Raw genomic sequence first — 45,115 nt, 5'->3', positions numbered from 1 at the left:
GACGGGCTCCCGCGCGCTGGAAGCCGTCAAGCTTACGCCTGCCAAACTCGGACATTTGAACTTAGCCAGAACCGGACATTACCGCTTAGCCGCTACACCAAGAGTTCGCATAACAAAGATTATGTTAAATTATAGCTATCGTTACCGTCAACCCGATAGTCGGCGCTTTGCCTCTGCCCCTCCTGGTCGCGTAATTTTTGTTCCCGCCCCTGCGACTCATCCAACTTTCGGTAAGCCTACGCGCGGAGTCAAACCCAAACCTCCCAAAATGGGAGTACAATCCTCCCAAAACGGGAGTGTCAAAGGATGCGGATCATTGCGCGGCGGACGCTGCGAGAGTTTTGGGAGAGCGACCCCGCGTATGCGGATGCGATATCGCCCCTTACGGAGTGGTATCGCCACATGGAGAAAGTGACATATGCGACTCCACAGGAGGTGAAGGCCGAACTACGGACAGCCAGTATCCTCAAGGGTGGTCGCGTAGTGTTCAATATCGCCGGGAACAAGTATCGCGTGATCCTGGCAATCGACTATGAACGCCAGATCGGGTGGGTGCGTTTTGTTGGCACCCATGCCCAATACGACAAAGTTGACGCGGAGAGCGTGTGATGGATATCAAGCCCATTCGTACCGAACAAGACTACGACACTGCCATGGAGCGTATCGGCCAGCTATGGGGCGCGCCGGTCGGCTCGCCCGAAGGCGATGAGCTGGAAGTCTTGTCAATCCTCGTGGAACGCTACGAGGAAGAGCATTACCCTATTCCGCCATCCGATCCGGTCGAAGCCATCAAGTTTCGGTTGGATCAGCAGGGCCTCACCACGCGCGATCTTGAGCCGTTCATTGGCTCCAGTGGCCGCGTGTCTGAGGTACTGAACCGCAAGCGCAAGCTCAGCCTGAGCATGGTCAAGCGCTTGCATGATGGCCTGCGCATTCCCTACGAAAGCCTCCTGTCGTAGGGGGCGCGAGCGCCAGGCAAACGGCAGAGGAAGCACCCCCCTGGTTGCCGGCTGAAGGGAACCCACGCAACTGCACAGGATTGTCATCGGAAATGTAGTCGACCTGCCACGGTTCTGCGTGTCACCGTCGTCCCCCCAGAACTGCCGGCCAATCCTGTGTTGCCCAATTTATATCGTCGTATCCTGCTTGGGTAGGCCTGCTACGTCCAAGAAGAAATCGGGTCACGCCTTGCGGGTTCCCGCAGCCAGTATCCGCCAAGCCGACGTGGCCTGCAATCTGGCCCGCGCCATACAGTTCACCTGTTCGCTAGAAGAGAACCCGCGCTCAGGGGAGGGGCGCGGGTGGGCAAGCTTGCGGATACGGAGTGTGGTCGTCGCCGAAAGGTGTAACCCGATTTCTTCTTGGACGTTCTGCGGCTCTCCTCCATCGGATCGAGAGCTGTTTTTTTGTCGCGCTACTATCTGGCAACCGGCGCGTCCAACTTTCCGAGGGCAGTCGCCGCATGCGCGATCGCCCCCCGGATCTGCGGGCGTCATGCCGACTTGCGGGCGGTCTGACCCTCGTGCGCAATCCGGAAGCGCGCCGGTCGCTTGCCCCGTCCGCTGGCGCCCAATTGAGCTGCCAGAGCGAACCTCAACCGCCGATTGAGCCTGTTTCGTCTTGATCCGGACAAGGCGGGGCGCTGTACAAGAAGTCTCCGTCGATCGTGGCCACCGCGCACGCACCGAGACCGAAGAATCGGCACGGTCCTGTGCTCGGATAAACCGTGGATTCATGGTGATGGCCGTGGAAAGCGCGTTTCACTCCCATTGCTTCGATGAGCGTGTCAATCGCCTCGAATCCGTGTGGGTGACAAGCCGGAGCCTCGTGGCTGACCAGGACATCCGCATGCTGATTCAATAGCGCGTTGTACGTCTGAAGGAAGATCGTGCTGCGATGACGCCGCGGCAGACCGCCCCGCCAGTAGTTCCCCTTTCCACATTTGGCAAGATAGTCAAACTCGCTCTCTACGCGCGAGGTTTCCGGCGGCATCCAGACCTGGCCGCGAAAAATCCCCCCTAACCCGGCAAACCGCAGCCCCGCGATAGTGACCACCCGGCCATCCAGATTCCGGTCGGCCAGGCCCGAGCCGAACAGATTGTCGTAGTCGGCATCGCTGTCGGTGTCGTGATTGCCGGGAATCCACCATACCTGCGTCAGGGGAAGGATGCTGGCAAGCTCTTCATCCAGTGGACGCCTGGCCTGAATGTCGCCAGCGAGCACCACCGCCTCGGGACGGTGACGGTGGACGCTTTCGACCAGCGGGCCGAACTCACCATGGGGGTCGCCACAAATGAAGACATGGCCTCCAGACATCGGTCGTTGGGGTAATTGAGTTGGTTTGTGTGAGGAAACAGGCGAATCCGATGACGTGACCATGGGCGGCTGGCGGTGTACGCCTCGCCACCCCTCTGGGCTGCGGTCTGGGCGATCGCGCCCCGTTCGGCGTCGCGGAATTGCGCATGACGAATCGGGCAAGCTCCGCTCGCAAAATGGCACCCTTTGCTACCCGGATCGGCTTGAATGATCCCAATTTACCTGATCAGAAGTCAGTCGAATACGTAACCGCAACTGCCCCCGCGCAAGGCGACTGCATCCACCAGTACAGGTTCTTAAGTCAGAGCCGCACGCTGGACGACAAGACCTGACGAAGTCGACCGTTCCCCGCTTACAATGTTGTCATGCAACATGAATCTGGGCCGTAGAAGCGAGTGAGTCGCCACAGGTCCTACTAGCAGGGAGGCGGCAATGGCGACAGCTTTGGCTGCGACCAAAGGCGAAGCGCTAAAGCTCCTGGAAACAGAGGGCGTCACGGTCGTGGATTTGGACTACGAGTCAGGATGGCAGGATGCGATTGAACTTGGCAGGCGTGGCGAAAAGCTTGGCATACGTGTCCAGTATCGCGGCCATGACAGTATTGCCGTCAGCTCGCCGGCGGCACTCGTTGCCGGACTGAGTCGTCCAAAGTTGACGTTCCGTCAGCGCAATCTTTACTGTCAATTTGAGCTCAGCATGCTGCCAGCGCCTGAGTTGGAGCGCCTGGAGGGAAAAGCGGAGAAGCTCGGGGGCGCAGCCACCACGCGTCGTCACATGACCACGCTGAAATTGCTCCGTCACCAGTCATCATGTTGGCGCGCCAACCGACCGATCGGTCATTCCTGCGCAAGGACAACAGTGCGCGGGGCGCTTCCGAACCTCGCAATGCAATGGAACCACGAATCTCTGAGCTGATTCATGGCTTGCTCCACGCCGATAAACTGGCCGCGCAGGGGCACGGACGATGTCCACATTATCAGCAGACGCCCCTCTTCATGGTTCGCAGAAATGGGTACGCACAGCCCCAGACGGATGTCATGGGCATCGGTGTAGCGCTCGGCATGCGGAATTGACTTCATGGCGACGCACCTTGCTGCTTGCCATGGCGCGCAGTCAAAGCGTGTGTCTCGGTTGCGGCGCGGGGCGATTGCCCAGCCAGATGTATTCAGATGGCCAGCGCTTAGCGGGTGGAAAAACGCGGATCAAGATTGGAGGCGTACTGGGTGGGCCTCTCATAACTCGAGCACAGCTTCAACAGTATGGGGCCGCAGCACTAACGAAGCTAGAGGCGGGATACTGCTGGTGAAGAACAGGCCGAAACTCAGTTCGGCCTGCCGAGGCGATCAAACTAGGCGCCGGTGTGCACCCATCCTGCTTCAATCGACCCGGTTGCCAAAGGCCAATTCGCTCGAGGCAAAAATTCACGCCGAAGCTTCGGGTGCCGCGACGGTCTGCGCCACTTTCTTCGCCGGGGCTCGCTTCTTCGTCACGGATTTCACCGCAGCCTTCTTCGGCACAACAGTCGCATTGGTTTTACTGCCGGCAGCCCTTTTCGGGGCGACCTTCGTGGCGGCAGCTTTGCTGGAAGCCTTCTTGACACCTGCAGCCTTCGCCTTTTTCGCCGCGAGCTTGTCCTTTGCGGCTTGCTTCTCAAAACGCGCTGCGGACTTTGCGGCTTCCGTCGCTTTCACGACCTCACGCTTTGCAGCTTCAATGGCCTTCTTCGTGTCGGCACGCAGTTTCAGCAAGCGCTTCTTCGCTGCCAGGGCTTCACGTGCGAGCACGCTCGCCTTCTTCGTCGGTGCCGTCAGCTTCTTTGTGACAGGCTTCCTTTTGGTAACCGCGCTCGTCGGCGTCGTTGCTTTGGTTGCTGCGACCATGTTGATTTATCCGTTATTGGTTGGAGTCGCGGAGTATAACCTTTGTAGTGATCCGGGGCTCACCATGGGGTTGCGAAAACGGCTCAAACATCGACCAACGATCCGATGGGTTTCAGCTTTGCCGCTGCATTGCAGCACACGTAGCGCTTGATTCCGTGGACAAGAGCGTTTAGTGTCAATGCTCGGTGTACGCATACCCAGCGCGTACTCGCACCGAGTTCACTCAGTGTTGTTCCTGTCATCTTCCGTGGAACTCCGCCCACGGACCAGCAGTCGTAGTTCCTTTTTCCGTCCCCCCCGACAAAGGAGCCTGACATGCTCAGTCCTCATGAAATCGCCGCGCTGCTACTGCTTGGCGATGCGCAAGTCATCGACGATCTCGAACCGGAGCAGTTGGACGGCTTGCTGGTCCACAAACTGGTGACGATGGAGCACGGCCACGGCAGCGTAAATGCCCACCCTCGCTTGACGAGTCAAGGGTATTCCATGCTTGAAGCCATGCGCCGTATTGCGTAACGCCGCTCGGTCCGGAGAGCGGTCGCGTTTTGCTCTATTTGTCGCGAAGAATTCCTGGCGACGAATGCTGCGGATCACGGATTGCATCCTGCAAAGTCGACGCAATACCGCTGCAGGGACTTGTCGCTGGAAGACTGCCTTCTTGGCCCCGTCGGTTATCGCCGGCTGCGCGTTGAGATTGTGCCGAAGACGTGCTACCACTGCCCCGGCATCCGCAGATTCACGCATGTCCATGGACTCGACAGCCGTCGGCTCCATGCAAATCATTCCATCCAGTCCCTCACCAGTTTTGGTCAGCGGGGGAAAGTGACTAACACTCTGGCTTCCGGATGATGTCGATCTGCTCATCGATGATGGCCAAGATCTCGGCTACTGAGCCGGAGAAACGCTGTCGAACTTTCGCGAGGGTTTTGCGCTCGCTGGCCGAACGCACGAGCTCATAGCTACCGTCCTCTTGCGAAAGACGGATGACTCGCACCTCCTTACTGGGCGGAACCTGCAGCCAATAGGAATATCCATTCCTTATACCCTCCTCTGTGCGTTCGCGAGGAATCAGGTATGGCCGGGCAAGCATGATCTCGGCGTGAATCGCTTCAAGGGACATGGTGCTGCTCTCAAAAAACAAAGCCCCTGCATGTGGGCAGGGGCGAATGCGACTTGAGGACCGGGAGCTGAGAATTAGGCTTCTTCGGCAATCAGGAATCGCTTGGGGTTCTTACCGAGCCAAGCCGGTTGGCGACCACGGCCGGACCAGGTCTTCCCGGTCTTGGGGTCGCGGTACTTCGGGGGCAGTTCCGACTTCGGCTTGCTTGCACCGCTGCCCGCTGGACGGCCGCGACGGCGCTTGGCAATGTCTTCGACCGTCAAGCCATAGTCGGCCATTAGGCTCCGAATCTTCTCGATGACGCCCGCCACTTCATTGGCGCGTACCTCTTCCAGTTGGGCTTCGAGGGCCTGCTTCTGGGACATGAGTTCCTTATAGGATGCCATGTGAGTTTCCATTCCAGTCGAGGGATGACAGGACATAGTTTAAAGCTAATCAAGCTTAGGCGCAAAACTGTTAAACATCATCATAAGCCACCATTCAATGAAAAAATCGATGTCATCCACCTGAATCCGATGAAAATAGAGCCAGGAGTCGCTTGAGGTCGGCAATCTGGCAAACTACCGGCGTGACCGATTCACCGTCTCGCGCCACCGCAGTGGCCCTGGGCAACGCTCCAAACTAATAACGAAGGAAGCCCGTGCACCGATTCCGGAAAATGTTCCTCGTCAACGTGGGGACGAACAAGCAACGCCCTTCGCGGCGAATCACCGAAATCGACCCGCGCGACGGCGCCGCCGTGGTTGGACCCAATGGCGTTGGTAAGACCACGACTCTCCGTCTCACGCCCCTCTTTTACGGGCACCTACCGAGCCAGATCATTCAGATCGGACATGGCCAGAAATCGATGCCACGATTCACGCTGCCGACGCCGGAAAGCGCGATCGTTTTCGAGTACCAGCGCGGCCCGTCCGAAACGCACGATTTGCGCCTGGCCGTTCTGCGTGCCCGCCGGGACAATCCCGACGCGCTCGAGTATCGTCTTTTCGAATCCGGCTTTCGGCGCGAAATCTTCGTTGACGAGAACGGGACGTTTCTGGACGACGAAGGATCCAAGACCACAGCCACCAATATCGGCGTAGCCTTCTCGATGAAGCTCGGCGCTTCCGAGTATCGAGCCATCATCCTGAATCTCCAGGCGAACACGAAACAGGCGCACAGGCTGCGCCAGATCGCACGCGAATACTCTTTCGCCCCGCGCGCCATGCCGAATCTCGACCGCCTGGTTGGCTCGGTCGTCAAGGAACACGTGAGCTTCGCCGACCTTATCCAAGTCGCCGTCGGCATGGTCAACGAGGAGACGAGCGCCAGCGCGGACTCGGAAAGGAACAAGCTCCTTCTCAAGCAGACCAAGAGCGAGATAACCGATTGGATCAAGAATCGCCGCGCGTGCGAGGACGCCAACAAAATAACTCCGATCGTGGACGACCTTGAATCCACGATCGACCGCTGTTATCGCGAGGAAGACGACATTCGCCTGCTCTCTGCCGAGGTGAGCGCACTGCTGGACAACAAGACGAAAGCGCTCGCCGATATCACTACTTGTCAGGACACCGCAGCAACACAACGGCAGCGCCATCAGGAGTCCGAGCAGAATATCCAGGCAACCCTGACCACCGCGTTCGAGCAAGCGCCAGTCCAATCGTCGGACTGCCGAACAGGCCTATGACGATCAAGCCGCGCTCAAGGCACGCTTTGACAAAGAAGACGTCGCCGGCTGGGCAAAAAAGCAGGAAGGCGTACAGGCATTGCAAGCTGAACGGGCTGGCATCCTGCAGCAACGCCAGGTGTATTCCGCCGAGGCCGCCGTTATCGAGGACGAGATCCGAGCTGCGCGCGAGGAGATCGAGACGACCCGCGAGACGCTCAACCAAGAAGCTGAAGAGAACCGCGAGCGACGCCAGGCGCAATTGGAGAGCCTGAATAGCCAGAAGAACGCATCGCTTGAAGCCGCCCGCGGGCATCATGCGGAACAGGCCACCGCCAACCAAGAAGGGCTGGTCGAAGCTCGGGTGGCGCTTGAGAGCGCCAACATTGAATCCAAGCGCGTAGAGGGACCGGACGACGCTCGAGCGCTAGTTAACGACCTTCGGGACCAGATCGACGGCATCAAGGACTCTCTGGTTGGCGCCCGTAACCTCGTGGTGACGCGAACTCAGGAAAGCGTGGCCGCCCGCGAGCGCTTTACCCTTCTCGGCGCGCGTCAAGGTAGATGTCGCCTCATTCATGCAGCCAAACGCTGTTTTTCTACGCCTAGCTTGATACTGTTGGGCACGGCAATCTCGCGCTCCGGATTGAGCGTGACCGTGTCGATTGGCGACCAGTCTCGCGTGTCGCATGTCCAGCGACGCGGGTTGCGCTCACGGGCCTGAACATACAGCGCGTGGCGCGCGGCCAGAATCTTGTCGTCTTGTCCGGCGTGGCGCTGTGCCGGGCTCACGTAGCGGATGCCGCTGTGCCGGTGCTCATGGTTGTACCAGTGGACGAAGTGCGCCGCCCAGGTGCGCGCCGCGGCCAGATCGCCAAAGCCCGTGGACGGGAACTCGGGTCTGTACTTGGCCGTGCGGAACAGGCTCTCCACAAAGGCGATATGAGCCAAATCACATATCGCCTTGTATGTTGCGTTCAAAAATACGTTGCGGACGGATGGCTCCTGTAGATGAGAGGCGAAATCCGGGATGCTTGACGCCACATTTTTTTGAGAGTGTTCTGGTGAACCATCCACAAACCGGAGGTTCGCCATGTTCCAGAGATTACTTTCGTCCGCAGCCGCCCTGCGTCGCCATCGAGATGCCCCATTTGCTGCTGAACGAGAACGTTATTTGCAGCACTGTTTTGAATCCGGTGCCACGTACGGATCACTGCGTGTAAAAAGCAATGAGTTGCTATGGGCTGCCCAGTTGCTTGGCGCAGATGCGTCAAACGGCATCGACATGGAGAAGCTAAAGACGATTGTTGCCCGGCGAACAGCTGTTCAGAAAGCGCCGACGACCGAGCGAAGATTCATCGACATCACCCGTCCATGGCTTAAGTTTCTCGGCTGGTGGAAAGAGCCCATCGAGGTGTTTGAATACCAGAACGTACTGGATCAGTACTGCAGGTGGATGCACGACGAGCGAGGCTTCAGCGATTCAACCATCGTCCATGGGCGAGACGTTGTGAGGGATTTCCTTAAGTGGTGTAGCAAAACCGGACACAATTTGTGTCTCCTTCAGCCGAACGTCATTGATACTTACTTTATCGATGAGAGTCATCGCTGGAATCGGGTGACCGTCGCCACCGTGGCCGGAGTGCTGAGGATATTTCTGCGCTACGCGGCGTCACAGGGATGGTGCAATCCTCGACTGTCCCAGGTGATACGTGGCCCGCGGATCTACAGGCAGGAATCGCTTCCATTCGCACCCGATTGGGCTGATGTGCAAAGGATGTTGGCCGACACCTTGACTGACGATCCACGTGATGTACGCGATCGCGCTATCCTGATGCTGCTATCCATATATGGCATGCGCGCCAGTGAAGTGGCATCGTTGCGGCTTGATCAGGTGGACTGGCAACAGCATGTTATTCGGATGTTCCGTCTCAAGAGGCGACAACCTCAGATGTATCCGCTGCTGCCATCAGTTGCGGAAGCGTTAGCTCGCTACATCGACATTGTCCGCCTATCAACGTCCCACCCCGAAGTTTTCATTGGTCTGAATTCTCCGCATCGCCCACTAACGCGTGCGGGCATTTATGCCATTGTCAGCTCCAAGTTTCTGGCGCTTGAAATCGAGGTCGCCCATCGCGGGCCCCACGCATTAAGACACGCCTGTGCGATGCGCCTTATTGCCGAAAGGTTTAGCCTAAAAGAGATAGGAGACCATCTTGGCCACCGCAGCACATCGGCTGCATGTACATACGCGAAGGTTGATCTGGCGGCTCTCTATGAAGTGGGTGACTTCGATCTGGGAGATCTCCAATGAGGCTAATCAATGTGATAAACGCCTACATCGAATTGCAACGGTCGGTAGGCTTGCGATCTGAAACGGCTAAACGGACGTTGCGCCAATTTTTCCGTCAAATGGGCGACATTCAGATAGAGGAAGTTCAGGCGCAGCAGGTCTTGGCCTTCTTGCAAGGCTCGGGCCCGCCTAGTTCAGCCTGGCGGACCAAGTACAGATTGCTGTCCGGCCTGTATCGATTCGCGATCAGCAGAGGCCATGTAGAAGAGTCTCCACTGCCACAAGGATTGCCCAGGCTTCCGCCGCAGCAAACACCATACATCTATTCCACTGAAGAGCTTCATCGACTACTTGACGCCACGGCCGGGCTTGACAGTATCTACAGCCGGCAGCAAGCGCCAATGTTTCGTAGCTTGATCCTGCTACTGTATGGCAGCGGCATGCGCATCAGTGAGGCACTTGGATTGACCATGCGCGACGTCGATCTTGTGCGGAGGGTCATCACCGTGCACAACGCCAAATTTTATAAAACTCGATTGGTCCCGATTGGCCCAAAGCTTGCGCTGGAATTGACGGCACATGCTGATCGGCGCCGAAGACTTCCCATGCCAGCAGGCGAAGACTCATCATTTTTTACGTCCCGCACTGGAGCTGCCTGGACGTATCAGCGCGTCATCACCCTGTTCCAGCGCGTACGCCGCGCTGCATGTATCGAATGCCCGCCGAATGAGCTGCGTCCGCCGCGATTGCACGACTTACGTCACACGGCGGCAGTTCACCGGGTCCTATCGTGGTATCGGTCCGGTCAGGATGTTCAACGCCTGTTGCCACGACTGGCAACCTACCTTGGGCACGTTGAGATCCGTTCGACCCAGCGCTACTTGCAAATGACACCAGAGTTACTTCAGGAAGCCAGTCAGCGCTTTGCCCGGTATGCAAATTGTGGAGATAGCCATGAATGATAAAAGCCTGTTGGGACCATGGATCCGTCGCTTCCTTCTAGAGTACTTGGTAGGCGAGCTCAATCTGGCTCGAAACACGCAGACCAGCTACCGCGACACGTTGACATTGTTGCTGCCTTTCGCGAGCAAACTTACCGGGATTGCGATCGACCGGATGTCAGTCGAGGATCTTTCCCCCGCGATCGTGCGTCAGTTCCTTGATCATCTGGAACGAGATCGACGGTGCACCGCCGCCACCCGCAATCAGCGTCTTGGCACTATTCATTCTTTGGCTCGCTTCATTGGAACGCGCTCGCCAGTGCACCTATCTTGGTGTACGGAGATTCGACAAGTCCCATTCAAAAAAACAGACAAGACCATGGTCGGCTATCTTGAAAAGATCGAGATGGACGAATTGTTGAGGCAGCCAGACCGTGGCACAGCGATTGGACTGCGTGACTACGTCTTACTCTTGTTTCTCTACAATAGCGGCGCCCGAGCCGACGAGGTTGCACGCCTGACCATTGGCGATCTTCATCTCGGCGAGCCCCCCGCAGTGCGAATTCTTGGTAAAGGCAACAAGGTCCGGGTGTGTCCTATTTGGCCTATGATGATACCGCTGCTGAAGAATTTGGTCGCCGGCCGTGGCGCCGATCAGGTCGTCTTTCTTGGTCGTACGAACAAGCCCATGACGCGTTTCGGTATCCACCGTCTCGTCAAAAATTACGCCGCGGCGGCCAGCAAAACACTCCCATCCATAGCGTCCAAGCGGATCAGTCCACACAATATTCGGCATACTTCGGCGGTTCATCTGCTCCGCGCTGGCGTTGACATCAACACGATCCGCGCGTGGCTTGGCCACGTATCTTTGGACACGACCAATGTCTATGCGGAGGTCGACCTTGAAACGAAGGCCAAGGCGCTGGCCACTGTGGACATTTCGGGGCTTCCGGTCTCGCCCTTGCACCGACGCGAGTTGCCATCGCTAATGATGTTTCTCCGTGGACTATAACGGCAGACCAGGCACACACTTATGTGCGGAACCGAGCCAGGGTTACTGTGCGCTCCCTGGCTTCCCGTTCGTCGCGCAACATTTTTTTGAGCGCAACATACAAGGCGTTATCGTCGCTCACGCGTGGGCGCGAATACGAGGGCTTGACGCCCAGCCAGTGCAACATCGCCAGCACCGTGGTGGCCTTGAGCGTAGCACCATTGTCCCCGTGCAGCACCGGCTTGGTCGCCATGGCGTGAATACCCTCGGCCAGCGCCGTGCGCTTGACCAGATGCGCCGCGTGGTTGGCGTCGTCCCGATCGTGGACCTCGAAGCCCACGATCTTGCGGCTGTACACGTCCAGGATGAGGTACAGATAAAACCAGCGCCCAGCGACCTCGGCCGGCAGGTAGGTCATGTCCCAGCACCACAGTTGGCGCGGCCCCGTTGCCACGTGCGTGGTGGGCGGACGGCTTTGGCGCGGCGCCTTGGCACGCCCCCGATGCCGGGTCTGCCCATGGGCGCGCAGCACCCGACCGAAGCTCGATTCGCTGGCCAGGTAGACACCCTCATCGGCCAGCATGGGCACGATGCGCGCCGGCGCCATGTCGGCGAAGCGCGGCTCGTTGGCAACGGCCAGAATGCGTTCGCGCTCCTCGATGCTCAGCGCATGCGCGGGCGTGGGCCGCTCGGCCCCGGGGCGGCGGTCGCCGACCACCAAGCCATCGTGGGCCTTCCAGCGTTGCAGCGTGCGCACGGTTATGCCAGCTACCTCGCAGGCCAGGCGCAGGCGAGCACCGCCTGCGTGAGCGGTTTCGATATGGCGGACCATCGTTTGGCGATCTTCCAGGCCGATCATGCGTCCTCGTCCTTGTCCTTCGGGAAGATCCCCTCGAGCTTTTTTGAGAGTATCAACAGGGCGGCAGCTTCGGCCAGGGCCTTCTCCTTGCGGCGCAGCTCGCGCTCGAGTTCCTTGATACGGCGCCGATCGGCCTTTGTCTCACTATGGGTGGCGCGCGCATCCTCGGGCTCAGCCAGCGCCTGCGTGGCGGCAGTGCGCCACTGCTCCAACTCCTGCGGATACACACCGTTCTCACGGCACCAGGCGTTCTTGCTGGCCTCGTCCAACGCAGCCGTCGCCAGCACCGCCTCAAACCTGGCCGCCGCTGTCCATGCCCGCTCGCGAGCGGGCATGGACATAGCGTCCGCACGCCAGCGCTCCAGCGTGGCCACTGCCACACCCAATTCCCTTGAAACCACTTCCACCGCCGCACTCTCCGGCGGTAACAACCGTGCTACCGCCCGGTCCTTGAATTCTTGTCCGTAACGAGCCACTTCTATCTCTTATCGCCCCCAGGGTTCAAATTCTATCGGGGCGACATCTATTCTGCCGCGGGGGGTTCTCGATCAGGAAGTCGCGTCCGTTCACGAACAGATTGGGGCCATCGAGTCCGAAATTGGCCACCTGGAACGCAGCCTCAAGCCGGAAGACGGGACGCTCCTGGCAGCCATCCGGCGTGAACCACAAGAGAACTGGGATCACTTCGCAAAGGTCGTCGATCCCAAACATCTGACTCGTACGGACCTGAACCCGACGTTTGACGGCGGTTCTGACCCGACAACCGCCTTTGGGTGGTCCATTGATGTCGAGAATCTGGCGATGCCGGCGTGGGCGGACGAGGAAGAGATTCGGGCAGAGATCGAACAGACCCGCCAACGCCTTACCGTCGCGAACGCCCTCCAGACTGACACCAAGGCCAAGCGCGAAGCCGCCTCGGCCAATGTGACGAGCGCGCATGAGGTGTTGCTTCTGGCCCAAAGCCAGGTGTCGGTTTTCGAGAAGAACCAGTCCACGAAGGAACTCAGCCTTGCGAAGGCCCGGGAGGCTCTCGAGCAAGCGAAGAAAGCCGAACGCGAACGGCTTGCCGATGTCATCAGCCGCCTAGGCAAGGAGATGAAGGCGCTGAAGCAAGCGCAGGAGCAATATACTGCCTCCGCGCGACAAGAGATCGAGAGCATTGAAGGCCGCTTCGGTACCGAGATTTGGAACGCCGGCCTTGCCGCGAAGAAAGAAGCGTCCGATTTCGAGACCCGCCGGCACGCGATCAAACAGCAAGCCGCCAGCCAGGTAGCCGCGCTAACCGCCCGACGCAATGAGCGACTGCGCGCCCAGAATCTCGATCCAGAGAAGTTCGAACAATGGGATGCTCGCCGCAAGGAAATCGATGCGACCTTGCGCACCTTGGAAAACAAGGCGGTCTTGGTTGAACAGTGGCGTACCTGGCTCAACAACAACGGGCCGACGGAACTGATCCGCCTTGAGGACGTGGCGCGCGACGCCAATACGGCACTATCGAAGGCCGACGCCGCCGTCAAGGCTCATGAAGATGCCGTCAAGCGCGCAATCGAGGCCTATCGCGTGCAGCAGAAGGCCTTCGACGAGTCGATCACTGACCTGGACAGCCAGGTCAAAAAACTGCAGATGCTTGAGTCTGAGTTGCCGCCGCCAAAGCACGCAGATGTCTCCATCGACCCCAGCATGACCGCCGCACAATTGGCGATCAACGTCAGCGCCGCGCAAAGCAAGCTAGCGACGACGACACGCCGGATCGGCGAGCTTCACAACACGATTTACAACCGCCTGACGGCCGGCGATAACAACGTCAGGGAGTTTGTCGACCGCTCCGTGGCGGAGGTATCAAACGACCGTATCGAGAAAGCACGCGCCCTCGTACGGTGCCATCGCAATATCCCGAACGAGATCGTTGCGAACCTGAACAATACGCTGCGCGTGATTTTGGACACAATCGAACGCTTCCATAGCGCGATTCAGAGCTTCGAGTCGGACATCAAGCGCTTCAACAAGGAGCTCCGCAAGGGCCTTCACTCGGTGCAACAGTTTGAGCGCATTCGTGGGCTGGAGATCGAGATGGTCACGGATTTTTCTGACCTGGGCTTTATGGAGCGCCTGAAGCAGGTCAGCAAATTCGCTAACGATTCACACCTTACCCTGGGACGCGCAGGCCAGCGCCGGCAGGTTCCCGACGAAGCCGCCGAAGTCGTACTCCATGAGTTCGCCAATACCATCGCTAGCGGTGGCCGGCTTGAGGTCGACCTGTCGCAGCACATCCGTATTCGCGGCAAGGTTATGGAGAACGACGTCGAGAAGATTTTCCACCGCGAAAGCGAGTTGGAAAACGTGTCGTCAAACGGTCTGACCTCGATCATCCTGATTACGCTCTTGCTCGGAATGCTGAACATGATCCGCGGCAAGGACGCGATCTACATTACATGGGTCACCGACGAAGTCGGAAAATTTGACGGACCGAACTTCATCGCCCTGATGGATATGCTGCGCGACAACCGGATCGACGTGATCACGGCCTCGCCGGATCTGAACCCTCGCCACTATCGCAAGTTCGCGCAGCGATATCGTCTGGAGGATATGGGCGTGATCCGTACATTCGCCGTACCGAAGCACGACCTCGTGACGACGGGCGAAAGCATGACCCACGCTGCTGGAGACGCTCAGTGATCGCCGCCGTTCTCAAAACCCTGCTCTCCGGCCGTTTCATCTGTTCGGTCGCGTACCCGACCGAGTACAACTACCTCTCGGACCCGGAAGCGCTCGCAAAGGTCGAAGACGTTCTGGGTCATATGGACTTGCGCCTCGCGCGCACGAATTCGGAGGACGGCGCGTATTACACGGCACCGAAGGACGTCACGACCCTGTCAGTCACCCGTCTGAAGGAAGATCTCCGCCGCTTCCGGGATGTCTATGGGCCTGCGGTGATGCTGCTTGACCTCATCCGGCAAACAAACTCCACGGAGATCGCCCTCAGCCCGGGCGATGTCATTCGACTGGCGCGGATGGAAGAACTGATCATCGACAGTGCGTCGCTGGAGAGTCAGCTCAATGGGCTCAGCCATGTGATCAAGGGCTTCAACGCGCGCCAGTCCATCCGGGAGAATTTCCGCAAAGTGCTGGAGCAGTTGCGCGACGAGGGGTACGTCATCCTCTTCAACCCTCAGGCCGACATCTACAAGATTACCGGCAAGATCGAGCATCTCTATTCCGTCATCGAATTCATCTCGGAGAATGAAGCCATCCAGGCCGACCGAATCGAGGATGAAGTGGTCGAGGAGCAGCAAACACTGGGCGGGATGAGCGATGCGTGAGTCCTCTGATCAGATTGGCAAACTCCTCCGGGCGTTGAGCCAGAATGACGACCTGATCTCAGAAGCTTTCGATACCTCAGTGGAGTTGGGGGACCGTACTCGCAACGCCCGGATCGATACGCTCTCGAACCTGAAGGCGCTGAAGCCACAGGACGAAGGCGTCTACCGTCTGAACCCGCGACTGCGCGATTTCATCGCCGACTACCTCGTCAGCTATCGCGCGTACCAGACGCTAACTCGCCTGTCCGGTGGGATCCAGCAAGCGCGATCGGTCTGGCGTGAGATTCGCGTTCGATACGATAACGGCGACGCCAGCGACCGGGAGTCGCTGGTTGCACAACTGGTCGACACGGTCATCGACATCTCCTACTCCATCGAGCGAAACCTGTCTTTGCTTCATGCGCTCATCTCAACGCAGTACGGCGACGTCTCGAACTTTCAAGCGAAGCTTCGCCAGAACAAGTTCTATGTGAACGAGGTCTCCGAGTCCCTGAACGAGATGGAGCAAGTGAACACCCTGTTCAGCGAGGTGGAATCCGAAGCGCTGAACATCGGCATGCTCGACGTCCGTTCGATTGTGCGCAAGCGTCTGACGAGCCGCATCCTCACATGGACCTTGCAGATCAAGGACGTGCAGGCGGCGATCAACCGCTCGCTCTTTCGTGCCAAATTGCAGTCGGAGCGGGTGCGAAAGCTCAGTCGTGTCGCTCACTATCTGCGCCAGAACAAGACCGCCTCCGGATTCGAGGTCTCGTCGGACAGCGCACCCGCCGGGATCTTCGTGGCCGAGCCGATCCCCCTGGTGCATAACCTGGACGTCAGGACGTGCAGCGACCGCGACCGGGCCGCGCTGATGGATGCACTCCGGCGCCTGCCTCCGCGTGCAGTTCCAGTCCCGGTTCGGGAGGCAGAGCCAGCGCTCGCGATCATCGACGAAGAGGAAGTGGCCGCTCCCGATCCCCTCGAGCCCCACGACGCGATGCTGAGCGAGCTGATCACGGCGCTACATCAGTCCTCGCAATCCATCTCGTTGCGCGACTGGAAGGAACGTCACGCGGACGGGATGGACCTGCGGGATGAGGATTGGCTGCTCTATGCGTCCATCCAGCTGGAGAGCGAAGGCGTCCACCTGACCTTTGTCAACGCGTTGCCCGCCGACCAGTTGTACGCCAACCAGGTATCCAGCGATATCCTCGCGCACGGCTTCCTATGATCCTCTCCGCCCAGGAAATCACCTTTCTCCAACGCCTGATCGCAACGCGGCCGGCGACGCGAAAGGCCGGCCCGCTCTCCCTGACGATTGCGACCTACGGCGTCGGTCGGGCTTCCGGCCGATCGATCCACTACGGCCCCAACGACTGGGCGACGGCAGCTAAGCTCCTTGAGAATCGTGGCATCCCACTCTCGCGGCCTGACGGGGAGATGCGCCGGGCTGAGACTGCGGAGTACTCTGGCGTATCCGAGAAAGCATTTGGTAGTCGCCCCCATTCCAACTCGGTGGCGCTGCGCACCGCCCATGGCGACTGTGATCTGGACGGGGCGGGGTTGAAGACACCAGGCGGCGGCTATATGGTGCTGAGCACCGAGGACGCCATGCGTGTCCGGTGCGACCGTATCCTTCTGGTCGAGAACCTCGAGACGTTCAGGCATTTGCACCGTTATGCATGGATTACTTACGGTCGCGGGAGCACCCTCGCGATTTTCCGCGGCGACCCGACTTTCAGCCTTGCTGACGCGGCGAAGGTCCTTGTGGCTCGCGGGGAGCCGGTTGATGCGTTCGTGGACTTTGACCCTGCAGGGCTGTCCATAGCGGCTTCCCTTCCTCGCCTTGCCCACCTGATTCTTCCAGACGAGCGCTGGCTTATATCGGCCATCCGAGAGCGCAAGCGCTACGACCTATACGACGCTCAAATCGGAGTGCACGGGGCCAAGCTCGCGGCGTCGGCGCATCCCGACATCGTGCGCTCGCTCGCGCTGCTCAAGGAACTTCGCCAAGGCTACACCCAGGAGTGGATGGAGAGCGCGCCTACAACCCGACGTTGTGACTGACGGTCCCCCACTGCCTTGTAATGTGTCTTGTGGCTTGACGAGTCGTTGATTAGGAAGGGGCTCCAAGGTGCAATAGATTGGGCCGCAACACAGTGTCCCAACCATCCCAGACCCCGCCACCTCAGTGAAGCAGCGAAGCTATTGACATCGAAACGCGACCCAATAACTCGCAATTGGGATATGGACTGCTTTGCGGCCCAATTCATTACACCTTCCCTGGTCGCCATTTTCCGCAACGTAAGCGGGTCGCCACCCACCTTGCCTTGCCGGTCCGCAGCAATTGGGGGGGCATCGGACTTTCCGTGCCAAAAATGGCGTTATCGGCCCTTATCGCCCCTTCCCAACATTGTCGCCGTCACCTACTTCCCAGCCCCAGGCTCAACTGCTAACCGGTCGCACTTTTGGGGCAGTGTAAGACTGTTGCCGGCCAGGCTCGGCCATTGGCCATTTCGTCAGCGAACGTCCGGTGTGTGTTCATGAACCGACGTTGAGCCGGCGTTGGTCATTGGCCCCCGTGCCGCAGCTCACCGAAAGTCGTCTCGCGTCGGGCGCGAGCGGCTGACCAACCCGTAAGACTTCAGCGTGGGGGAGCCGCTGCACGACATAATCTTCGGGAACGTGACATGCGATGGTGTCGCAAGTCAGTCCTTAGTCTTCCATCGGGTGGTATTTTCCCCATCCGAAGTAATCGTTATAAATTTGCGCGGCCTCCTCGTAGGTTTCGGCATCAAACGTTTTTAGTAGAACCGGCTTGCCTTCGAACAAGTGAGCTTGTGCTTCGAATTGCCCCTTTTCGATGAGCGCGTTTTGTCCACTGCCGTCAACGTCCGAAATGGCTTGCCAAATCTCATATGTCTTTGTCATCCCGTTTCCCCTTACGGTACGAAGGCCATGCCTTTTTGCACCTCAATGTCAATTCGTTCACTACCATTGACTACGATGACTTCATCATTGCGGAAGCTCTGCCTTGTCGGGCCTGTTCCTCCACCTCTACTGGCATTCACAACAAACCGCTTGGCTCTCGCCAAAGCCTGTGAGCGGTCCAGATACTGCTTCTTGGTCATGCGCCCTTCGAGGGCTTCCAATTTCGCCAAGCCCGACGCGGCTGTAAGCGGTTCCTCTTGAGCCCAAGCCTCAACATCGCCCGCTCCCTCATCTCGATAGCCGGGACCTTGCGCCTGAATCCTTCCTCGGTGATCTGTTTTCGGACTATTTCCCGAACACGTCTCAATCAGTCGTGACGTCCAAATTGCCATCCATTCCCAAGGCTTCTTTCCGCCGAGGTTGGGGGCGAGTACGTCCCATGGACTCGGTGTGTAGGTGCCAGGAATCGACATGGATGCGCCCACAGCCGTCACCGGCGCCGGTACTGCTTGCGCATGTGCCGATCCGAACAGCCAGTTGAATAGTTTCGAGATCCACCCCATCCATGCGCTGAATGGATTACTCCCCGCATTCTCTGATGTCGTCTTCGCCAACGTCAGTTGTTGCTCATCCGGATCGGGACCAGTGAGCGACTGCCCATTCAGCAAAACATCAATGAGCCGGTGCGCCGCATCATAAGTGTAGTTCGTCACGTCTCCATTGGGACTCGTCACCTGGATTTTCTGCCCAATCGCGTTGTACACATATGCCGTCACGTTGTCGCCATACAGGTACTGGAGCACGCGCCCCCGCTGATCGTAGACGTACTTGACTGTCACGCCCTCTAGGTCGACTGCCTCGAGCAACCGCCCAGCGGGATCATAATGCACGGCGCGCGACGTTCTACCCGTTCCGTCGGTTGCAGATGTCAAATTACCCTGCACATCGTAGCCGAATGTCCACTGCTGTGTCACCGTGCCATCGACCTGCTCCACCAAAGCCGTCATTAGCCCGTTGGTGTCATAGCCATAGCCGTTGCTGGACACCGTGCCCGATGGCGCTGCTCCGAGCCCCTGACTGCCGTTGGCGTCAGCCGTAGGGAACCAGCCGTGAGCGGTCATTTGACCTCTTGCGTCGTAGGTGAAATAGTCCACGCGTCCTGGCGCTGCGACCTTCAGCGGCAATTTCCAGGTCGGATGCCACTCGGTGGTCGTGGTTTTGGGGTCGGGCGTGCTGTAGTCCTCGATGCGCTGTGTTTCTCGGCCAAGCGCGTCATAGGTGTAGCGTGTTTCCTTGTTGTCGAAGTCGACGCTGCCGGACACGTTACCGTTGGCGTCATAGCTGGTATTTTTTGCCACCTTGCCGCATTCCGGACAAGAGGCGGATGCCCCTGTTGATCTCATAAAGTCGTCACCCGTCTGCTCAAAGCTGAGAGTCGTGTTCGACCCACCGGGAGTAGTGACGCTCGTTGTGCTTCCCGTCAGGTACTGGAACTGGAACCGATTGACGCCCCCAGCATGCTCGCTCGAAATCGCCCTGCCCGCTGCGTCGTAGGCGTAGATCCCGAACCGGGTACCAGCTTCATCGATGATTCCAGTCAGCGCTGACGGGAATCTCGTGTCTTCATACACATAGGTACGGAAGCGTGCGTCCGGCCATACGACCTTCGACAGCATGCCGTAGACACTGTATTCAAAGGAGGTGATTTCACCTGCCGGAGAGGTGATCGCATTCACCCGTTTGTCGGCGTTGTAACTGAGCTTCAGTGTGCGCCCGAACTGATCGGCAATTGCAATCAGCAGGCCAGGTGCAGGAGCAATGCTCGGCGGAGTCGCCGCATCGCTATACGCAAGGATTGTCTTAGCACCCGCCCTAGTAGTGACGGAAAGTAGCTGGCCACTCGCACTGTAGCTCTCGATCGAGTCGTCCTCGGCAATATACTCCCAGCCCACTGTTTCTCCGCTCGGAGCTGACCTTCCGTTCAATCTGCCCTTCTCGTAAGCGTACGACGGCTGCCACTGCCTGGTCGTTGCATCCCTTACGAAGTATTGGCGTGTACCGTCGCCTCGGATCACCGTCAGTTGGTCCGTAACAGCTGGATGGGTTCCAGCATCGATCCGGCGCTCCCAATTGTGGATCCACAGGTCACCGAGGCTTCCACCTTTCAGCCCCTTGCTCGAATAGTTTCGCCGGAATGACAGGCTATTTCTGATATCGGCAAAATCTGTTTCGCTGGCAATCTTCTGTCCTGCACCGGGCAGAACGGGATTGCCGATAGCTGAACATGCCATTTCCCTTGGCGCGCTTATGCAACGATTTGCAGTAGCGTCCCACGTTGTCCCGGCGGGGCACGAGCAACCAGAACGGGTTCCTACCATACCATTCCTACATCCACAGTAGTAATACGTCTTGTAGGCGGACCGGTACATTCCCGATGCCGCTTGGTCGCAATCAAGTCTCCAGAATTGCTTATCGTTATTACAGTAGACTGGATCTGTTTTCTTAGGGTCCCAGTTCGGAAACATAACCCCGCCATCGGCTGCGCATAGCTGCCCCTCCTCCACCAGTTCCTGCGGGTAACCAGGCGCCTCCATGTACGCTTCTTGCCGTACCCACACTTTGTGGGTTGGTCCTCCACTACCGATTTGATCCGCCGCGCAAACGACGCCACTCAATATCAGTTGAACGATAGCAAGTGCGAAAACTCCCCTCAAACTGAAAATTCCTTTCACGACCCCTCCTTGTCTTCAATGCCCAATCCTTCGCAATGCCGGTTAGCACCCCGACGGGACTGAGTGTTTTTGTAGTGGTACTTGGCAGGTCTTGTCATCTGGCCACGCCACGGTCGACAGATCCGAACTCGGCCCAACCTGCATGGGCTGCTTTTGTGCACGTCTAACTGACTCGCATGCCCAATACAACTTGCATGGCAACAGGTCATTGGCCTTGCCAATGCGACTCCTCCCCGCAGTTCTATCCTGGCCCCTTATTCTTCTTGAAACGAATGCCTCACGCGAGTGTAGGGGCCGGGACATCACCTCACGTATCGATTTGCTTAAGTCTGAGATCTGATTTATTAAAATCACGATGACTTGGCGAAGGCACGGACGCACTCAGTGTCCGAACGGCTGCATCACGTCAGATTGCTGCCATAGATAGCGGGAGCGCCGAACGACGCAGAAGGGTCGCGAAGAGACGACGGACAGAGGGCGGAGATCCGTGACTTGCCGCACCGCCCTGCCCCTCCGATGACGAAGACTTCTCGCCGGCGACCCGGTCGGTGATACCGTTCCGCGAGACATACCCGGCATAATGTCTAGACTTTTACGTCACATCCTTGGACGGGGCTTCAAGGTTTTATAGCTTGGGCCGCTGTAGGGACTGTTTTCGCCAGCATAGAGAAGTAGGCGGGCGGGCTCATTGAGGCACGCCAGGAGGAGCTGTCATTTGCCGTCGTGATCGAGCATTTCCGAGTATTCGCTGCTGCCATCGATGCCAAGCCTTCAAATGAACAAGGGCCCCCGAAGGAGCCCTTGTCAGTAACTTTTCTGTTTCGAGGTCAGTTACAACCCAAGGCGGCTGTTAGGCGGCCAATGCGAACTTTTCGTCGTTAGCATTTACTTCGATTTAGTTTTAACGTCTTCTCTGACGGGTTGCCTCACGACCCTATCTCCCCCTGTCGAAACCAAGTCAGGCCCATCAGAAGCGCACTACCCGTGCAATGTGCTTCTGGTGGACCTGGGCGGAATCGAACCGCCGTCCAGAAGGCCTTCAAGAAGAAGGTTCACAACCATTATCGGGAACCTTGCGGCACCCGACCCTGCAGATTCTACGCCTCCTGCCAGCAGCGTCAAGGCAGTTTACGCGCGGCTCTACAAGGCCCGTAATCGGGCTGCGCAGCCCCGTCGGGCAGCGCAGGCGCGAGACTCTTGAACTCTCGACTCTGTACACCCATCCAACTACTGCCGGCGAATTTTCTGTGCGCCGCTCATAAGGAGGCGTTATCGGACCTTATTGCCCCGGCGCCGCAACCGCCCGTCCCGACCCCGCTTTGCGATTGGCGGCGTGGAGTGCAACGGCAGTAGCCGGCCGTTGGCGTGCGCTATCTCAAGGACATTCGGACGCCGGCTCCGCCCAGTCGACGGACCTTCGCGCGCCGACCGTGCTCGTCATTTCCTCGACCTTTCCGGCTCATCGCGGATCGGAGACAAGGGCAGACAAGTCCCGTGACGGGGATCCGCTTTCGAAAAAAGAGACATTCGCGGATTACGCTGAGCGCCCTTTAGCGAACATCTGCTGCATGTGATCCGCCTCGAGGTCGGGCTTCAGGTAGTCATGCCAAAACCCAGAATGCGAATTTGAGTCCGGAATTTTTCTTCGCTTTCAAGCCTGACCACCAATTGTCGATCACCGGCGCGTAGACACAAACTGGCTGTTTCCTTATGCGTAGCGATCAAGGCGGCGATTTCCGCATTCTCACAATCGATCAGCAATGTCGTACCCGAGATTTTCAGCGCCTTGCCCTGTTTCTCGGTGGTCTTGATGAAGGACTCCACCGTTTCTGGGAGGGGCTGGTCTTCCCGGGTCTGCAGAAACGCTCGAAGCTCGGCAATGTCGCGCCCTTTTTCAATCGCTCCGACAGCCTTTTGGCGGTCCAGTCGCCAACTCTTGTCCGTTGCCTCTACGGCCCAGGTATCCAGCGTGAGCGATTCTTCCCTTGACAGGCCTCCGCCGACGACATTTACCTGCAGACTGGGCAAGACAGACAGCTTGACGCTCGGCTGGATCGGGACGGGCGTGTAATCCTCAACCGATCCGAGACACCAGGCACCCAGCGGCGTCACGCGGAAGTAGATCAGGCCATCGTAGCGGCTGAGGAATCCCAAATCGTCCGTCCCCCACAGGTCGCCAAAGTCGTTACGCGCGCCGGTCGCTTCGATGTAGGCGACATCGATGATGCCAAGGGCGGCGGCGTACTCGAGCAGGAAGCAGAGAAGGTAGCGGAACTGCAGAATCTCCCAACTATGATGAAAGCCGTTATTGCCGAGGCTGCCATATTGCGGGTCGCTGATGTAAAGCTTCCACGGGTTGTGCGTCACGTCAAACGTTTGGCCTATCGCCTGCATGAACCGGGAAATGTCATCGACATCGATCCACGCTCCAACCGGACAGAGCCGCAGTATGTCATTGATAGCGGCACGACGCGGCGCCACCGCGGTCATGACGCGACCTTTCGATTTCTGCCCCTTGATGACGTCAATGCGGCTGAACTCGTCATAGAGACTCGACTTAAGCCATTTGCTCCAGATCGTACCCAATACACTGGCTGGGGAAGACGTCAAAGCTTTCCGCCCCGTCGTGCTCAATGCCAGTTTGCTACCGTTCCGTTGCACCAGTCCGGCAGCCTGAAGCAGCAGGGGCCACGAGAACGCCTTGATCGGGCCGATTTCCTGATCCCATTGATCTTGCTTTGGTTTGTGGGCATAGAAATCGCCGCCGGCGAGGCTCTCCGTCAACAGGCGCAGCGTGGCTGAGCCAGGCAGCGATGTCTTGTCGCTGACCTGGAGCTTGCCCTGATCAGTCAGACGCATTAGAACCGACAGATCCACCATGGCGTCGCGCTCGGTGTGTCGCACCGTCAGCCGGTTTCCCCCGATCTCCTCCGGAAGCGTTTCGATTGTACTCAGCCTGACGGCCTCGGGTTCGGGCACGAAGGTCCGCAGTCGCTCGCGCATATCATCGGGCAGGCTGTAACACCCATCCTGGTGATACAAAAAAAGGCCCAACGCCGTCGGCGGTCCATAATACGAATAGCGGCGGCCATTCTCCTTGATGGTGAAGTCGGGCAACCGCCCGTATTTCGCCCGAAACCGGTTTCCATCAAAGGAACTATCCAAGGCGTACGCGGTTTCCGCCACCGCCATCCGCTGGATGTCATCCAGACGATCCCAGAGTGCGCGCAGCCCGTCCCCGGCGAGACTTCGCAGGATCGCCCCGACCAGTAGATCTTTCCTGCCGGTGGGAGAGGCATCAGGAAGCCAGCGCATCAACGATTTTAGCTGGTCGATGGTGAGGCGGGCGAGCACTTCGTTTAACGTGTTCATGGCAAAATTGGATGTGCTTCTCAGGGACGAAGACCTGCATTATCTTCGACATCTCCGGCTCGCTCGTAGTCTTACACGATAGGATGCCGGTCCTGTCAGCGTTTCAGTAGCGATCCAACAAGCCGCGCTTCATCCATGTCAGCAAGCCCCCCCAACGTCGCCCCCAGGCCCGAACCGGAACGCCTCGCGGGACTGGTCGAGCGTGTCACGTTCCATAACGCCGATAGTGGCTTCTGCGTCCTGCGTCTGAAAGTCAAAGGCGAGCGCGAACTCGTCACCCTGATCGGACACACCCCAACGGTGGCGCCGGGGGAATACGCCTCGGCGTCGGGTACATGGGTTACGGATCGCGAGCACGGGAGACAGTTCAAGGCGGTCTTCGTCAGGATTTCGCCACCGAACACGCTGACCGGCATTGAGCGCTACCTCGGCTCCGGGATGGTAAAGGGTATCGGTCCTGTATACGCCGGCCGGCTGGTCAAAGCCTTCGGTGCCGCCGTGTTTGACATCATCGAACAGACACCTGAGCGGCTTAGGGAGGTCGAGGGGATTGGCGCGATACGTGCCAGAAAGATCACCTCGGGCTGGGCCGATCAGAAGATCATTCGCGAGATCATGGTCTTCCTGCATGGCAATGGCGTTTCGACGTCCCGCGCCGTGCGGATTTTCAAGACCTATGGCCAGGACGCCATCTCTATCGTCACGGAAAATCCTTACCGGTTGGCCCGGGACATTCGCGGCATCGGGTTCCTGTCGGCCGATACCATCGCCCAGAAGATCGGTATCGCACATGATTCCCCGCTGCGTGCGCGGGCTGGCGTCTCCTACGCGTTGTCAGAAGCAGCCGGAGAAGGCCACTGTGGCTTGCCCCGGAGCCAACTCGTGTCGCTTGCCGTGAAGCTGCTCGAAATCCCGCAACCCATCATCGAGGATGCGATCGACCAGGAACTGGCAGAGGAAGTCGTAATCGCCGATACCGTTGACGGCGTTCCAAGCGTTTTCCTCGCGCCGTTGTACAACGCCGAGCTTTCGATCGTCTCGCAAATGAAGCGCCTGAAGTCTGGATCGCCGCCATGGACCGCATTTGACGCAGAGAAGGCAATTCACTGGGTTGAGAAAAAGCTCGCGATCCAGCTTGCCGATAGCCAGAAGCAGGCGATTCGTCTGGCACTTTCGTCAAAGTTGCTGGTCATCACCGGCGGCCCTGGCGTTGGGAAGACGACACTGGTCAATTCGATACTGACGATCCTGCGTGCAAAACAGGTGAAGGCGTTGTTGTGCGCACCAACCGGACGGGCTGCCAAGCGATTGTCGGAATCGACCGGGCTTCAGGCGAAGACGATCCACCGGCTGCTTGAAGTCAATCCGGCCAATGGGCAATTCAAGCGCAACGAGGAGTCGCCGCTCGAATGTGATCTGCTGGTGGCTGATGAGTGCTCGATGGTCGACGTGCCTCTGGCGAACCAGTTACTGAAGGCGGTGGCGAGCGCCACCGCGGTGATCTTCGTCGGCGACGTGGATCAGCTCCCCTCGGTTGGCCCGGGACAGGTTCTCTCTGACTTGATCGAATCGGGCGCGGTGCCTGTCGTACGCCTGACTGAGGTGTTCCGGCAGGCCGCCACGTCGCGCATCGTCCGGAGCGCCCACCAGATCAATCAGGGGCTGTTCCCGTCCCTCCCGGAAAAAGGCGAAGAGTCCGATTTTTATTTCGTGCCGGCGGAAGAACCCGAGGCGGTTGCCCGGACTGTTGTCGACCTGGTCAAGACCCGGCTACCCCGAAAATTCCAGCTGGACCCCGTGCGCGACATTCAGGTGCTGTGCCCGATGAACCGCAGTCTCACCGGCGCTCGCGGCATTAACCAGATGTTGCAGGAGGCGCTGAACCCGCCGGGCGAACACAGTATCGAGAAGTTTGGCTATCGCTTCAGCGTCGCCGACAAGGTCATGCAGATCGAGAACAACTACGACAAGGACGTCTATAACGGCGACATTGGATTTGTGACCCACATCGACGCTGAAGAGCAGGAGCTCACAGCGACCTTTGATGAGCACATCGTCACCTATGCATTTGGAGAACTGGATGAGCTGGTGCTGTGTTACGCGACGACCATCCACAAATCTCAGGGATCGGAATATCCGGTTGTGGTGATCCCCGTCTCGACGCAGCACTACATGATGCTCAAGCGGAACCTGATCTACACCGGCATCACGCGCGGCAAGCGCCTTGTTGTACTGGTCGGTCAAAAGCGTGCACTGGCGATTGCGGTCAAGGGCAAGCAAACGGAACGTCGCTGGTCGAAGCTCGCAGAATGGTTATCTCCCTGATCCGCGCGTGTTAATGCAAACGCTGCCTCCAGGCCGTCTTCGGCCAACTGTGGCGGCACACCCGCTTCCTCCTCCAGGCCACGGGTGATTCGCGCCGGCTGCACTGTCACGCCACTCGCAGATCCATTTAGAACGGCCTTTCATCTCCGTTCTGCGACGCCCCCGAAGCCATCGACGTTTGACGGTATCCATCGCACAGCACAAGACGAAATCAACCGCAAAATACGAATAAACGTCCGCGGCCGCCGACCAGCTTGCGCGGCTTTAGCGCAAGCAACCGTTCCTACGCCATCACCGCCCCTCAAACCTGTCCTGTCAGCGGCGCTGCTGCTCGGCTTGTGCTGGGCCAAGGCTGCTCTGAATGAGACCTTGGCCTTGATTGCAACACGTACCCATCGCGTGCGACCGGATCGCGCTAAGCCACGTCCGCCTCGCCGCTCTTGATGGCTTGCGGCGGTTCGCCGAAGATCCGCAGGAACGCACGCCGCATACGTAAACAAAATGCCAACATCGCGCGGCGAGCCGCAGGCTGCAGCCGGATTTTTGGTGGCAGTTTCAGTTTGTTCGACGCCTGCTGCGTGCTGCCGTCTTTCCCTTGCGCCGTCCCCCATCTGCAAACATCGGCATATCCCGAAGAATGCAGTGCAACAACGTATCGGCTGCCACACCGAGCGGCCGTCCCGCCTTGACCAACAGCCGCGCCTTGGCAGCTTCCAACAAAGGATGCGCGATTGGCAGCGCAACGAGCTTGCCTGCCTCCAGTTCGCGATAGGCCGCGAATGCGCCGATCAGCGTGACGCCGTTGTTGCGCTTGACAAAGTGGCGCAGCACCGCGAGGGAGTTGGTAGTAAGGGTCGGGCGGATGTGAATGTTGTCGGCGTAGGCGAGCATCTGCACGACCTGCCCGAGGCCGAAAGCGGGCGGCATCAGCGCAAGCGGATACTCGGTGAGTTCGTGCACCTCGACTGATCCGCCCCGCACCGCGAGCGGGTGTCCGGCGTGGACGAGCAGCACCACCGGCTGCGACGACGTTGCGATGTACTCAATATCCGGATGTGTCGGTGGATTATAGGCAAGGCCGATATGCGCGCGGCTCTCGGCCACTTCCTGGAGCACGTTGTTGACCGGGAGGATGTCCACGGTCACATCAAGCTTCGGATAGCGCGCGCAGAAATCGGTGAGTACCTCGTCCATCAGACCATCGACAAAACCCTCGCTGGTGGCGATACGCACTTGGCCGTGTTGCAGCCCGCGCAGCGCCTGCAGGCGGTCTTCGAACAGTTCCTGCTGGGAGCGGCAGCCGCGCCAGTACTCGAGCAAGTGCGCCGCGGCCTCGGTCGGCTGCACGCCGCGTGCGTGGCGCTCGAACAGCGGGGCGCCGATCTCCTCCTCGAGCAGCCGGATCTGCCGCGTAATGACGGACGGTGACGTGTTGATGCTGTCGGCCGCGCCACGGATGGAGCCGTGCGTGAGTACCTCATGAAAGTAACGCAAGCGGCGCTGGTTCAGTTCGCGCATGTTGGAATCCCGGTCGACATGTGAAGCGTTGGCCAAAAAGCAACATTAGTCTACTTAAGTTGCTCTTGCTCTGCTTATTCTTCTGCACGACGATCCACCAATCGACACCGCATCGAAAACATACGTACTAAGGGAGAGAGACATGTCCGCCATTCCGAGCCCACAAGACCTTGCCGCGCACGACAGCCCGGCCCGTCAGGCCCTGTACCGAAAACTGAACTGGCGCCTGTTGCCGTTCCTGTTGCTGTGCTACACGTTCGCTTATCTCGATCGCGTGAATATCGGGTTCGCCAAGCTCCATATGCAAAGCGATCTGGGTTTCTCCGATGCGGTCTACGGACTCGGCGCAGGCATCTTCTTCCTCGGCTACGTCCTGTTCGAGATCCCGAGCAACCTTCTGCTGCCCAGGATCGGGGCGCGCAAGACCATCAGCCGAATCCTGGTGCTGTGGGGCCTGACCTCGGCGGGCATGATGTTCGTCCATGACGAGACCACGTTCTACGTGCTTCGCTTCCTGCTCGGCGTGTTCGAGGCCGGCTTCGCACCCGGCATGATCTTCTACCTGACCTACTGGTACGGCCAGCAGCGCATGGCTGGGGTGATGGCGATCGTCATGCTCGCCGGCCCGATCGGCGGCATCTTCGGCTCGCCGCTGTCGACGTGGCTGATGACCGGCCTGTCCGGCGCACACGGCCTGGCCGGCTGGCAGTGGATGTTCGTCGTTGAAGGCCTGCCATGCGTGCTGCTCGGCGTGCTCGCACTCAAGGTGCTGGCTGACAAGCCGGCCGACGCGAAATGGCTGACCGACAGTGAGAAGCGGATGCTCGCCGCCGACCTGCACACGCCCAGCGGCAGTCATCACTCGTTCGGGCAAGTGGCGCGGGACCCGCGCGTGTACCTGCTGGCATTTGCCTACTTCACCATGATCTGCGGCATCTACACCGTGAGTTTCTGGCTGCCGTCGATTCTCAAGGCCGACGGCGTGACCGATACCATGCAGATCGGCTTGTATTCGATGGTCCCCTACATCGGCGCCGCGATCGCGATGGTCGTCATCGGCCGCAACTCGGACCGCTGCGGCGAGCGCCGCTTCCACAGCGCGGTGCCCGCGTTGCTCGGCGCGGTCGCGCTGGCTGCGGCGACGCTCGCAAGCGGCAACCTCGCGGTCTCACTGCTCTGCATGACGATCGCCACGGCGATGATGTGGGCGGCATACACGGTGTTCTGGGCAATTCCGTCGCAATACTTCAAGGGCGACGCGGCAGCGGGCGGCATCGCGCTGATCAATACGATTGGCCTGATCGGCGGCTTCCTGAGTCCGACCATCATTGGCACGATCCGCACGGCGACGGGCAGCATGGAAGCCGGGCTGCTGGTCATGGTCGCCCTGCTGGTCGCGGGCGCCGCGGTGCTCGTGGCGAACCGGCTGCCCGCGCCCCAACGCGCGTTGGCGAAAGCCTGACGGCGCTGGCCCGCAGGTTCCGCAAGCACATCAACGCTATTCGCGGCGTTATGCCGCCTGCGCTGACGGCTGTACCGCCGGCGCATCATCCAATTCTTGGAGACACGACCTTGGCAACACGCATTTTGATCGCCGGCTTTCAGCACGAAACGAACACATTTGCGCCATCGAAGGCCGCTTACGCGAACTTTCAGCGTGGCGAGGGCTTCCCGGCCATGGTGCGCGGCGATGACATGCTCGCGCTACGCGACGTCAATATTCCGGCGGGCGGGTTCATCGCCGCGGCCGAAAGGCGGGGCTGGGCCCTGCTGCCGGTTATCTGGGCGGGCGCAAGCCCGTCGGCCCATGTCACCGAGGACGCCTTCGAGCGCATTGCCAGCGAGATCGTTGAGGCGGTTCGCATGGGCGGCTTCGAGGCTGTGTACCTCGACCTGCATGGCGCCATGGTCGCCGAGCATACCGACGACGGCGAAGGCACGCTGCTCGAGCGTGTGCGCGCGGCGGCCGGCCCGGCCGTGCCCCTGGTCGCGTCGCTCGACCTGCACGCCAACGTGACCGAGCGGATGCTGCGCGAGGCCGACGCCCTGGTCGCGTACCGTACCTACCCACATGTGGACATGGCCGAGACTGGTGAACGCGCGGCCATGCTGCTCCAGCGCCTGCTCGAGCGGCAGGCAGCGGGCTGCCGTCCGCTGCATCGCGCCGCGCGCCGGCTGCCGTTCCTGATCCCGATCAACGGCATGTGCACGCTGCTCGAACCGTCGCGCGGCATGTACGCGCAGCTCGCGGCGCTGGAGACCGGCGGTGTGGCCTCGCTGTCGTTCGCGCCCGGCTTTCCGGCGGCTGATTTCCCGGAATGCGGCCCGGTGATCTGGGGCTATGGTGACGACGCCGCGTCGGCAGAAGCAGCAGTGCAAGCCCTCTATGACAAGATGCTGGCCGATGAAGCCGCGTGGCAGGTGCCGTTCCTGTCGCCCGACGACGCCGTACGCGAGGCAATGCGCCTGTCCGACGGTGCCGACAAGCCGGTCGTCATCGCCGACACGCAGGACAACCCCGGCGCGGGCGGCGATTCGAATACAACCGGCATGCTGCGCGCGTTGCTGCGCAACGGCGCAAAGGGCGCCGCGATCGGCTTGATCTGGGACCCCGCGGTCGCGGCTGCGGCCCATCGCGCGGGCGTCGGCGCGTTTATCGAGGTGGCGCTGGGCGGTGTCTCCGGCGTGCCCGGCGACGAACCGCTGCATGGGCGCTTCGAGGTCGTGAAGCTGTCCGATGGCGTGTGCCGCTATGACGGCCCGATGATGAACGGCATGCTCGCCAACGTCGGGCCCGTGGCCTGCTTGCGCATCGACGGCGTGCTGATCGTGGTGAGTGGCGGCAAGGCGCAGATGCTCGACCGCAATCTCTATCGCATAGGCGGCGTCGAACCGGAAAAGATGAAGATCCTCGTCAATAAGAGCTCGGTACACTTCCGCGCCGACTTCCAGGACATCGCCCACGCGGTGCTTGTCGCCAAGGCGCCCGGCCCGATGACGGCGGACCCGGCCGATTTGCCGTGGACTCGGCTGGCGCCGGGGATTCGGATGAAGCCGATGGGGAAGGCGTTCTGGGGTTAGGGTTGAGTTCGGGACGGGGGGGCTGCGGGGGAAGCCTTACACCCTCGTCGAACTCTGGCGTTCTGGGTTGGCGCGGCTGGGCTCACAGGTGCAATGCCTGGCGCTGACTCGAACAGTTCGTGTCGCGCGACGCGATCTGCCGCCGTGGCCTTCAAGGATCGTCTCGGGCTGATGTTCGCCTAAGTTCCCAATTGTCGCAGCGCGCTCTCGGTCTCGCATGCCGCATAGCCCGAAGACGCTGGAGCGGCCTGGGCGCAGGCAGGAGCGTCGCTTTATCGGCCGACTCGGCCTTTCGGCGCTTTGGAGTCGAACGTCTCTATAAAGGGTCGGCTAGAGACCTTCTCTTCGCGGATGAACGGCGGTTCATGAACGTTCGGCGGAAAGGGCCCGCCGAACACCGAATGCGACAAGATCAAGCCCCGGCCAAGGCGCCGGGCACAAAGGCAGCTTCCACCACGCCCCCCGGTACGCACCTTCGGTCGCTTCTATTCCAGCTTGACGAGCACTATTCCGCAAGAGATTCTTCTTCAAGGTGCAATAGCTTGGGCCGCAGTACGGCTGGGGGCTGTCAAATAGTTCGGGCCCTGAGCAGAATGGCCAGTCATCGCCTCCTGGGCTTGCGTCTCGGGTGTTGGCCAACCTCTTTGCGGCCCAATTCATTGCACCATTCGGTAGCCGCCACTTTCATGATTTCATGATCATGACGATATCGGGTTGGCACAGGTTGGCACAGTTCCGCGGGCTCTCTGTTTTCATGGCGCTCGCAGAACCCGCAAGAGACCGTTTTCCGAGGTGGCAGCAAAGCGCTCGGTACTCTCCACGCGCGAGATCAGGTCATCACAGCACCGACGAAGCAAGCCCAAAATGCTACGGGCCCGGGAACGAACAGCCTAGCAGCGCTACACAGGCAGAGGTTAACTGGCGGCTAGATCGAGCTTTCGTCGAATTCAAGACTCTCGACAACGGGCGCGTGGCCGCTCGTCAGCATCCGTGGCCGAACCTTGCCGATTCTGCAGACGGTCGTGCATTGTCTCGCAGCGGATCAACATCATTGTCGCGGCTTCCTCATCGGTGCCGGCTACGTCAGCCCCCGCAGCGCTGCGCAGATATACTTGTCGGGAGACGATGGCGACGATCACAATGATGGCGCCGACGCAGACGGCCCGGGCCACAAATTGAAGATATCGCGCCATGAAAATCGCACCGGATAGCAGGAGATGATTTGGTGGCTAGACTACACGAAGATGCCACAAGACGGCGCTACGTCGTTGCACGATTGACACCGCCTCCGTTTCGCCGTAGTGAGGCCGGACCGCGCCTTCTGTGACACCACACTGGGCTGATGAGCATGCCAAAGACAATCGTGCCCCTACCGGGCGGCCTCTACTGGGCCACGCCGCACGCGCCCTTTCCCCTGGACGTTTCGAATGGCCATGACGAAGTCTTCCCTGGCGCTCATTGCGTCAGCGACGGCAAATGGGTCACTTTCTACAAGGACGGGGAAGAAGTCTGGGCGTGCAATGCCGTGTATGCCGCTGCGCATTTCGACTTTTCTACCGAGTCGAACGCTTGCGCGTCGACGGCCGACTGAGGTGCCGGCGGCGCTCGCACCCTGCCCTTCTCTACCAATCAAACATAACACCCCATCAAGCAGCAATATTTCGGGGTACGGGCGTTATGTTAAAAGGCGCCGGCGCCGGTTTGCTCCGGGACGATGGGACGCCCGCCAAAAATCACGCCCCATGTTTTCGGCACAACCAGGTACAACAACGCAGTTGACCGCTACGCCAGCTTAGATCGGAGCGCTGCGTTTAGTTCGTTGCCGGCATCCAGGACAATTTCTGAGATTCGATTGAATGCACACTCTAGAAATGGAAAAACCTCCCGTTCTTCATAAAGTGTACCATCGTATTCGAACCGTTGAAAGTTAAGTCTAAAAGGCTTTGGATCAACCTCGGTCATGTCGAGCCAAAGTGACGGCTTTACCAAGCTGCGATGCTTGCAATGGTTGGCCAGCGCGTTCAGATACGAGTAGTGCTCATGTTTAACCAGCAGATTTAGCTGATAGACCAATGCCGACTTCTGTCTGCGAGATTGAAGCAACCTTATAACCGAATGCGCGGAAATGCGCCGTGGAGTAGGCGCACCCTCTTGAAGATTGTAGCCGAGTGAATAATAAATAGCGTGGGCAAAGATGTCTGAAATAGCATGGAGACTTTGAACGCAGGCCGTAACGTGAGCACTAGTTCTATTAATAGCATCATCAAAGTCGCGTTGTTCTTTTTCAGTTCCCGCACCGAACATAGCAATCAATCTGCGTTCGCTGGGTATTGCTTCAACTTTCTTATCCAGAATCTTGGTCGCCTCACGATAGTGGAAGCGGGCGTATTCGCCTCGATCAATTGCCGACCCAAGGCTCTGTCGGGCAAGTTCGAGTTGATCATGCCCGAACTGCTGGCGCACGAGAGTTCGTGTTTCTTGAAGATCCCAAGTGAGCATTCGAAGTCCTGATGTTGTGTCCAAAAAGGTTAAGAAATCCACGCTGCCAAGTCGGCTGACCCATGCCGGGCGCACAGAAAAAAGGCCAGTTGCACGAACTGGCCTTTCGGTTATGCCACAACGGCAAATGGGAACTTTTTCTCAGCGCGGGGCGCCTCGAAGGCCGGTGTCTGGCGGCCACCGCTTAACAGTTTCACCCGTGCTGACGCAGCATGGTGACTCTCCTGCGTCGAAAACGTTGCGTATAACTTGGTCAGATCGATATTGCTCAGCCTTTTTCCTGCCCACTCATTGGCGGAACCTATTAGCGAGGAGGTGTAATATCCACCTGCAGATTCACTCTCACCTGCCGTTTCATCGATCGCGCACGAGTTCATCACGACGATTCCGCCGTCGCAACGTGAAATGTCCTGCTCGAAATATCGCCGGCATTCCGCAGGAGTTAATGCCTGCCCCCTTGCAGAATCGAATGTCATTGACTCCATTGCGGCCTTGAGAACGCGTTTCTCATCTTCCCGCTTCCGGCAGCAGTCCAGAATCAGCGTATGCTTCTCGGCACCAACTCGCAACTCCAGGCTATTTATGGTCTCCCGTGAATTGATATGCAAAATCGTGCTGCCGCGCTGGTTGGAATGGTAGCCGTGCCCCGCGAAGAAGATCAGGGAATAATCCTTCCGCTTCAAAATCTCGATCTCCGCCCGGATATCGCTCGCAGACGGCGTAATTAGCGTCGTGATTTCACTTTCATACCACAGTCCTCCAACAGGCGACATGAAGAACCTCTTCAAATTCTCCACATCGACCTTTACACCCGGAATTTTCTCATCCGGCGAACCTATGATCAAAGCCTTGCGCGACACCACTTTTAGGTCTCCTTTACGGGATCAGTAACTGAAGCAGAATCCTCTATTCTGGTGATGATGGATGGCGCAAATCTCTCGCTAGCACCAGCCAATAACGCCAGAAGGGGAATGATGTACTGGGAGTTGCCCTCAACAACCAGACTGGAAAATATAATTCCTGATTTGACGCCTAAATAAACAATTTGCCCCGAAATGAATCCGCCAACAAGACGGCATCCTGACTCGATAAAGTGTAGATACTTTCCCGCATAACTCGCATGCTGCAGGCGACCAGATCGCAGGATTATCGAAAGGCAGGCCCCGGCAATAGCCCAGGAGCCAATATCGATGCTGCGTACAATATCTTCACAAAGCGCTAGATTGCCTCGATTCAAAATCAAGGCAATGGATATCAGGATCGCAGTTAGCGCCACCGTAAAGCTCAGATACCACTCCCTGGATTTCTCAACCACACGATCCAATCGGAATTCATCTGCCTGCACCAGAATCTCGGTCGCACCTTCACAATTGTTTTCCAGGCAGTTGACAATTGCCTCCCCGACAATTGTCTTGAAGCTCAACACGGAGGCCTCGCTCAGACCGCTGGTCGGCTTATGCTCGGCAATCGAACACTGACTGAGCGTTTTCTCGACATTCTTCTTGTCCTCTAGCGATCGCGAATCATCGTAGGACTTTGTTGTCTCCCAATCTATGTTCTTGTTTCTGTCAACAAGAACAATATAGTCCGCGGTGATTCTAATGATCCGTTTGCAATTACCTCTGTGCCCACCCCAAATCTCTTCATATTGACCAAATTCACACTGCGGTTCTTTTTTTTCTCTCACCCACATTGTCATTATTCTTGATAGAGTTTTTATGTGTAACGCGGCATGGATTGTACCCCTCAGCGCTTGCGCAGTGACTCTGTTCGCACGCTTACGAGTATTGCTAGCGGATAACGGCGATCGGCAAGGGATACCGGTGGGACATTCAGGCCATTTCCTTATACAAAAGTCATGACTCTTCTATATGAACGCGCCCCTTTGCGCTAGTTTTTCGTGTGCTCCGACAGACAGGATGGGCTGCAGCTCTATATCCGGCATTCTTGCAGCCGGTACTACCGCTGCGTGCCCCGATGAAATTCGCTGACTCGCACCTCATTCCCGCAGCGAACTAGAAGCCCGGAGAGTCATTCAGGTTTAGCGAGTCACGGTCCTACCTGGTTTGTCATCACTCACGATTGCCAACGCAACCTTTCGACGTTCACCCTGTGTCAAACGTTGATCTTGAACGTGGCCTTGAGGTCAGGCCGGCTTCTTGCTCACGTAGTCCTTTTCATACGCACGGTCATGCGCTAGTACCGCCCAGATCGTGCGCGCCATCTTGTTAGCGAGCGCCACGATTACGACATTCGGTGGCCGTCGCTTCTTCATTTGTTCGACCCACGGTCCGGGTTCCTTCGCATGTGTCAATACGCTGCGCGCACCGTGAATCAGGAGCGTGCGCAGATACGTATCTCCGCGCTTCGAGATGCCGTGCAGGTTCACCTTGCCGCCCGAGCCCGTCTGTTTCGGCACCAGTCCAGCCCAGGCGGCAAACTCTCGTCCGGAGCGGAACACCTTTGCGTCACCTATCATCGCGACTGCTGCAGTGGCCGTGAGCAGCCCGACGCCGGGAATCTCGCTGATCGCCTTCACCGCCTGGTCTTCCTTCTTCCATTCGCGCATGCGCCGCTCAATCTGCGCTATCTGCTCATCCAACCTCTCCAGACCGTTCCACTGGTCCCGCAACGTATCGACGAGCACTGCCGGCAGGCGTTCTGCGACCCGCTCAAGCACTGCCGGAATCTCCTTGTCCAACTTCGCTCGTCCCTTGCTCATCACCTCGCCGTATTCCGTCAGTAACCCGCGCAGAGCGTTGCTCTGCATCGTCCGGAATTTCACCAATTGCTCGCGCATCCGGTGCAGTGCCAACATCGCCTGTTGCATCTCGGTCTTCACCGCCACTGCCTTGCTCGGCTGCTGGACTGCCAGCCAGATCGCTCGGGCATCCGCCGAGTCGTTCTTGTTGCCCATGTTGAACGCCTTGACGAACTTCGCCGGCATCAACCTGACCTGATGGCCCAGCTTCGTGAGCTCCCTTGCCCAGTGTTGCGCTCCACCACACGCTTCCATCCCGATCAGGCACGGCGCCCGGTTCGCAAAGTGCTCTAGGAATTTCGCTCGCTTGATCGGCTTGTTCACAATCTCGCCTGTCTCCGGGTCAATGTAGTGCACTTGAAAAACCGTCTTCGCCGTATCCACGCCCACTGCCATACAGTTCATTTTGGATCCTCCGGTTGCCGGGAAATGCTTGCATTTTCCACTGGGCACGTCGATGCCGATGGCCCGCGAGGATACACTTTCCCTACTCTCACGTTCACGGGTGGGACGCGTTCATTTCATTCCCGTAGTGCTTGAATGGTGAGCGCGGCGTCCATAGTTCGCTGCATACCGATCCAGATCGTCTTGGCGCCGGGCTCGCCATCGCTCTTGCGCCCAAGGAACCCGCCCAGGGAAGCAACCAACCGAATCATCTGATTGAGTGTGACCGGTGTCTTCGGGCGAGCTTTCTTGGCGAGCACGTATGCTCCCCGAATTTCGTCGGCGTCGAAGAACAGGGACGCATCCAGGTCCGGACAGGTTCTGCCCAACCGCATCAACCGGGCAATGCGCCACGCCACCACCATATACAACGCCAAGGCACGCTCCACACGATCCATTTGCGATAGCTGTAGCGCCTCGACCTTGCAGCCTGTCTTCAGGACATGAAAAAACATCTCCACTTCCCATCGGGCTCGATACCACTCGACGAGTTCGATGACAGCATCAGCATCCCGCGCTTCTCGGTTCGTCAGCAACCGCCAAACCACTGGCTTGACACCTGCGGGCGCCTCGATCTCCCTGGCCTCTACACAGGTGAGCGCAGCGCCATTCAGACCGGGCAGCCTCATGCGTTTTGCGCGTAGCTCTTGTTTAACCTCTCGCGCCTTCTGGCCTGCACGGCCTGGCAAGATAAAGGCGATGTTCCCAAGTACTGGGCTGGCTCCGACGCTATCCCACAACTTGTCGCCCTCATCAAGGTTGCGGTTGTGTTGGCTGCGGATCAACAAGTCGGCCGGCTGGCCAAGTTCCTGGGCCCGCAACATCAGCTCGGCAATATCACCTTCGCGGTCCGTCACATACACCAGTCGTGTCTGGGGCAGTTGCGCGGCTTGCTCCGCAACTCGTTCGTACCCTCTCGATCCAGCGTACGCTTTCCTTGATCCCGCTGCGCTTGCCATTGGCGTCCTTCGGCTCCCGGGCCCACATCCAAGCATCGATCACCCCTAGCGGCTCCCGGTCTGGCGTAACCGCGTAGGTCGGATGCAAATACATGCCCCGCTGGGCTTCGTAGCTCAGCGGCCCGAGTCCCTCGATCTCCTGGCCATTAAAGTTGAGCTCGGTTGTATCAGCGATGCACAGCACTACCGGAAACTGTGCAGCTCTTTCCGCCGTGCGTTCCCAATGCGGCTGCATCACGTCCCGCCAATCGATCTGCTCATTGCCGAGAAAACGATACGCCCCAATGGTTTGGGACCAGTCATCGCATGCGCCGGGAATGCTCGCCGTAGGCAGGGCTGCAAACCGCTTGAGCAATTCCTTGGCGCGCCGATCCCGCCGCGGATCACCAAGATCCAGACTCTCAAATTCCTCGTCCACCCATGCCCCCGATTCGTTGCCCATTGCAGCGCGCAAATCCGAGAGTAAACGCGAGTCTGGCGAAGTTAACAACCCCTTACCTCGAAATTTCCGTAGCCTCAGGCTTCATGCCCCTCTGCGGAGACGGTACTACTTTTGTATAAGGGGATGCATTCAGGCTTGTCACCGTGGTTCGCCCAAATGGCCGCCATGGTCTATCAGCGCGCTCGGTCCGCAGATGGCCTTCTGACGATGTCAAATCCAGCCAGCAGCAGGCCGGGGAATGCGGCTGGCACGAGCGCTTCGTCAAGATCGGTCATCCGGTAGTTACTTCCATAAACGTTGCGGTCCATCCATTCCACAATAGCGTCCCGCTCTGCGTCCGGTAATGGTGCCGCTGACAGGATGCCACTGCCGGTCGCCCGCATGAGCCCGCTCGGGGGCAACACATGCTCCTTCAGCCACACGGGTGACACGCGATTCATCAGGACACTCGGCCATGACAGCGCAATGTGGCTACGGCGCAGCGTCCACACGGACTGTGTCAAATATGTCCCGATACTGGAACAGTCCGACGGCTTAATTTCGGCGGTCAGCGCCCCCGCCGCCTCGGCCACGTCATGGCCCTGGAACAGGGTCAGGATCAACTTGGCACCGTAAGCGTTGTCGATATTGTCGCCGATCCGCCGGACACCGATGGTGCGTGTCTCGAGGAGATGCGCCACGATCACTGGCCAGATCCCGTCCGCGAACATCGCGCGCGGAAATGCCAGCCGTTCCGCCAGCCGATCGGCGAGCCAGCTCACATCAGCGGCAAATAGCAGTTCCTCCACGCCGGACGCTGTGCTGGCGCTTGCTACACCAAGCTGGATGATCAGGTATTGATCGACCCAGGTTTTGAGTGCCGTCAGATCGTCGGCGTTGGGTCGGATCCAGACCTCGCGATTTTCTGGCGCGTAGCGATCGCGCCGCGTGAGCCATACCTTTCCTTCCCGCTCCGCACGCTCGAGTATCGTTTCCAACTCCACGGCGGCAGCGAGGCGATTCGCGGCGACGGCGGCTTTGCGCATGGCCCCCACCGAACTCGGCGCTAGTTCGGCTTGTTCCGGACGGCTGCGGCGCTCCTGATGTAGCGCCCGCAGCCATCTGACGGCCCAGTCGGTGTGCTTTCTGATTTCCGTGTCGGCCAGCGTACTCAGGATGGGACTGGGTTCGACCACGTGCTGTCGCACTTGGATAATTGGCATGACGCCCGATAGACTCCCCCCGCGCGCAAGCGACACCTTCGGCATGAATTTCGGCACTCGTGATCGAAAGCGAGACCGATTCCTGTTGGCGTCCTTCACACCCATACTGCGTGTGGCAACACGGCTCGGTCATGGGACCGCTGACGATCTCCCGGGCGCGCCGAGATGTACAAAACAACGTTGCGCCGTAGCGCAGCGCGGCATCGCGAAAATCGCTACGCGGCAGCCCGTGTTTGCCGTTGGCGCTTACCAGCACGGCCCGTGGGCGTAGCCATTGCCAGACCGCGTCATAGGCCCTGTCGCGGTCAACAAACGAATAGGATCCATGATGCGGCGTCTTCACGACGTCGCAGCCGAGCCCCATCGGCCAACGCGCCATCAGATAGGTAAAGTTCTCAAGGTCCCCGGTAAGAAGCAGGCGCCGATGGACGACTCCGAGACGGGCCTCGACCAACAGCACGATGGACGTGTCATTCAGTACCGAATTCCCGAAAAATTCGGGGTCCACGCCGTGTGCGGCGGCCTGTGCTTTCAGCTCCTTCTGCTGACCCGGTCTAAGTGCTGGAGGAAGATGAAGAGGAATGCGATCGGACGTGATTTCGCCATTAGCAATCGCCAGCCGGAGTTCCTCGAGGTCGTCCTCAATGGGGGGCTCCAGTTCATCCGACAACAGCCATCCAAGTGGCATCGGCTGCTCCAGAAAGAGGCTCAGCGCGTCGTCCCTGGTCAGAAGCCGCTCGATCACCCGGCCGGCGGGGGACAGGACCTTAATGGACAACCCCCCATCGGGACTGATCCAGGAAGCGCCCTCGACGGGCCACGACACCGCACACCCGGGGCCGAGAGCCTGCTGTAATGCTTCAGCCTGATCCAAGCCGCGCTGTACCCGGGCTGGAAATAGCCAACTATGCCGCTGGAAGGCTGGTAGGCACGGCCCCCAGTAGCGATGGATGGGCAGCCGATCGGCTTGCTTGGCATAGTCGAGCAACCCATCTACATGGTCGGCATCGCAATGACTCAGCACCGCCAGATCGATCTCGCGGGCGCCTACCCGACTCAACGTTTCCCCGATCCGCTGCCCGCCAGCCTTCGGCCCACCGTCCACAAGGATGGTCGAAGCGGGTCCCTCCTGCGGGTTCCAATGCAATAACAACGCGTCGCCGTGACCGACGGCAATGAGCTCGACCTTTAGGGTCGCTGCGGACCTCGCTTTCATTCGACCCTCGCGCAAGATGTGGGGCACTCGCGAGGCATGTCGCGCCGTGCTGTCGGCAACGTCCGTGACTGTGGCGCCGCCCGCTCGGCGGTGAGGCAAGCAGTCCACATGTCACGCATTTGCGCAATTCCTGAATGGCCAGACATTTGGGGGCACTCCTCCACCGTGTTGATCCGTAGCGCAGGCTAGCGCAATCCCTTGAAGCCGGGGTTATATCGGTTCTGGATCGTATCGGCGTTCTGGCGCAGAAGTTCCGACTTCTTGGCGCGGTATTGCGAGGCCGATGAAACCCTCTGCGAATTCGCCATCAGGTTCGTAAGTTGGAAGTCCGCAGTGTGGCCACCAATCGATTCGATGATGACATCACCGGTCTTGGTAGTGAAGATGGGGATTTCCAACTCGTACAGGATCCCGCGGATTTCCTCGCACGGATGGCTGTACTGGTTGTCGTAATTCGAGGTACAGATGGCCAGCCTGGGCCTCACTTGCTCCAGGAACTTCTTCGTCGTGATATCACTTGGCGCGCCATGGTGCGGCAGCACCAGTACATCCACCTCGCTGCTAAATATCCTGCAGCTCCGTAGGTAGGAGCCGATGTTTGCATGCTCGACGTCCCCCATGCTGGCGACATTGAAGGTGCCCCCACGGAACACCTTGACCGTCGAATTGTTGTTCGAATTGTTCTCGTAGATTTGCTTTGGGTGGTAAAGGATGTCCTTGTACCCGAGATGGTTGCTCTTTTCCAACGACGAAATATAGGACGGCGTGATTTGCACGGCCGTCACCTTTCCAGCAGCGGAAGCGGCGGTACGGTAGGCGGTAATCAGCTTCAGGCTTCGCTCAGCACTATCGGTGTGAGGCGAATAGCCTGGATACTCGACCCGTTGTGGCTTCAGATTGGTCAGTATCCATTCCAAGTCGCCTGGATTACAGTGATCTACATCCCAGCTAGTGATATGCAGCGTATCGATAGTCTTCTTGCCGCAAATCGCAAGTTCGTGCGCCAGTGTCTTGTTGCTATAGGCCTCGGTGCGGCGCGCCTCGATCAACGTGAAGTGACCGTCCGCCCAATACGAGTAGGACGAACCGGCCTCGCCAATCTGATACGCACGGAAGCGCGTCTTAACGGCTTTCACTCCCGTGCTAGCACGGAGCTTGTCAACCCACGGATTTACACTCATCTTGATCCAGAAATCACGTCAGACAACCGACGCTTGGGAAAACGCCATGTCATTCCAGTCGGCCGTCTCATATCCATGCTGCGCAATCAAATCGAAAACCTCTGCAGAAACGACCTTGAGATTGGTCGGCCAACTCGCGGCACGTTCGACCTCCTGTCGGGAAAGCCAGGCGCCATCGCTTCGCGCACCAGACGCCGCAGCGAATTGAGCCAATTTCTCCTGCGGCACGCTTCCGATCTGATAATACCGACCGACCGACCTGTCCTTTAGGATCGCGTTCACAAAAGGCCGCACGCGTAGCGCGCGGGCCTGGTCCATCGAGATCTCCAGGATCCTGGAGAGCCTTCGCAATCGCCATTGGGCGGGCAACGCCGTGCGTTCGAGGACAGCGCCGGCATCTGAAACGATCAAATGATCTACGCCCTTGAGGCTCTGATTCCCGATGTCAAAGAAGGGCTCCATGCCGAGATTGTCGTAGACTCCCCCGTCAATAATATGGAGCGTCCGATAGGCGCTGGAGACAGCCAGTTCGTGGCTCTCAGTGCCGCCCCAAGATGGTCTTTTGAACCACTCCATGCCTGCCGCATCGATGCGCAGCGGGCCGATGAGCAGAGGGTACGCCGCAGAAGCGGCCATCGCCTGCGCAACAGTAAAGTTCTTTGCGGCGGCGTAACCCAACTCATAGTCGCCGCATCGCTCCTCCTTGAAGCGGAATCGACGGCCAGTCTCCGCGGTTGTCCCGTTGATCGACCAAGCGGGCGACGGGTCAAGCTGGTCCAGTGTGATGTCAATGTCCCAGGCGCGATCCATGGCCATCGCCAACACATTGGCCCGCGAAAACAGAAAGCGCCAATTGTCGGGGCGGTATAGCAATAGCGCGCGAGCTTTCCGCTCCAGGCACACGGTTGTCAGCAACTCCCGTATCTTCGGCAAGACGACGTGCAAGTACGTGTGAGAATTAGGCCAGCGCCAACCGTTCAGGCGTAGGACCAGGCCTGTTATCAGGGTACCTCCGGATACGGAAGAGATAGCAGAGACCTGCTCCAATTGCTCCTTCTGCGCCAGCCAACGCAGCACGCCAGCATGGAAGACCATGGCCCGCAGCCCGCCACCGGATAGCGCCAGACCTATACGTTCGGCCATTCATGTCCTTTGCGAGTCATAAAAATGTGCATCAAGAAATATCAGCTACTTACGCGATCACTCCAGCCTGCTGTTTTGCCGCACTTCCGAAACGAAACCGCCAGCCTTGCAGACTGTGCAGCTAGCCCGTGCGGATAGCAAGAAAGCGCCGATATCTTAGAGAACCGAGTATTTGCGCATACTTCAAAGGCACCTGTGCACCCCCTGTTGGTGGGGCGCACGCAATAGCATTACACCCCAATTTTCTCCTTCGGGATTTTCGCGAGAGCTTTGCCGCTGCGTTACGCGCGATGCGGCAATCTTGCGACCGCCTCGAGTCAATGCGCGCCTGCCTCATGGCTTTGTGGCTCACGAATTTATCGGTAGCGGGATGATGAATGGCCTCCCCGAACGCGCGTTAGGAATCGGGCGGCACTTCCCGGACCGCGGCTGCAGGCCGTCAGGCGTGGCGCGCCGCGCGATCCGTCATACCGGCGCATTTGATCGTACCTTTCGTGCGGCGGGGCAAACGCAATTCTGCAACGCTTCTCGAACGCCCAAGGTACGATCCTCCCGATACCGGTGGGCACGGCAAGCTCGCGCTCCGGATTGAGCGTGATCGTGTCGATTGGCGACCAGTTTCGAGTGTTGCATGACCAGCGCTGCGGCCTGCGCTTCCAGCTTAGCGCGTCCCTCCACCTGCGCCACGGCCGCATCGCGCGCCTCGTGGCGCGCCGTACGCTCCTGGTCCACTTCGCGCAAGCTGCGCCGCTCACTGGCTTCAGCGCGTTCCTGCGCGAGCGTCACCGCCCCGCGGGCCTGCTCCAGCTCCCCCCGCGGCAGAATAGATGTCGCCCCGATAGAATTTGAACCCTCGGTGCCGAGGCCGCCAAGCCATCTGCTGCCGTTTTGACGAACCGCTTACTCACCACCAAGTTGACGGCCGACTCGACGAAACCGGATGTATGGGCTCCCCATGCCCATAGCGGTCACCGTAGTTCACGATGCAATGCCGTTTGATGTGCAGGTAGACGATGTTGCCTAGGAGTTTGGCCTCTTCGGGGCTGGCCTCGGCATCCAGATCCCAGCCGAGGCTGTCCAATCGGCGCAACGCTGGATAGGGGCAGCCGTGCCACAGGTGCCACTTGGCGCCATGCAGCGCCTTGATCAAGGCCGCGTTGCTAGGACCGTCGTAGTGTGCCGGCCGGCCCTTACAGTAATCATCTGTTCGAGGTTCTGTATCCGCATGGCGATGTGGAACCAATCGAGAACGTACTCACTGCGGTCACCAAAGCCGAGCTGCGCAAACCAGACTGTATCGTCTCCATCCGACAGAAAGATCACTGGTTGACTAAGTTGCACACCTTCACGTAGCAGGAAATTCAACATACGATCGGCCATTGAAATCGTACACGTAGACGAAGCCTTCGTGCTCGCGCAGAGTGAAAGCGCTCAGCATCTGAGCGGTAGCCGTCGTGGAAAAATTGCAGAGCGCCCTCCCCGGCGTCGCCGTACCGCCGGACTCGAATCATGAACTGATGCAGATGTTCGTCCGTCCGGCCCATGGGCGTATGAAGTGGTTCCAAAATCATATATGTGGCGTAGACAGCGGTTCAGGCGGCATTGCAGCGCCCTGAGAAGCGCGCCCGTGCCTAACGTGGGATTTTCCCCAATGTTCCTGCCGGCGGAACCGGGAATAATGGCGAGGCCATCCTCATCCAGAAGCCCCCGGCGCCGTACCGTGGTGCAAATACGGGTGGCCTGCTTCTTGCGAGAGGCTGGCGCTGTTCCGCGCTGACAGCGCCGCACCAGACGGCGCGAGCAGGAGATTTCCATAGCCCCCGCCGTCATACATGAATGCCACCTGTATCTTTCCGCCTGTGCTAGTACAACATCCCTTAAATAGGTTGAATAATTAATCGCCTCCGATATCATGACGGGATGAGTCGAGGCCGCCATGCAACGCCAGTGAAGCTGGCG

General features: G+C 58.9%; 33 protein-coding genes, 1 other RNA gene and 6 pseudogenes. 18 read left to right on the top strand and 22 right to left on the bottom strand.

Annotation, left to right across the window (positions count from 1 at the left end):
* Window positions 1-306: 306 nt before the first annotated feature.
* Window positions 307-609 (top strand): type II toxin-antitoxin system HigB family toxin, encoded by a 303-nt coding sequence (locus tag AB1I47_RS24965; protein ID WP_354686384.1) that lies wholly within the window; start codon window positions 307-309, stop codon window positions 607-609.
* Window positions 609-959, top strand: a complete 351-nt coding sequence (locus AB1I47_RS24960; RefSeq protein WP_318238079.1) for a helix-turn-helix domain-containing protein — start codon at window positions 609-611, stop codon at window positions 957-959. Before AB1I47_RS24965 ends, AB1I47_RS24960 begins: the two co-directional genes overlap by 1 nt.
* Window positions 960-1,593: 634 nt before the next feature.
* On the opposite strand, the gene AB1I47_RS24955 is transcribed toward AB1I47_RS24960, so the two are convergent.
* Window positions 1,594-2,379, bottom strand: a complete 786-nt coding sequence (locus AB1I47_RS24955) for a metallophosphoesterase family protein (RefSeq protein ID WP_354686383.1) — start codon at window positions 2,377-2,379, stop codon at window positions 1,594-1,596.
* Between the two features lie 369 nt (window positions 2,380-2,748).
* On the opposite strand from AB1I47_RS24955, the pseudogene AB1I47_RS24950 reads away from it, so the two are divergent.
* Window positions 2,749-3,066: pseudogene (locus tag AB1I47_RS24950) on the top strand (PHA-granule associated protein 4); the annotation flags it as partial.
* 671 nt (window positions 3,067-3,737) lie between these two features.
* Here AB1I47_RS24950 and AB1I47_RS24945 read toward each other — a convergent pair.
* The gene (locus AB1I47_RS24945) at window positions 3,738-4,196 is read right to left on the bottom strand and encodes a fumarate hydratase (protein WP_354686382.1); all 459 of its coding nucleotides are present in this window, start codon (window positions 4,194-4,196) and stop codon (window positions 3,738-3,740) included.
* 315 nt (window positions 4,197-4,511) lie between these two features.
* Between AB1I47_RS24945 and AB1I47_RS24940 the strand changes: the two genes are divergently transcribed.
* Complete coding sequence (locus AB1I47_RS24940) at window positions 4,512-4,712, top strand: hypothetical protein (RefSeq protein WP_354686381.1); 201 nt, start codon at window positions 4,512-4,514, stop codon at window positions 4,710-4,712.
* Window positions 4,713-5,022: 310 nt separating this feature from the next.
* On the opposite strand, the gene AB1I47_RS24935 is transcribed toward AB1I47_RS24940, so the two are convergent.
* Complete coding sequence (locus AB1I47_RS24935; RefSeq protein ID WP_354686380.1) at window positions 5,023-5,316, bottom strand: hypothetical protein; 294 nt, start codon at window positions 5,314-5,316, stop codon at window positions 5,023-5,025.
* A gap of 74 nt (window positions 5,317-5,390) precedes the next feature.
* Window positions 5,391-5,702, bottom strand: coding sequence for an H-NS histone family protein (locus tag AB1I47_RS24930; RefSeq protein WP_354686379.1), 312 nt, complete (start codon window positions 5,700-5,702; stop codon window positions 5,391-5,393).
* A gap of 272 nt (window positions 5,703-5,974) precedes the next feature.
* On the opposite strand from AB1I47_RS24930, the gene AB1I47_RS24925 reads away from it, so the two are divergent.
* Window positions 5,975-6,985, top strand: coding sequence for an ATP-binding protein (locus tag AB1I47_RS24925; RefSeq protein WP_354686378.1), 1,011 nt, complete (start codon window positions 5,975-5,977; stop codon window positions 6,983-6,985).
* 555 nt (window positions 6,986-7,540) lie between these two features.
* Here the strand turns inward: AB1I47_RS24925 and AB1I47_RS24920 are convergent.
* Window positions 7,541-7,900 (bottom strand): annotated as a pseudogene (locus AB1I47_RS24920) (integrase core domain-containing protein); the annotation flags it as partial.
* 157 nt (window positions 7,901-8,057) lie between these two features.
* On the opposite strand from AB1I47_RS24920, the gene AB1I47_RS24915 reads away from it, so the two are divergent.
* Genes AB1I47_RS24915 through AB1I47_RS24905 form a run of 3 tightly spaced genes read left to right on the top strand, consistent with a single transcriptional unit; the run spans window position 8,058 to window position 11,210 of the window.
* Window positions 8,058-9,278 carry a tyrosine-type recombinase/integrase gene (locus tag AB1I47_RS24915; protein ID WP_354686377.1) on the top strand — a complete coding sequence of 407 codons (1,221 nt, stop codon included), beginning with the start codon at window positions 8,058-8,060 and terminating at the stop codon, window positions 9,276-9,278.
* Window positions 9,275-10,219: a tyrosine-type recombinase/integrase gene (locus AB1I47_RS24910; protein WP_354686376.1), complete on the top strand. Its 945-nt coding sequence runs from the start codon at window positions 9,275-9,277 to the stop codon at window positions 10,217-10,219. Before AB1I47_RS24915 ends, AB1I47_RS24910 begins: the two co-directional genes overlap by 4 nt.
* Window positions 10,212-11,210 carry a tyrosine-type recombinase/integrase gene (locus tag AB1I47_RS24905; protein WP_354686375.1) on the top strand — a complete coding sequence of 333 codons (999 nt, stop codon included), beginning with the start codon at window positions 10,212-10,214 and terminating at the stop codon, window positions 11,208-11,210. Before AB1I47_RS24910 ends, AB1I47_RS24905 begins: the two co-directional genes overlap by 8 nt.
* An 82-nt stretch (window positions 11,211-11,292) precedes the next feature.
* On the opposite strand, the pseudogene AB1I47_RS24900 reads toward AB1I47_RS24905, so the two are convergent.
* A pseudogene (locus AB1I47_RS24900) lies at window positions 11,293-12,524 on the bottom strand (IS3 family transposase); the annotation flags it as partial.
* Between the two features lie 4 nt (window positions 12,525-12,528).
* On the opposite strand from AB1I47_RS24900, the gene AB1I47_RS24895 reads away from it, so the two are divergent.
* Genes AB1I47_RS24895 through AB1I47_RS24880 form a run of 4 tightly spaced genes read left to right on the top strand, consistent with a single transcriptional unit; the run spans window position 12,529 to window position 17,417 of the window.
* On the top strand, window positions 12,529-14,724 hold the full coding sequence (locus AB1I47_RS24895) for an ATP-binding protein (RefSeq protein WP_354686385.1): 2,196 nt from the start codon (window positions 12,529-12,531) through the stop codon (window positions 14,722-14,724).
* A complete protein-coding gene (locus tag AB1I47_RS24890) occupies window positions 14,721-15,368 on the top strand; it encodes a condensin complex protein MksE (protein WP_354686374.1) in 648 nt (215 codons plus the stop codon). The genes AB1I47_RS24895 and AB1I47_RS24890 overlap by 4 nt, the downstream gene beginning before the upstream one ends.
* On the top strand, window positions 15,361-16,581 hold the full coding sequence (locus AB1I47_RS24885; RefSeq protein ID WP_354686373.1) for a hypothetical protein: 1,221 nt from the start codon (window positions 15,361-15,363) through the stop codon (window positions 16,579-16,581). The genes AB1I47_RS24890 and AB1I47_RS24885 overlap by 8 nt, the downstream gene beginning before the upstream one ends.
* Window positions 16,578-17,417 (top strand): DUF7281 domain-containing protein, encoded by an 840-nt coding sequence (locus AB1I47_RS24880; RefSeq protein ID WP_354686372.1) that lies wholly within the window; start codon window positions 16,578-16,580, stop codon window positions 17,415-17,417. The genes AB1I47_RS24885 and AB1I47_RS24880 overlap by 4 nt, the downstream gene beginning before the upstream one ends.
* A gap of 648 nt (window positions 17,418-18,065) precedes the next feature.
* Here the strand turns inward: AB1I47_RS24880 and AB1I47_RS24875 are convergent.
* The 4 genes from AB1I47_RS24875 to AB1I47_RS24860 form a co-directional block, all read right to left on the bottom strand.
* Window positions 18,066-18,281 (bottom strand): hypothetical protein, encoded by a 216-nt coding sequence (locus AB1I47_RS24875; protein ID WP_354686371.1) that lies wholly within the window; start codon window positions 18,279-18,281, stop codon window positions 18,066-18,068.
* Between the two features lie 11 nt (window positions 18,282-18,292).
* The gene (locus tag AB1I47_RS24870) at window positions 18,293-20,572 is read right to left on the bottom strand and encodes a DUF6531 domain-containing protein (RefSeq protein WP_354686370.1); all 2,280 of its coding nucleotides are present in this window, start codon (window positions 20,570-20,572) and stop codon (window positions 18,293-18,295) included.
* A 1,217-nt stretch (window positions 20,573-21,789) separates the two neighbouring features.
* Window positions 21,790-22,149: a transfer-messenger RNA gene (gene ssrA, locus AB1I47_RS24865) on the bottom strand.
* Between the two features lie 457 nt (window positions 22,150-22,606).
* The gene (locus tag AB1I47_RS24860) at window positions 22,607-24,385 is read right to left on the bottom strand and encodes a hypothetical protein (protein ID WP_354686369.1); all 1,779 of its coding nucleotides are present in this window, start codon (window positions 24,383-24,385) and stop codon (window positions 22,607-22,609) included.
* Between the two features lie 135 nt (window positions 24,386-24,520).
* On the opposite strand from AB1I47_RS24860, the gene recD2 reads away from it, so the two are divergent.
* On the top strand, window positions 24,521-26,710 hold the full coding sequence (gene recD2, locus AB1I47_RS24855) for an SF1B family DNA helicase RecD2 (protein WP_354686368.1): 2,190 nt from the start codon (window positions 24,521-24,523) through the stop codon (window positions 26,708-26,710).
* Between the two features lie 555 nt (window positions 26,711-27,265).
* Here recD2 and AB1I47_RS24850 read toward each other — a convergent pair.
* Window positions 27,266-28,228, bottom strand: a complete 963-nt coding sequence (locus AB1I47_RS24850) for a LysR family transcriptional regulator (RefSeq protein ID WP_354686367.1) — start codon at window positions 28,226-28,228, stop codon at window positions 27,266-27,268.
* Between the two features lie 142 nt (window positions 28,229-28,370).
* Between AB1I47_RS24850 and AB1I47_RS24845 the strand changes: the two genes are divergently transcribed.
* A complete protein-coding gene (locus AB1I47_RS24845) occupies window positions 28,371-29,690 on the top strand; it encodes an MFS transporter (protein ID WP_354686366.1) in 1,320 nt (439 codons plus the stop codon).
* A 110-nt stretch (window positions 29,691-29,800) separates the two neighbouring features.
* Window positions 29,801-31,309, top strand: coding sequence for a M81 family metallopeptidase (locus AB1I47_RS24840; protein ID WP_354686365.1), 1,509 nt, complete (start codon window positions 29,801-29,803; stop codon window positions 31,307-31,309).
* Window positions 31,310-32,256: 947 nt separating this feature from the next.
* Here the strand turns inward: AB1I47_RS24840 and AB1I47_RS24835 are convergent.
* Window positions 32,257-32,502, bottom strand: coding sequence for a hypothetical protein (locus AB1I47_RS24835; RefSeq protein ID WP_354686364.1), 246 nt, complete (start codon window positions 32,500-32,502; stop codon window positions 32,257-32,259).
* 155 nt (window positions 32,503-32,657) lie between these two features.
* Between AB1I47_RS24835 and AB1I47_RS24830 the strand changes: the two genes are divergently transcribed.
* On the top strand, window positions 32,658-32,900 hold the full coding sequence (locus AB1I47_RS24830; protein WP_407935906.1) for a hypothetical protein: 243 nt from the start codon (window positions 32,658-32,660) through the stop codon (window positions 32,898-32,900).
* A gap of 191 nt (window positions 32,901-33,091) precedes the next feature.
* On the opposite strand, the gene AB1I47_RS24825 is transcribed toward AB1I47_RS24830, so the two are convergent.
* The 6 genes and pseudogenes from AB1I47_RS24825 to AB1I47_RS24800 all read right to left on the bottom strand — a co-directional run bounded on the left by AB1I47_RS24825 (window position 33,092) and on the right by AB1I47_RS24800 (window position 39,661).
* Window positions 33,092-33,808 (bottom strand): hypothetical protein, encoded by a 717-nt coding sequence (locus AB1I47_RS24825; protein WP_354686362.1) that lies wholly within the window; start codon window positions 33,806-33,808, stop codon window positions 33,092-33,094.
* Between the two features lie 110 nt (window positions 33,809-33,918).
* Window positions 33,919-34,671 carry a caspase family protein gene (locus AB1I47_RS24820; RefSeq protein ID WP_354686361.1) on the bottom strand — a complete coding sequence of 251 codons (753 nt, stop codon included), beginning with the start codon at window positions 34,669-34,671 and terminating at the stop codon, window positions 33,919-33,921.
* 2 nt (window positions 34,672-34,673) lie between these two features.
* Window positions 34,674-35,501, bottom strand: a complete 828-nt coding sequence (locus tag AB1I47_RS24815; RefSeq protein WP_354686360.1) for a hypothetical protein — start codon at window positions 35,499-35,501, stop codon at window positions 34,674-34,676.
* A gap of 453 nt (window positions 35,502-35,954) precedes the next feature.
* A complete protein-coding gene (locus AB1I47_RS24810; protein ID WP_354686359.1) occupies window positions 35,955-36,974 on the bottom strand; it encodes an IS110 family RNA-guided transposase in 1,020 nt (339 codons plus the stop codon).
* 116 nt (window positions 36,975-37,090) lie between these two features.
* Window positions 37,091-38,414 (bottom strand): annotated as a pseudogene (locus AB1I47_RS24805) (IS4 family transposase).
* 173 nt (window positions 38,415-38,587) lie between these two features.
* Window positions 38,588-39,661 carry a hypothetical protein gene (locus AB1I47_RS24800; RefSeq protein WP_354686388.1) on the bottom strand — a complete coding sequence of 358 codons (1,074 nt, stop codon included), beginning with the start codon at window positions 39,659-39,661 and terminating at the stop codon, window positions 38,588-38,590.
* 379 nt (window positions 39,662-40,040) lie between these two features.
* On the opposite strand from AB1I47_RS24800, the gene AB1I47_RS24795 reads away from it, so the two are divergent.
* A complete protein-coding gene (locus AB1I47_RS24795) occupies window positions 40,041-40,472 on the top strand; it encodes a hypothetical protein (protein WP_354686387.1) in 432 nt (143 codons plus the stop codon).
* A gap of 120 nt (window positions 40,473-40,592) precedes the next feature.
* Here AB1I47_RS24795 and AB1I47_RS24790 read toward each other — a convergent pair.
* From AB1I47_RS24790 to AB1I47_RS24780, 3 genes and pseudogenes are all read right to left on the bottom strand, one after another.
* Window positions 40,593-40,832: pseudogene (locus tag AB1I47_RS24790) on the bottom strand (MBL fold metallo-hydrolase); the annotation flags it as partial.
* Between the two features lie 185 nt (window positions 40,833-41,017).
* Complete coding sequence (locus AB1I47_RS24785) at window positions 41,018-41,968, bottom strand: ComEC/Rec2 family competence protein (protein ID WP_354686358.1); 951 nt, start codon at window positions 41,966-41,968, stop codon at window positions 41,018-41,020.
* Between the two features lie 63 nt (window positions 41,969-42,031).
* Window positions 42,032-43,156, bottom strand: coding sequence for a patatin-like phospholipase family protein (locus AB1I47_RS24780; protein WP_354686357.1), 1,125 nt, complete (start codon window positions 43,154-43,156; stop codon window positions 42,032-42,034).
* A 594-nt stretch (window positions 43,157-43,750) separates the two neighbouring features.
* On the opposite strand from AB1I47_RS24780, the gene AB1I47_RS24775 reads away from it, so the two are divergent.
* Entirely contained in the window at window positions 43,751-44,005 is a 255-nt protein-coding gene (locus AB1I47_RS24775; RefSeq protein ID WP_354686386.1) for a hypothetical protein, read from the top strand.
* 7 nt (window positions 44,006-44,012) lie between these two features.
* Here the strand turns inward: AB1I47_RS24775 and AB1I47_RS24770 are convergent.
* Window positions 44,013-44,533: pseudogene (locus AB1I47_RS24770) on the bottom strand (ISKra4-like element ISBte1 family transposase); the annotation flags it as partial.
* Window positions 44,534-45,115 lie beyond the last annotated feature (582 nt).

Source organism: Cupriavidus necator (genome assembly GCF_040578825.1).
Taxonomy (GTDB): Bacteria; Pseudomonadota; Gammaproteobacteria; order Burkholderiales; family Burkholderiaceae; genus Cupriavidus; species Cupriavidus necator_E.
This window is presented reverse-complemented; position numbering and strand designations above follow the sequence as displayed.

Coding starts and splice junctions, on each gene's coding strand:
- AB1I47_RS24780 (WP_354686357.1), bottom strand. CDS start 43,156: ATGGCCGAACGTATAGGTCTGGCGCTATCCGGTGGCGGGCTGCGGGCC.
- recD2 (WP_354686368.1), top strand. CDS start 24,521: ATGTCAGCAAGCCCCCCCAACGTCGCCCCCAGGCCCGAACCGGAACGC.
- AB1I47_RS24965 (WP_354686384.1), top strand. CDS start 307: ATGCGGATCATTGCGCGGCGGACGCTGCGAGAGTTTTGGGAGAGCGAC.
- AB1I47_RS24845 (WP_354686366.1), top strand. CDS start 28,371: ATGTCCGCCATTCCGAGCCCACAAGACCTTGCCGCGCACGACAGCCCG.
- AB1I47_RS24880 (WP_354686372.1), top strand. CDS start 16,578: ATGATCCTCTCCGCCCAGGAAATCACCTTTCTCCAACGCCTGATCGCA.
- AB1I47_RS24850 (WP_354686367.1), bottom strand. CDS start 28,228: ATGCGCGAACTGAACCAGCGCCGCTTGCGTTACTTTCATGAGGTACTC.
- AB1I47_RS24930 (WP_354686379.1), bottom strand. CDS start 5,702: ATGGCATCCTATAAGGAACTCATGTCCCAGAAGCAGGCCCTCGAAGCC.
- AB1I47_RS24885 (WP_354686373.1), top strand. CDS start 15,361: ATGCGTGAGTCCTCTGATCAGATTGGCAAACTCCTCCGGGCGTTGAGC.
- AB1I47_RS24875 (WP_354686371.1), bottom strand. CDS start 18,281: ATGACAAAGACATATGAGATTTGGCAAGCCATTTCGGACGTTGACGGC.
- AB1I47_RS24810 (WP_354686359.1), bottom strand. CDS start 36,974: ATGAACTGTATGGCAGTGGGCGTGGATACGGCGAAGACGGTTTTTCAA.
- AB1I47_RS24825 (WP_354686362.1), bottom strand. CDS start 33,808: ATGCTCACTTGGGATCTTCAAGAAACACGAACTCTCGTGCGCCAGCAG.
- AB1I47_RS24905 (WP_354686375.1), top strand. CDS start 10,212: ATGAATGATAAAAGCCTGTTGGGACCATGGATCCGTCGCTTCCTTCTA.
- AB1I47_RS24925 (WP_354686378.1), top strand. CDS start 5,975: ATGTTCCTCGTCAACGTGGGGACGAACAAGCAACGCCCTTCGCGGCGA.
- AB1I47_RS24955 (WP_354686383.1), bottom strand. CDS start 2,379: ATGGTCACGTCATCGGATTCGCCTGTTTCCTCACACAAACCAACTCAA.
- AB1I47_RS24960 (WP_318238079.1), top strand. CDS start 609: ATGGATATCAAGCCCATTCGTACCGAACAAGACTACGACACTGCCATG.
- AB1I47_RS24915 (WP_354686377.1), top strand. CDS start 8,058: ATGTTCCAGAGATTACTTTCGTCCGCAGCCGCCCTGCGTCGCCATCGA.
- AB1I47_RS24945 (WP_354686382.1), bottom strand. CDS start 4,196: ATGGTCGCAGCAACCAAAGCAACGACGCCGACGAGCGCGGTTACCAAA.
- AB1I47_RS24800 (WP_354686388.1), bottom strand. CDS start 39,661: ATGCCGAAGGTGTCGCTTGCGCGCGGGGGGAGTCTATCGGGCGTCATG.
- AB1I47_RS24835 (WP_354686364.1), bottom strand. CDS start 32,502: ATGGCGCGATATCTTCAATTTGTGGCCCGGGCCGTCTGCGTCGGCGCC.
- AB1I47_RS24795 (WP_354686387.1), top strand. CDS start 40,041: ATGGACGACTCCGAGACGGGCCTCGACCAACAGCACGATGGACGTGTC.
- AB1I47_RS24860 (WP_354686369.1), bottom strand. CDS start 24,385: ATGAACACGTTAAACGAAGTGCTCGCCCGCCTCACCATCGACCAGCTA.
- AB1I47_RS24830 (WP_407935906.1), top strand. CDS start 32,658: ATGCCAAAGACAATCGTGCCCCTACCGGGCGGCCTCTACTGGGCCACG.
- AB1I47_RS24870 (WP_354686370.1), bottom strand. CDS start 20,572: ATGGCATGTTCAGCTATCGGCAATCCCGTTCTGCCCGGTGCAGGACAG.
- AB1I47_RS24935 (WP_354686380.1), bottom strand. CDS start 5,316: ATGTCCCTTGAAGCGATTCACGCCGAGATCATGCTTGCCCGGCCATAC.
- AB1I47_RS24815 (WP_354686360.1), bottom strand. CDS start 35,501: ATGTGGGTGAGAGAAAAAAAAGAACCGCAGTGTGAATTTGGTCAATAT.
- AB1I47_RS24940 (WP_354686381.1), top strand. CDS start 4,512: ATGCTCAGTCCTCATGAAATCGCCGCGCTGCTACTGCTTGGCGATGCG.
- AB1I47_RS24910 (WP_354686376.1), top strand. CDS start 9,275: ATGAGGCTAATCAATGTGATAAACGCCTACATCGAATTGCAACGGTCG.